Consider the following 57,671-nt stretch of genomic DNA (forward strand, 5'->3'; position numbering starts at 1 on the left):
TGAACGAGATGAGTCTAGCCGGGTCAGGTATCTCAGCGACTCCGCTTCCGACGCAGTCGGATGAAATACGCATTCTCCGCAACCGCGGGATGGGTTCGGTTGAGCACCCCAAGATCCGAGCCCGGATGACCAATCAGTGGAACTGGCGGATCTTTGCGTACTCCACAAATGAATTTAGCTCGCCGCCAAACCCGAACACCAAGGTCATCGAGCCGGACGATGCCATCATTTTCGTCCGGCGAACGACCAATACGATCTATTGGACGAACAAGTTCTACTACTCAGTGCCCGGCACTCAATTCAATCCGTGACGGTCGCGTAGGTCGCGAGTCATCGGGCAACCCACTGAGCCGACCCAGTCAACAAATACGGGGCAGTTGCTCGCCGGTGAGCAGGTCGAGGACCCGTGTGGCCCCGATTTCGCTGGTCAACGTGAGGACGCCGCGCGGCTCTTCGGTGACCCGGCCGATGATGGACGCCGCCGTGCCCATGAGGGACAAGGCGCGAGGGGCATCCTCCGGCGCGACGATCGCGACAAAGCGCCCTTCGTTGGCCACGTAAAGAGGATCGAGGCCGAGCATCTCACAGGCACCGCGAACCTCGTCGCGAACGGGGATCGCCCGGCCGTCGATGTGGATCCGAAGGCCGCGATCCCGCGCGATCTCGATCAAGGCCGCAGCCAGTCCGCCACGCGTGCAATCCCTCAAACAACGGACCGCGACGCCCGCCTCCAGGAGCGCCAGGGCCTCGGCGTGCACCGGCGCGCAATCGCTCTCCAGGGGCGACTCAAACCCAATCCCTTCCCGAGCGGCCATAATCGCCGTCCCATGCCGCCCAACATCGCCGTTGATTAGGACGACATCGCCTGGCCGAATCTCGGCAGGACGTATCGGCGAAGGGGCGATGACCCGCCCCACTCCGGCGGTGTTGATGTACACGCCATCGCAACGACCGCGCTCGACGACTTTTATATCACCGGTCACGATCGAAATACCGGCGCGTCGTGCGGCGGCGGCCATGGAAGCGACGATGCGGCGAAGCGTATCCATCGGCAGGCCTTCCTCGAGGATAAATCCGGCGCTCAGTCCCAGTGGCCGCGCTCCGCACATTGCGAGGTCATTCACCGTACCGTTGACTGCGAGAGACCCGATATCGCCCCCTGGAAAGAAGAGTGGCCGAATCACGTAGGAGTCGGTGGTAAATGCGAGGGGTCCCGCGGCCGCCTCGAGTACAGCGCCATCGTGGCGCTGATCCAGATAGGGATTAGCAAATGCCGGTCGAAACACGTGCTCGATAAGATCCTGCATCAGGCGGCCTCCGCCCCCGTGCGCCAGAACGATCCGGGGATAATGGCGCAAAGGCAGCGGACACTCCGGCAACGGTTCAGGCGCGTTCATGGCTGGCGAACAGCATCCGGACGATGCAGATTCGAGATCGCGCGTGTTCGGAATTGTGCATCAAGTGGTCGAATTTACCGCACGGCGGTATCGATAGTACGCCGCGCAGGCTCCCTCCGAAGAAACCATCGTGGCCCCGAGCGGGGTTTCCGGAGTACACCGCGTGCCAAACGCGGGGCAATCCAGCGGCTTTTTTAGCCCCTGCATGATTAATCCGCTGATGCACTCCGTCGCCTCTTCGCGCGTGATAGAGGCGACCCCGAACTTTGACTCCGCGTCATACATGCGATAAGGCTCCCGAAGCCGCAGACCGCTCCGCGGAATCTCACCGATGCCCCGCCACTTTCGATCCGCCACCTCGAAAATCTCGCGGATCAACGCCTGCGCCGGCCGGTTGCCCTCCGGTCGAACCGAGCGGGCGTACTGGTTCTCGACCTCGGCGCGGCCCTCCTCGAGTTGAGTCACGGCCATCAGGACCCCCTGAAGGATGTCGAGCGGTTCAAATCCGGTAACGACAATCGGCACACGGAAACGCTCGGCGAGAGGCTTGTATTCCTCGACGCCCATGATCGTGCAAACGTGCCCGGCGGCCAAAAACGCCTGAACGCGCGACCGCTGCGACGCCATCAGCGATTCGATCGCCGGGGGTACCAGGACATGAGAGACCAGCAGCGAGAAGTTTTTCAATCCGCGCTGGTGGGCCTGCGCAACCGCCATGGCATTCGCCGGCGCCGTCGTCTCAAACCCCACTGCAAAAAAGACCACCTCCCGGTCCGGATTCGCCGCGGCCAGGCGTACCGCATCCAAAGGCGAATACACGATGCGCACGTCATGCCCGTCCGCTTTCGCCGACAGCAGATCCCCGTTTGATCCCGGAACGCGCAACATATCGCCGAACGAACAAAAAATGACCCCTCGGCGCCGCGCGATCTCAATGGCTTTGTCGATAATCTCAACAGGGGTGACACACACGGGGCAACCGGGCCCATGGACGAGTTCGATGCCCGGCGGCAGAAGTTCGTCGATGCCAAATTTGATGATTGCGTGCGTCTGGCCGCCGCAGACCTCCATCAAGGTCCACGGGCGCGTGGCGACCCGGCGCAATTGGGCGGCCAATTTTTTTGCCCCCGCCGCATCGCGATATTCATCCAGGTATTTCATCCTCCTCTAGCCGAGCGGTCAGTCGGGACCTCCGCGCTGACCGATACGTCGCCACAGGGAGGTCGCGTGAGACCGCCGCGGAGACAGCGCACCGCGGACAAACTCAAGCCTTCGCCACCTTGTAACCCTTGAGCCGCCCGATCTTGGGAAGCGGACCAACGATGGGCGCGACATATTTGATGAAGGCGGGTGTTACATCGTTCGCGTCTGCATTGATCCATTCATCCGGCATGTGCCGTGTTTCTTTCGCCACCGCCTTCAGCTCGACGCGCTCAACCCATGTCTTATAGGTCTTGCCCGGCGCCCGTTTGATGGCCGTGGATCCGCTGTCAAATTCGCCGCCGCAGGCGAATTTGACTGCAGCCACGCCGACCATCCGGGCCTCCTTCGCATCGACGGGACTGACCACACCGACGAAGGACCGCTGCAAATAGCCGAACGTGTCGGCGCGGACGCGGCTGATTTGGGCTTTCTCCCGAATTTCCTTCGCCAGCAGGTCCCCCAACGCTCCGGAGCCGGAAAGCTGAACGTTGCCGTGGCTGTCCACCTCCTTGATGAACTTCGACGCGATCGGCTCGCCGTTCTCGTCCGCGATGCCCTCGGAGACGGCCACGACGCATCGACCGAGCTTCTCATAGACGGCCTTCACGTCCGCGACGAATTTTTCCATCGAGAAGGGACGTTCGGGCAGGTAGATAAGATGGGGGCCGTCATCCGGATACTGCCGGGCCAGCGCGGATGCGGCCGTGAGGAATCCCGCGTGGCGGCCCATGACCACGTTGATTTTCACGCCCGGGAGCGCGCGGTTGTCCAAGTTGTCGCCCATGAAGGCCTGCGCGACGAACTTGGCCGCGCTGCCGAAGCCGGGGGTGTGATCGTTTTCGCGCAGGTCATTGTCGATTGTCTTGCAAATATGGAAGCACTTCATCTTGAAGCCTGCCGCGAGCGCAGCCTCGTTGATGATGTGCGTGGTCTCGGCACTATCATTTCCGCCGATGTAGAAGAAATAGCGCACATCGTATTTCTGCAGAACTTCGAAGACCTTTTGGCAATCCTCGGGCGTCGGTTTCTTGCGGACGGACCCTAGGGCGGATGAAGGCGTTTGCGCGACCAGTTCCAGCGTCTCCCTCGATTCCCGACCGAGGTCGATCAGATTCTCGTCCAAAATCCCTTTCAGACCGTGCAAAGATCCGTAGATTTTTTTGATTTCTTTGTGTTTCTTCGCCTCGAGGATCGCGCCGACGAGGCTCTGGTTGATGACGACGGTGGGGCCGCCGCTCTGGGCGATGATCATGTTGCCGACTAATTTTTCTTTCTTTGCAGGCATGGGCATTCTCCGAATCGAAACCGTTGTCTTTGCCTCCTATGGAATGCGCCAACCCGGCGCCCTGCACAGGGAGGACGACCAAAGGGGACTCTAATCAATATCGGCCCGCTGGCAAGACCTCTTCGATGTGGCCGCTCGCCGCGTCCGTATGAAGCGCCGTTGGCGCGGTTCAATCGGGCTCTTCGGCGCGCTGGGCAGCTCGCTTCCGCTGGGTGGCGTTGAGGATTTTCTTGCGCAGCCGGATGCTTTTGGGGGTGGCTTCGACGTATTCATCCGCCGCGATGTATTCGATCGCGTGCTCCAGCGAAAAAACTCGGGGTGGTTCCAGCATGATGCCCTTGCCCTCGCCGTGGCTGCGAATGTTGGTCAGGTGCTTTTCCTTCGTGGGATTGACGGCGATGTCTTCCGCACGCGGGTTTTCTCCGACAATCATTCCCTCGTAGACCAGGTCCCCGGGCTTGATAAACAGCCGCCCGCGCTCCTGGAGCGAATCCAAGGCGTAGGCGGTGGCGACACCGTTGTCCATGGAAACCAGCGTGCCGGTCAGGCGGCCCTGAATGGGCCCGCAATGCGGGCCGTATTCCTTGAAGAGGTGGCTCATGACGGCCCGCCCGCCGGTGAGATTGACGAGATCGGTTTCAAATCCGATCAGGCCGCGGGTCGGGATGGTCGCTTCGATTTGAACGCGGTCGCCGTGGTGGTGCATGTTGGCAATCTGGGCCCGCCGGCCAGCAAGATTTTGAAGAATGTCCCCGAGTCGATCCTGGGGGGTGTCGACCCAAAGCGTTTCATAGGGCTCCAGCTTTTTGCCGTCGGGGCCACGCCGCAAGATGACCTCTGGCCGCGATACCAGAAGCTCGAATCCTTCCCGGCGCATCTGCTCCGCGAGAATGGCGATCTGCAGCTCGCCGCGCGCGCTGACCAGGAAGACATTGGGAGCGTCTGTGTCTTCGACCTTCAGCGAAATGTTCGTGCGCGTTTCGCGATATAGCCGCTCGCGGAGCTGGCGGGAGGTGAGGTACTTCCCCTCCCGGCCGGCCAGGGGCCCGTCATTGACACAAATTTGCATTTGGACGGTCGGCGGGTCGATCTCAACAAACGGCAGCGGTTCGCGGTCCTCCCGATCGCAAAGGGTCTCGCCGATTTCCAACTCCTCGAACCCTGCAATCCCGACGATGTTGCCGGCCTCGCCAATCACAGATTCGGAAGTTCGGATTCCGCTGAATTCAAAGACTTTGGTGACGGTCGCGCGCTCGCGCCGGCCGTCCTTGTGGATGCAGACGATCGAGTCGCCGGCGCGAACCGTACCTGAAAGGATACGGCCGATCGCGATCCGACCTACGTAATCGTTCCAATCAAGGTTGCTGATTAGCATAAGAAACGGCGCCAGCGGGTCGCCAGGCGGCGGTGGAATGTGCTCAACGATGGCATCCAGCAGCGGCGCCATGCCGACACGGGGATCGTCGAGGGACTTCAGGGCATACCCATCACGGGCGCTTGCATAGATAAAGGGGCAATTGAACTGCTCCTCATTGGCGTGTAGGTCCAAGAGCAGCTCCAGAACCTGGTCATGAACACGGTGCGGGTCCGCATGTTCACGGTCGATTTTGTTGATAACCACGATGGGTTTGAGGCCGTGGTGCAGGGCCTTTTGCAGAACGAACCGGGTCTGCGCCTGCGGGCCATCGACCGCGTCGACGAGGAGCAACACGCCATCCACCATCTTCATGATGCGCTCGACTTCCCCACCGAAATCGGCATGGCCGGGCGTGTCGACGAGGTTGATCGTGTAGTTCCGCCAATGAATGGACGCATTTTTCGCGCGGATGGTAATCCCCTTCTCACGCTCCAGCTCCAGAGAATCCATTGCGCGCTCCTCGACCTCTTCCCGTTCGGAGAACGCGCCGCCAGCACGCAATAACTGGTCGACCAGCGTGGTTTTGCCATGGTCAACATGTGCGATGATGGCCACGTTCCTGTAGCGCTGGGTACTCATGGGGAGCGCAGGAGTGTACTGCGGCACGGCCGGTTGGCAAGCCGGCCCGCGCACCAAACTCCGATGACCTGCCCGCCGGCCGGATTGCAGTGGCTCAATTCGGGCGCATGCGTTTGAGGAGGAGCCCTGCGGCAAGGACCGCGCAGATCGCCAGAGTTGTCAGAAGGAGAAGCTGGGCGTATTCGCGCAAGTCAGCGCCAACCCGATGCGGATTTTCCTCCCGCGGCCCGATCGCCGAGTGAAGCGCCGCGGCAAGCTGGCCCTTCGACAGTCGATGCTTCAGATCATGGATCGGGAAACCTGGAGCATCCGATCCGTAATAAACCCACAGGCGGCCGTTGCGCGACGGCTGGAAGTACAGATAGTGGACATGTGTCTGCGCGCGAATCGCTTCGAGCGCCGGCTGCTCTCCCCCCTCAGACGTCTCGAGATGCAGCTTCAGGTATCGGACGGCCGCGTCCCCCAAGCCGACTGGCGGCCAGGCGCCGTGTTCAAGATTTGACCAGTTGGTTTCCGTTATCAGCCGCCAGTTGTTCGTCAGAGTTTTCCGGCCATAAACGCGGATTGCAGCCCTGGCAGCCGGGCCGTCCAATTCGAGCAGCAGATGATGAAGCGGCGCACCGGGAGTTCCGACCTCCCAATATGTCGCCTGGTCGTCCAAATCGGGCGGCGTCTCTTCCGGCAAGTTGACCGCCCGCAGCGGCAGATCAATGAGTTCGTTCAGGCCCGACTCGAAATCGATGAAAAACGGGACATCTTCGCCGTTTTCGTCGATCAGCCGGAGATCGGCCGGAAAGGCGCGGCTGCCGTCGAACAGATGGAGCGGCACCATCGCACGGTACAGAGAACCGCTGACCACCGGCTCAAGGATCGGCGCCCTCCATTTATAGATGGAAGGGTCCGGCGCGGCGATGGCCGGCACGACGATGGATGCGCAAAGCGAGATCCCCAAAAAAGCAGCCCGCACCCGCGCCCCGACTCCGAACGCCAGGCAGGCCGGCACTCGGTTTCCCTTAGACGAAAGGCGAGCTTCAACGGGAAAAGCAACGCGCATGGAGCATCGTCATGGATGCGTGTATCGGAGGCGCAGGAACCAGTTGGTTTGCGCAGGGAGCGAGAACCAAATCGTGTTCGTGCCGCCCGAGAACGTCACGTTGTAAGGCGTGATCGGAGTCCAGACGGCGGGTTCCAGCGACGTTGTGAAGAACGGCGCCACATTCCAGGCGTTGGAATTGCCCGCGGCGATGACCGTGATATTCGTCCCCAGGATAATCCGTTGGATCCAGGCGTCCGGCGGGGGCAGGTTTGTCGGAGGCGTAGAGCCGAAAGTCTGATTGATGTTGGCATATCCCGGCGTCCGGCCGCCGGGGAAGTTGGTCCATGCAAAACCAGCGTAGTTCGTGGCCATTCCCGTCAAGCCGATGCTTTCGAACTGATCCCACCCATCGTCGTAGACGGGGACTTGGCTGAAGCCCGAAATCGGGCCGCCTATGCTGATTGCGTGCTCGAGGCCTCCGCCCTCGTTTAGCAGGCGAATACCAAAGTAATAGAATGCCCCGATCCGGTCGTTCAACGTCATGTTGCGGTTCGGCACATCGTCCGTCCCGAGAACCCAAAATCCGAACGGAAACGCGTTCGTGTTGAGCGCGTGGCCGTCGGGGATGACGTACTTGTATTGGACCGTATCAAGGAATCCCGTCGATGTCGTGACGATTTCGATGGACCAGCCCGACAAGTTGAACAGCGCGGGCCCGGCCAGCTCGATAAACTCGTTCTCGAAATCGGGCGCATGTCGGACTTCATTGATCCACACCTGGCCGGGTTTCGCGCGAGGCACCGCAAAGAAGGCGGGCGCGTTGCTTCCGCCGGGCGGGAAGAAACGCGGCGAAGTCGCCTCCGAACCGGGACCGCTGAATTGCGCTCGGATGAAGTACTGGACAACCGTACCGGTCGGATAGGGACCCAGCGTCGTTGTCGTCTGATATTCGGAAAAATTCGTCACGGCCATCGCCAGCGGCGTGAAGGCGCCATTGGTTCCGACTCGGAAAAACGCGGTCATGTTCGTGAGCTGGGCGCCATATACAGGCGAGACGACTGCCCAGAGTCTCACCGCGTCATTCGTAAATGGCGCCGCCGGGGTGTGGTAACCGGAAACGGCGACATCAGCGGGCAGCTGCGGATATCCGATAGAAATTTCGTCGATCAGCGCGCGGCCGGCGCCTGCCGTATGCAGAATACGCACGGAGGCGGGCCCGGGCACATTCAAGAGGCGCTGGAACAAAAGATAGCTGGGCGCATCGTTCGCGACGGTGATGTTGGTCACGACGATCCAAGTGACCCCGGCGTTTGTCGAATACTGAAGCTGCAGCGTAGGCGCCGTGTCGGAAGGCCATTTCGCATATCGGAACGAGACAACGCCGATCCCGTCCTGGAGCATGGGAGAAACGATGAAGTTGCCTGCGCCTACATTTAGGCGCAGGCTTTTCCCCGCATATGCATTATCCGGGTGGACCATGGCATTCGTTATGACCCAGCCTCGGAAGATATGAACTCCGTTTGAGTAGCCGCTTTTCTCTGGCCAATCCTCGAAGTCCTGCGTCCGCGACTCGAAGGGAATGCCAATTTCGATGTCATCGATAAGCAAATCCTGCGGTGGCTGCCCCCCAAAAACGACGCCCTGAACCGCGACGTCGTCTAGCGCGATGTTTCCGCTGGCCTTTAGCGTGTAGACGAATCGCAACTTGGATAGATTCGTAGACAAAGGAATCGTGTAGGTCGCGGCGCCGGAAATCGCGGTGAAGGTTTGAACCGTTGTCCAGCTCGACCCGACCAGCCCCAACACATCGAACCGATAACTGCCCGACAACGACTGGTTGCGCATCCAAAATTGAAGATTTGTCGGATTCACCAGCGAAGGCGTTTCGATGAAATCCCCTGTGTCGTCGAAACGAATCGATGGCGGTGACTGACCAGAGCTGGATGCCGTTGTATAAACGCCAACTCCTGAAAAAACCCAGCCGGGCGGCGCCGTCGGCGCGCTGTCAAACCCTTCCTGGATCAGCAGGGATGAAAAGGTGCCGGATGGAGTAGAGGTGCTGGCATTTACAAGCCGCACATACCTAGGTTGTGTCTGATAAAAGTAAAGGGAATACGGCTCCCAGGAGATGTGCGAGAGATTTGAGATTCCGGCAATTGTCGTCCATACGGACCCATCAATGGACTCCTGGACGTGCAGCTCAGCCGGCGCGCCACCATGGGAACCCCTCGCCAACTGGAAAGATATTTCGCCATATCCATTGGAGAAGAGCGGCGAGCGGATGAAGTTAAACTGGTTTGACCGACCGGGCAGCCGAGCGCTTGGCGCGACGAAGGCCCCGGCATAAATCATGGCGCCAGTGTTTAGCTGCCATCCGTTTAACTCACGGAAACCGGCGTTGGTCCACGCGGCGTTCGTCCATGCGGAAAAATCCTGGAATCGAAGGTCTGGCGACGATTCCGAAATTTGGATGTTATCCAGAAGCAAGGAATTCGTCCCCGCAAGAACGCGGACCTCGAGATACTTTTGGGCCGGATCGTTGATATTCACCGAAAATGTCTGAAAATTTTGGTTTGCAATATTTATTAGCAAGGCGACGGCGCTGAAGTTCACGCCATCCGGGCTCAGGCGGACCTCCGCAGACAAATTGTCTGTCGGATCGTTGTTGGGGTCATTGAAGCTTGTTCGATAGACGAACGAGACGCGGCCGATTCCCTGGTCAAAGCGGGGGCTCCGAATGGATCCGCCGTTGCGCAGCGCGAGGGAGGGCGGATCATACGCGAGGTTCGTTTGCGCCACCATGTGGGCATTGGTGGCGACCCACCCTCCTCGTACAAGAGTGCCCGTTCGATTGAACGTCCAGCTCGAGAAGAACTGGGCCGGCCGCGGGACCGGCCGCATGAATACGTCGTCGATCTGGAGGGATCCTTTCGGACCGGCCCCGCTGACGTCTACGACCACCCTCGCCCATGCCGCGTTGGACGGGGCGGCAGCCCGGAATCTAACCTGATTCCAGTTTTCAGCGACAAACGGGATGTTCGTCGACGATTCTGCAAGTAACGGTCCGAACTGCGGACCGTAGAATTCGATTTTAAGTCGCTGCACAGAGGCGGTCCAAGGCCCGTAATTCGTATTGCTCGACCCGTCCATCCAGAACCATGCGGAGGCTTCGTAATCGAAATCGCGTCCTCCCGGGGCGTCCTGCCAAATGCCGCCGAAGGCGGGTCCGATGTACTGAAGGTGGAAGGGACTCACATAACGCCAATCCCGACGACCCGTGTTTCCCCACCAGCCGCCGTAAGTCATCGCCGGTCGATAATTCCACGCGAACGAAAGACCGTTATCACCGAGGTCGGCCAGTTCGAAGGTTCCGTTTCGGATCAGATTGCCGCCGGCGGGTCCGTCATACATGGGCGTCAAGTAGCGGACCTCGTACACCTTGGACAACTCATGGAAACGAAAGCGGTAATAGCCCTCAATAACGTTTGTGAAGGTGATATCCGCGCCAAACACATTGGTGAGATTGGCCGTCCCCGTCAGGACACCATACAGGGGAATCGAGGAGGTCACGGCGGCGCCCCAGTCGGTTCCCCATGCGCCGTTAGGCACGAACTTGAATCGGTTGGCCGACCGATCGCCGATGAAGAAAACCCCTTCCCAGACATGATTGGAAATCAAATAGAGGTTGTTTGCGCCGGGATTCCAACCCTGCCATTCACCGGCCACTGTCATCGACGAGTAGATTGAGGTCTGAGCCTGAGAAAGCCCGACTGGCAACAGCGTTCCGATCGCAAGGATTAGCAGGCATCGCCGCATCGTGGTCACCACTTGATTAAAGTACACTGGAGAAAGACCTTTGCGAATGGTCAGACCGCTGATTGACCCGTTCGATTCCGACAGCCGGGGCTCTGGCGAGAACCGACGCGAAGGAACCTCCCCGCCACTTGTTACAATTGGCTGCAATCATACGTGCGGAGGACGCCCGTCATCGGATTGACAGCAATCCGCCAGACTACCGGGTTGTCCTTCCACACAATGTTCACCACTCGTCCGGCGAGGCCTTCGAGCGCGACTCCTTCCGCGAGATAAAAATCAAAGTCTACAAACGTTCCACCGGCATTCTCCTGCGCCCATCCTTGGGGCGAAAATCGAAGAGCATTCAGGTTTTTGGTCGTCGACCCGGCAGTTGGAAATGGGATAGCCTGAGACCCGCTGTAAATCGTAGAGCTTCGGAAGACATTTCGGGAGGGATTGATGCATCCACCGGTCCGATTGGATGCCAGCGCGGAATTGTAGTTATCCACGAAATAGACGCCGAGAGGCAGGTACGTCCAATCCTTGATATAGCCCCGATTTCGGGTGTACACAGCATAGGATCGGAGCGCTTTCGCATATTCATTCGTCGGCAGCCCACTGTAGACAGCGGAAAAATCGTCGGGCAAAACGACGAAGACGTCTTCCCGGTTTGCGATCGCCCATTGGCGGGCCAGCCCCAAAGTCGAACGCAACTCATTGAGAGCGGCGCGCATCTTGCCACCGCGCCCGATATCTTCGAACCGCGGAATGGCGACGGCAAAGATGATGGCTATGATGCCCATGACAATCAGCAACTCCGCCAGCGTGAAACCGGCGCGCTGCTTCATATTATGACACCGAACACCCATTAGCAGACTCTCAAATCAATCGTTGGGAATCCACCAACACAAAATCTATACTACACCGTCGGGTCCAAAACGGCGAACCCAAATCTGGCATAGCGCTGCGTATGGGCATATTACAGCCATCGGAAAAATCTTAGTAAAATCCTACAGGGGTCGTTCTCGGCCGTATCTTCGACTTCCGGATCTCGCCAAACAGTGGCGATGGCTCGCGCATCGGCCCCGACTGTGCCGGCAGGTGTGAGCGATTGCGCGAACAGATAGATATTGAACATGTTCTGACGATAGCTGAAAAGTTCGGCGGCGTTCCGCACGATCGCTTCTCGAATCGCGTCATTGGTCAACACCGGCGAGGCGAGCTGACCGTTGAGAGCCGCGAGAAAGTTTATGTCGAATGCGCCGATCAGCGAAATCGACCTGTTGACATCCTGATTTGCGTTCTCATTCAAAACATTAGCGCCCAAGGTACGGGCAGCCGCCACCGTGACGGTGCTTCCGCCGCCGCCCGGATAATTTTCAAGGGGCAGGGCAAAAAATGCGGCTGCCAAAGCATTGGTGTCCGTTGAATTCACGTTGATCAGAGCCCGTCGCACGGAGCGGTTGGTTGCGGCGGTAAAATGGTCAAGAACGGGATGAAGACGATTGAGGGGCGGCGCTCTGTATAAAGCAATGGTCCGCCACGGCTCGCCGACGGAAAGAAATCCCAGCTCACCCACGCTTCCAACCCCCAGACCGGGTTTAGGCTGGTCCAGCGGAAAATCGCGGACATACATGATCGACGGCCCTTCGTTCCCAGTCGCGTTGCTGTTCAGCCGGCCCGGTGTCGCAGCGGACGCCACCGTGAGGGCCCAGTTGGCGGGATCGTGATTCAACCGCGGGTCGATTACGGACAAGCTTGCAATTTGTGGGCTGGCGCTGCTGCCGGGCGGTGGCGCGCGAACCGTCACCCGTGTGTTCGGCAGCCGCGCCGAATCATGTCGATTTCCCAGAAGGTCCACGGCGAGGCGTGAATTCACCTCAACCTGAATATTTACCGTGGCAGGCAGTCCGGCCGAAACGTTCGTCTGTTTCTGCCAGACAAACGTTGTTTGCTGAAACGAATTCGGGGTATGCGGCTGAATCGCCATCGGGACCGCCGAGACCAAGTCTGCCGAGGGGTTAATCGCCAGCTCCGGAACATTAATATTCACCACGTTGATGATCGGCGAACCTTGCGGCACCAGTTGTGCGGCTGGAAACGACCGGTCTCCAAAGGGAAACCACGTTTCGACCGTCATGTAGAGTCGGTGCGTGTACTGCGTCACGCCTCCAACCACCTGCCGGGTCACGGAGTTGGAAAAAATCACCTCATTCACCATCGGCACAGCTTCGGTGCAAAAGCTGTCAAGGTCGCGAGGGATCGAATCTGTATCGACGTAATCCAATAGATTGGAAAAGACCATATTCGGGTTGGGTATGCCGCAGGCATTGAATGCCGAGACAATGGACGACTCGCGGCTCTGCAAGGCGGCTGCGTCCCCAGCAAGAGAAATTTTGGGAGTGCCGTTCGTTGAAAAATCTGCGCCAAAACGCGAAAATGTTGCAAACGATTGGACCGGTCGGTTGGTAAAAAGGCTATTTCCGGACACGCCCGCGAGATAGTAAAGCTCCGCCGTGCTTTCAAAGCGCCGCCACTCGTTGGACCGGCCATTGAGGAACGCCTGAAGATTTCGGATCTCCGGCAAAACCCCCAGTTGGATTTCTCGGCCGTCTAATCCCCGGCCACGCGGCCTTGTCCCGGCCAGGTTCGCATCCACCTTGCCTGAGATATCGACCGCGATATATCCGACCCTCCCCACAATCGTGGTGCCGACCTGGACATTTTCCATGCGAAGGACATTCGGCAACTGATTCGTCAGCGATGCGGGTACATACAGGCGGGAATGCAGGTCCGGGAGCGGGTTGGTAATGGCGGGCGTGCCGGCAGTCAGCGTAAAAACGTCCCACGGGGGGTACATAAAGCTGTTATTGGCCAAGTCCGAGTCGATGGCTTGGAGGGCGCGGGCAAGCGCCACATGGACAAGCTGGCGCGCGCGAACGGTCTCTGCGAACGAGCTTGTCGCCAGGCGCTCGACCCGCATCGTGACGATCAGGCTGACCGCCAACACAGCAAGGACAGCGAGGAAGCCCAACACCACAACAAGGGCCATGCCTTGTTTGCCGGCGCACGGTTTCTCACACACGCTTTTCATGGATATGCGTGGTCAAAGTAGCCGAACTTGTTCGGGAAGAAAATTCGCTGATAGTGGCGCCGTACGGCCGATTCAACGAATTGCACGGTCGTCGGATGGTTAGGTCCGACCGTTGCCGCCAACTGCGCGGCTCGGATCGCATCTGCTTCGCTCAACGTTTCGAGGTAAATATCCATGCAGAACAAGGGCTGTGTATCCCGTGAATCCCAGTCGAAGACGCGAGTCCCTCTCTCATCAGCGTACGCAAAAATTTCAAAGGTGCGCACATTTTCGAGCAACAAATGGTCCCGCCGCTTTTGCAGGACGGTGGTCCCATCCATCCAATCTAAACCTCCGCTTCCGCCTGCATAAGGGAAAGCTGCCCCCGTGTTTGTGATGTTGCGGTAGTTCTGCCAGAGCGCGAAGCGATAAGGGGCGTTCGGAGGGGCATCTGTGAGACCTTCGTAATTCTCTACGAAGTAGCACCTCATCACCGACTCCCGCGGAGGCCGCCCCGAACCGGTCACATTGTTTGCAGAGATCAGCCAGATTTCATCGGCCCCCTCCAGGCCAAATACGTCGGGCGTCGTGTTAGCCTCGTACCGCATCGACAGCAGCGCGTTCGTGTTATACGCCGCAGCTTCAAAAAGGGCCTGGCTGATCTCGCGAGCGAGAAAGTCCATCACCGCGCGGGCCGCCGCATCGCGCTCCGCCTGCTTGATCGTATCCTGATACGCGCGGCTGGACGAGGCATAGATCCGGCCCATGGCCAGCACAATCAGGACGAGAATCACCACGGACGCAAGCATTTCGATGAGGGTAAAGCCGGCAACCGCACGGTTACCTCGAGCGGATTGCGCACCCTCAGCCCACCCTTGATGGATTCGTTCCCCCCCTGACGTTCTAGAAACCATGGTCGAAGACTTCTGTGACAAATCGATACGGGTTGTTGGTTATGCCGTATTCGCCCGGCCAAACCTCAAGACTCAGTACGCGGCGACGCGCACTCGGGGACGTCATCGTCAGCCGATACCTCAAAGCATGATCATATTGCTCCCACGAGTACGGCAAAGGGGGCGAAGAATCATTCAGCCACTTCTCTCGGGTCGACGCGGCAACGAACAACTGTGTGCGGATCTGACCGTCCGCTCGAACAACCAATCCAGTCGAGTATTTCCAGAAAACGTCGGTGCCAAACGATGGATTGCTAATCGTCACCGGCGCAACGGGTCGATAGGTCGGAAGGTCAGACCACGCCACATTGGTGCTCCACGCCGCAGCCAGATATGTGTTGAACACCGCATCGGCGAAAAAGGCGGCATAGGTCTCGTCCGATGCGCGTTTACCCTGGTCCATTGCCGTCGGCAACAGCGCCAGAACCGCCGAGAGGCCGATACTCACGACGAGCAAGGCAAGCGCCGTCTCGACGAGCGAAAATCCTTCTGAACGTTGGAATCCTTTCGCCATTCTTACTGGAACGAGTACACGTTGTCCGCCGTCGTGTTCATCTGGCGGTCCGGACCGGCGCTGAAAGCAACGCCCGGAGCAAACACCGAATTTGTACCCATCGGACCGCCCGTATTCGTAATGCGCCCGTCATAGTTGTTGTCCATCGCCGCGCCGAATTGAGTCCCCCAAGCATCGATGAAGGTCCCGTCCGTCGCGCCGCCGGGAACCTCGAGAAAAATGATTTTCCGAGGGTTGTTGGTCGTCAGCCTCGCAAAGACGCCCCGCGCGTCCGCGTCGAGATAATTGCGGTCCGCAATCCCCTGATGATTGTCGGGCAGAGGCAATTTCGAATATTCCTGAAAGTACGCGCGTATGGCATTTTCAATGCTCTTCGCGTCGGTCTGCACGCGCGCACGCCTGGCCCGCTCCATCGATGATTGCAACGCCGGCATGAGAATCCCCACTAGGATGCCAATAATGGCAATGACAACCAGCAACTCAATGAGCGTGAACGCGTTGCCGAAGCCGCGACAATGTGGGAATCGATTCATGGTATCCATCTCCGAATCTTAGATTACACTAGATATTTATGAGGGTTGATCGAAATCGGCGGGAGGTCCTCTAAAAGTAGCCCACCCCCGACTCGATATCGTCCGCGGCGTTGGTAAGATTCGGGCCGGACGACCAAATCCGATACGCAAACGGCATCGCCGCCGAATTCGAATAGTAGTAGCCCTGGCCCCAAGGGTCGACGAGTCGGAGGTCTTTGACGTAATTCGACATTGCGCTCGCAAACGTCACGCCGGATACCGAGATGTTGGTCACCGGCCCCACAAGTGAGCCGCTAGCCGGCCCAAAATATCGGCCATGTTGTATCCGATACTCCTCCAACGCCGCCTTGATCATCTCCATATCGGCGATGGCCCGGCTTAACGCAGCCTTCCGGTTAGAAAAATTGGAGACGCCGATAACAATACCGATAAGGACCGCAATGATCGCCGCGACGACGAGCATCTCCACCAGCGTGAAGGCGTCGGTTCGCCGAGCAGACGGCCACTCTTGGCCCCGTCGGCCCGCGGTCCTGGCCGCGTTGCGCCCACCCGATTCGCACGCAGCGGACGGGAACGACGGCGCGGCGGATAGCGGTCCGTCGGATATACTTCGATTTTTCATATCCCGCTTTCGAATCGAAATTTGAAATGTTTACAAAATTCGAACATACACGGGGTTTTCGACGAGGGAAAGCAAGAAGATGCCCCCAAGCGCACGCCGTCCATCCCTGCGAGGCTTGGCTTGCCGACCAAACGGATCTCGTATTGCCGCGCATCGGCTAGCATCGTCCCCCGGATAAATCCTAAACCGTGGTACGAACCCCTCATAATTTCGAAATGCGAGCGCCGAATTGGGGTTTCCCCTCGCCGGTGGGGGCCGTAAACTCGAACCATGGATACGTGGTGGGCACAACTTGGGCGTAATCTGCCACTCTGGTCGGGTGTCGCCGCTTGGGCGATCGCCCAGGCGATCAAAATGGCCCTTGCCTGGCGGAAGACGCGCGAATTCGATTTCCGATATTTTGTAAGCACGGGCGGGATGCCCAGCGCCCACTCCGCGTTTGCCTGCGCGCTGGCCACTTCCGCCGGCCTGCATTCGGGATTCGATTCTCCCGTATTCGCGATCGCGGCTGGTTTTGCGATCATCGTGATGTTTGACGCGCAGAGCGTCCGCCGAGCGGCCGGCCTACAGGCGCGGCTTCTGAACCAGATCGTCGAGGAACTCTTCAAGGAACACCATCTCTCGGGCCAAAAACTCGCGGAACTGCTCGGCCACACGCGGCTCGAGGTCTTTTTCGGCATGCTGCTCGGCATCGCCGTGGCCGTCGCCCTGTACCACGCGCGCGGCGGTTAGCGGATCGCGCATGAATTCGAAAAAGGTTGCGCGGAGATACACGCCCACCTAATCTGTTTGATAATTATGTATCAATTAGTAATCGCCCTCGTTGCCGCTGCTGTCGCACTCACGCCCGCTTCGCGCGCTGATGCGCAGTCCTCCGGACTCCGTATTGTCGCGACAACGCCCATCCTCGCTGACGTCGCGAAGGTGATCGCGGGAGATCGGGCCAATGTGGAAACTCTGTTTCCGGCCGACGCCGACCCGCACGCCTTTGAGCCGGGTCCCCGCGATGCTGCGCGCCTCGCACGGGCAGACCTCGTCGTCGTCAACGGACTGGGATTGGAAATCTTCCTCGAAAAATTCCTTGAAGCCGGAAAAGTGGATCCCGGCCGCCTCGTGGTCGCTTCGGAAGGCCGGGTCCCGCGCACGGCCAGCGATGATCCCGAAGGACACGGGGAAGCCTGTGAACATGATCATGAGCACGGGCACGAACATCCTCATGAGCATGGACCTGTTGATCCTCATGTATGGCTGGATCCGGAGTGGGTCGCGCACTGGGCGCGCCGCCTGGCCGAATCGTTCGCCGCGCGCGATCCGGCGGCTGCCGCTGGCTATACGAGCCGATGCGAACAGTTTGTTGAAGCTCTCGCAGAGCTGGACAAGGAGATTCGTTCGCTTTTCGAACCGATTCCTGCCGAGAAGCGCGTCCTGGTGACCGATCATAACACGTTTGGATATTTTGCAGAACGCTACGGCGTGCGCGTCATCGGTCACATATTGCCCAATATCTCCACGATTTCCGAAATCTCCGCGCGGGATCTGGCCGCGCTCCAAAACGCCATGCGCGAGGCCGGCGCGCGGGTGATCGTTGCCGAGGAGACCGAGAATCCGGCCCTCGCCCAGCGCGTCGCGGAGGACGTCGGCGCGCACCTCGTCCTCGTGCGGACGCACACTTTGGGACCACCGGGAAGCGGCACGGATTCGTACATTGGGCTTATGCGCACGCTCGCTGAGCGTCTCGCGAAAGCCTGGCAGGCGGATAGGCCGTGAACACAACACCAGTTCGTCAGCCGTTGATCTTCCGCCATGCCGCGCACAATTCAGGCGCACCAGCGGTCGAAACGCGGGACCTCACGGTTCGATTTGGAACCCTGACGGCGCTTGAAAAGGTCTCATTTGCCGCACGGCCCGGTGAGCAAGTTGCCATCATCGGCCCCAACGGTGCGGGAAAAACGACCTTGTTCCACGCGATTGCCGGCCTGCTGGAGCCCGACGAGGGGGCCGTGTCCGTCTTCGGACACCCGCCCGACCGCCACGCCTGCATCGCATACCTCACGCAGCGGAGCCACGTTGATTGGCACTTCCCGGCCACCGTTCGCGATGTGGTGTTCATGGGCCGCTTGCGGCACATCGGATTGTTTCGTCGGGCCGGACCGGCCGACGCCGAGCGGGTCGACCGCTGCCTCGATCTCGTCGGATTAACCCCTTTGGCCGATCGCCGAATCGACGAGTTGTCTGGCGGCCAGCAGCAGCGCATGTTTATCGCCCGCGCCCTCGCCCAAGAGGCGGCGGTTTTGCTGCTCGACGAACCATTCAATGGACTCGATGCCCAAACGGCCCGCGACCTTCTGCAGATCCTGCAAGAATCGGCACGGCAGGGCGTGTGCCTGTTGGTTTCCACGCACGATCTGGACCTGGCCTCCGACCACTTCGAGCGCGTCGTGCTCATCAACCGTCGGATCATCGCCGACGGCCGGCCCGACAAGGTGTTCCGGGCTGAAAGCCTCGCGGCGGCTTTTGGCGGTGCGGCCCACCTCATACGGGCCGCGGATGGAACGGTGGTCGTCAACACGCTTTGCTGCGGAGGTCTTTCCCCATGACCGACCTTTGGTCGGCCCTCGCAGAGCCGTTTCAGTACGCGTTTATGCAGCGCGCTTTCGCTGCCGCCGCGCTGGTGGGTGTGGTCTGCGCGGTTCTGGGCACCTTTGTCGTGCTCCGGGGCATGGCCTTCATGGGCGATGCCCTGTCACATGCGATTCTGCCCGGCGTCGCAGCCGGCTATCTCCTGCATGGCGGCGACCGCGGACCGCTGTTCTGGTGGGCGCTGGGGGCGGCTCTTGTCTCCGCGTTCGGCATCGGCGCCATCTCCCGCGGAGCACGTCTTCGCGAAGATACGGCGATTGGCATCATCTTTGCCGGGATGTTTGCGCTCGGAATCGCAATGGTGTCCACCACGCGCAGCTACGCCACCGATGTCACCCATATCCTGTTCGGAAATATTCTCAGCGCCGGGCCCGCCGACCTTAGTCGGATGGCCGTATTTGGCGCGCTCGCCCTCGGGACGGTCGCACTGCTCTACAAGGAGCTCGTCACGTACACTTTTGATCCCCTCTTTGCAGCAACCCTCCGCCTTCCCGTGCGCCTGCTCCATTATCTCCTGCTTGCGCTCCTGGCCATCGGGGTAGTCCTCGGGCTGCAGACGGTCGGCGTGGCGCTGATCATTGCCCTCCTGGTCACGCCGGCGGCCGCGGCATCGCTAATTACGCGCCGCCTGCCGGCCCTCATGGCGGTGGCAGCGGCCGTCTCGGTCGCATCCGGCGTGGCCGGCTTGTACATCTCCTACTACACGGGAATCGCGACCGGGCCTGCGATCGCGTTGATTTGCACAGTGGCATTTCTGATCGCTTTCGCCTTCACGCGCTCCCGGCGCAGCCGAACCACGTCGCGCTGATCCGCAAGACGAGCGCCTTGCCAGATGGTATAGTGCGGCGATGATCGAAATCCGGCTGAAACCCGATCGCGAGCGCCCCGTCCTTCACGGCCATCCCTGGATCTTCTCCGGCGCGGTTGAGGCATGGTCCGGCGCGGACAAAGGCCCCGGTCCGGCGGAGGTCTATTCGCATCGGGGCGATTGGATCGCTCGGGGCTGGGCGCATCCGCGTTCCACCCTCGCCGTACGGATCCTCACCCGCTCGCGCGAGGAACCCATCGGCGAGGACCTCATTGCGGACCGGCTCGATCGCGCGCTCGACCTGCGCGAACGACTGTTTGGGCCCGTCGGCCTCGACGGCGATACCAACGCCTACCGACTCATATTTTCGGAATCGGACGGCCTTTCCGGACTCATCATTGACCGCTACGCGGACACACTGGCCGTTCAGATCGGAGCGGCCGCATGGACGCCTTGGCTGCCCTTCATTCGCGAACATCTCGCCGCGCGCACGGGAATTCGCCGTTTTTACGCCTCTGCTGATCCCGATGCGGTCGATCGGGAGGGGCTCGATCCGCGCGCCATCGAGTCGGCCGGTCTTCATGCGCCAGCCGTCGCGCGGATCCGCGAGTCCGGATTTGAATACGACGTCGACCTCGTCAGCGGCCAGAAAACGGGGTTTTACCTCGACCAGCGCGAATCACGACGCCGCGTCGCCCCTTTCGCTCGGGACGCGGATGTGCTGAGCGTCTACTGCTACACCGGCGCCTTCGAGATCCACGCTGCCGCCGCCGGAGCGCGCTCAATCCTTGGCATCGACGCCTCCAGGGTTGCCATCGATCGCGCGCAGGCTCATCATGCACTAAATCGCCTCAACGTGCCCGCCTCGTACCGCGAGGGCGATGCGCCCACCCTTTTACGCCGCCTGCGCGACGAGGCGCGCTCGTTCGACCTTGTAATTCTGGATCCACCCCGCTTTGTGGCCAGTGAACGCCAGATCGAAAAGGGTCTTCGCGCCTACAAAGACATCAACCTGCTGGCCTTGAAGCTGCTGCGCCCCGGCGGCATCCTTGCGACCTTTTCCTGCTCGGGCTGGGTCAAACTCGACAACCTCCGACTTGCGCTCGCCTGGGCCGCCACCGACGCCGGCCGGGAGGTGCAAATTTTGGAAACGCTCGCCCAGCCGCCGGACCACCCCGCCCTGCTCTCCTTTCCGGAAAGCATCTACCTGCACGGCCTGATCGCCCGCGCCGTTTGACAAGGGGGCGTACCCGCAGTAACGATATCTTTGGGGTTCGACGGGGTGCAGCATGGGCAATCACCGGCCTACCCATGATGAGGACGAGGCCCGCAGATTTGAGGAGTGGGCCAAGAACACGGCCCTGTTCCGCCACTGGCGAGACCTCAAGGAGGACATTCTACGCCACAAGTGGTTTGAAAGTGAACGGGCCGGTCGGGACGTCGGCTGGGATCGAGCATTCGTCGACTACAATCTGAAAATCCGCCGCAAGAAAAAGCCCTAAGAAGGCGGCGCTTTATTCACACCGTTCGTGGCGACGACCGGGCGCTTGAATAGATTATCCAAATAAAAAATGAGGATACGCCGTCGACCATCCGGTCACAGATTTCCATGGTATGGAAAATAGACCTCGAGGAGCTTCCATTCCATGGAATTTCCACACCATGGAGAAATCACCGGTTTCCATGTCAATCAGACTGACGGGTTGTCCTACCAGACGGCTCGCGTCTCCCGTGCATTCATCCCTCGCTGCCGGCGACGGATTGAACGCAATCCGGAATTTTGTATCTTAATACGTATGAATTCAATTCGCCTTCATTTTCTCCTGCCCACTTGCCTCGGCGCGTGGATGGCCATTGCCGCCGCGCAGGATGCCATACCTCATCGTCCGAAACTGGTCTGCGATGAACCCGAATACGATTTTGGCACGGTGGACTCATCGACGGTTGTCGATCACACGTTCACGATCCGCAACGAGGGAACACTGACACTGGAGATTACGCGGGTGCACGCCTCCTGCGGCTGCACCGTCGCAAGCATCTCAAGCCAACAGATTCCGCCGGGCGGTGAATCCAAGATTTCGGCGCGCCTGTCCCTGCAGGGACGCAGCGGACCGCAACAGAAGACCATCCTCATCGAATCGAACGATCCGGATCGCCCGCAGTTCGTGCTCACGATGCGGGGCGTGGCCGGCTCGGCGCTGAATGTCGCGCCACAGTCAATCTTGGACCCGCGCGTCGCCCCCGGATCCACGCCCCGCGGAAACGTAATCATTTCCAGCGGTGATGGGGCCGAGTTCGCGATTCGCTCGGTGGAATCCACATCGGAAAAGCTGCGCGCGTCGGTGCAAACGCTAGAAGATCGAAAGGCGTACCGGATCGATGTCGAGCTCGCCGAGCCGCTGGAGAGCGGATCTTTTTCCGCCCGGCTGGTGGTCCAGACCGACCATCCGAAACGGCCGACGGTGGAAATTCCCGTGGGCTTCATCGTGGTTCGGGAAGTGATCGTCGCGCCTCGTGAAATTGTGTTCGACCAGGAGGGATCCGATCCTGTCAGCCGATTCGTGCTGGTACGGAACGCGGACGGATCGCCGGTTGAATTGGATGGCATCGAACCTCCGGACGGCAGCGTGATGGTGACGACGCAACCCTTCGGGGCGAATGGCATTCGCGTGCTATTGAGGAACCTGGTGCCGTCCCGTGAAATGAATGGCCGCGTGTTGCGCATTCACGCGCGCCATGCAGCTCCGATTGAAGTGCCCATCCGCGTCCAGGGCGCGGGCAGTTGAGATGGCGATCTGCCGTCTCCCGTTATGGCAGCAGATGGTGTGGCTGGCCGCAGCCACCCTCGGGCTGGGGACGGCAGCTCAGGTGTTCTCGCCGACTCGTATACCATGGCGGGAAAACTGGTCCGATCGCGTCCAGACCCGCGCGCTGCACGCCGGGTTGATGCTCGCCGACACCGAACAAATGCGCGCCCTGCTGGCGGAGGGTTCGACGATCGTTTTTGACGCGCGCTCGCTCAGAGACTACGAAGCCGGCCACATCCCTGGAGCCCTGCCCTTTCCCGAAGCCCGTCGGTTTGAGTACTATCCGGATTACGCCAACCTTCTGCCGCCCGACCAACGGATCGTGGTCTATTGCTCCGGGCGCACCTGCGATGAATCCCTTCGTCTCGGCCTGTTTTTGCGCGAGCACGGGCACACGAATCTCGTGCTCTATCTCGGCGGGTTTTCCGAATGGCAGGCAGCCGGCCTGGATGTCGCGCGATGAACCCAACATCCCATCCATTGAAAGGCTGGCAAAAGGTGATGGGCGTGGTCTGCCGACTGTTCGTCGCGGCCATATTTGCCTATGCGGCATGGCCCAAACTCCGGGACCCGGGACTGTTCGCCGAAGCTGTATATCGATATCACCTTCTTCCCGATGCACTGGTCAATCTCGTGGCGATTTATCTGCCCTGGCTGGAAGCCGTATCTGCGCTTGCGCTGATTGCCATACCTCGGCTGCGTGCGGGTGCGCTCGCGTGGTGCTCCGCCCTGCTGCTCATCTTCATTTTCGCAATGGCGGTGAACCTTATCCGGGGTGTTGACATCACCTGTGGCTGCTTCTCGGTGTCGGGCGGCGAGGCCATGTCGTGGATAAATATCTTCCGCAACATCGGGTTGTTGGCCCTAGCCGGCATAGCGTGGCGCTGGGATCCCGCGACAGACCCCGGCGCTGGGGCGCCCCGGTCATAATTCGCGGAGCCGCGAAAGCGCCCAGGCGGCGTGTTCCGCAATGATGGGATCCGGATCCGAGGCTGCCCGTTCGAGGGCGGGGATGGCATCGCGGCAGCCCGAATTGCCGAGCGCCACGCAGACATTCCTCACGAAGCCCCGGCGTTTCGCCCGCGGAATGGGCGTGCCGCGATATCGGGCGCGGAATTCCGCCTCATCCCATGTGATTGCGTCCGTCAGGCGCGGGGCAAACCTCTCCGGGTCAAACGCAAGGAATCGCGCGCGGCCAGGCCGAGAAAACCGGCGAACCCAGGGGCACACCGCCTGGCAGTCGTCACAGCCGTAGATCCAGTTTTTCATCAACGGCCGCAACTCAACGGGAATGGAACCGCGGTGTTCGATGGTCAGATAGGAAATGCACCGGCGGCTGTCGAGCACGTACGGCGCGGGCAACGCATGTGTGGGGCAAATTTCGAGGCAACGTTGGCATCGTCCGCAAGTGCCAAGCCGTTCCTGGCCGGGGAGGTCCGGCTCCAGCTCTAGTTCCAAAAGAATCTCGCCGAGAAACAGATAGGAGCCGAAATTCGGGTGGATCACCAGCGTGTGCTTCCCGATGAACCCGACCCCCGCCTGCTCCGCCCAGGATCGTTCGAGGATCGGGCCCGTGTCCACATAGGCGCGATGGGCGACCGGACGCCCAGCCTCAGACTCGATCCACGCCGCCAGCTCGCGAAGCCGAGGCAGCATCTCGTCGTGGTAGTCGAGGCCCCAGGCATAACGCGCGATCCGGCCTCGCAGCGGATCACCCCACATCTCCGGCGGAGGGTCTTCGACGTAATAGGAGAGGCCAACTACGAGAATTGACCTAACAGACGGGAGGACTCGGGATGGGTTGATCCGCCGATCGGGGTCGCGGGCAAGCCACGCCATCTCCGCATGCCGCCCGTGCGCCAGCCATTCGAGAAAGCGGTCCCCCGTTGGGGCGGAGCCTGCCGCCGCTATTCCCACGGCGTCGAAACCGATTTCGAGCGCGCGTTCCTTGATTCGCTCGGCGTCCACGCCGTTGCCGCCCTCGTAGACAGCGCCAGGAGGGGGGGCCAGGCCCCGCTGCGATCCCGGGGCTAAGTCAGCCCGTCGCCACGCGCCATCAGAACCTTGCCTGTTCGGACAAGCTCGATGATGCGGAACTTCCCGAGCATGCCGATGAGCGCGTCAATCTTCTCGCTGTTGCCCGTGCACTGGAGGATCAGCGAGGTTTCAGTGAGATCAACTGTCTTGCAACCGAAATGCTCACCGATCTGCAGCACCTCGGCGCGCTGCTCGGCGCCCACGCGAACTTTCACCAGCGCCAGTTCCTTGACCACGGCGTTGTCGTCCGTGTGGTCGGTACAGCGCAGCACATCGATGAGCTTGCTGGTTTGCTTGATGATCTGCTCCATGCCCTCCGGGCTGCCGCTCAGCCCGATGGTCATGCGTGAAAAATTTCCGTCCATCGCGGGCGATACCACCAGCGATTCGATGTTGTAACCACGGCGCGCGAACACTTGTGCGATCCTCGCCAGCACGCCGGGCTTGTTCGCAACGTACACACTGATGGTGTGGAGGCCCGTGGATTGAGCGATATGTGGATTGACGACCTGCGTTGTCATGGGATGTAGGTCTTCCTCTCGTTGGGGCGGCGATCAGGTGGATCCCGTCGGCTTCTCGAGCTTGTGCTTCGGAGGCTCGAGGATCATGTCCTCGATCGCGCGGCCCGCCGGGATCATGGGATACACGTTGTCAGCCTTTTCGACCTCCGCATTGATCACGCAAGGGCCATCGTTATAGTCCATGGCGCGCTTGAGAATCTTGCGGATGTCGGCGCCGCGCTTCAGCGTGAAGCCCTTGGCGCCCGGGTAACATTCCGCGAGCTTCGCGAAGTCCGGGTTGCCCTCAAGGTCCACGCCGCTCTCGCGGTTCTCGAAAAACAGCTCCTGCCACTGCCGGACCATTCCGAGGTAGTGGTTGTTCAGGACGAGGACCTTCACCGGCAGCTTGTGCACACACGCGGTGGCCAGTTCGCACATGGTCATCTGGAATCCGCCGTCGCCAACCACGGCCCACACCATGTCGTGGGGCTTGGCAAACTGGGCGCCGATGGCAGCGGGAAATCCATAGCCCATGGTGCCGGCGCCGCCGGAGCTGAGCCAACCGTCGGGTCGGACGGTCTTCATGAACTGGGCAGCCCACATCTGGTGCTGCCCGACATCGGTCGTGACGATGGCGTTCCCGCCGGTGAGCTTGTCGAGCTCATCGAGAATGTACTGCATCTTTAGGCCGCCATATTTCTTGTATTTGAGCGGGAACTTTTTCTTCAGGCCGTCGAGGTGATTCAGCCACGCGTCGGTATCGAGTTTCCGCACGTGCTTGATCAGCTCCTCCAGCACCTCCTTCGCGTCGCCCACACACCAATGATGAACCTTGATCATCTTGTTGATTTCGGCGGCGTCGATGTCGATATGGATGCGCACCGCATCCCGGCAGAATTTTGGCGCCTGACCAATGATGCGATCATCGAACCTGGACCCGATCGACATCACGAGGTCGCATTCGAGCATCGCCTTGTTGGCATACGCGGTTCCGTGCATGCCGAGCATGCCCAGCGAGAGCGGGTGCGTTTCGGGAAAGGCGCCCTTGCCCAGGAGCGTCGTCGTCACTGGCGCCTGAAGGGTCTCGGCGAGCCTGCGAAGCTGATCCCACGCTCGGGAGATCAACACGCCATGACCCACGAGAAGCACGGGGCGCTTCGACTTCAGGAGCGCCTCGGCGATCCCCTTGACCCGATCCTTGTCCACGGGGATGAACGGATTGTACCCTGGCAGATCCATTGGTGGGTCGAGATCCGACGTGCAGGGGCCGGAACTGACGTCTTTGGGAATGTCAATCAGGACCGGGCCCGGGCGGCCGGTGCTGGCAATGTAAAATGCCTCTTTGATCACCCGTGGAATATCGTTCGTCCGCTTCACGAGGTAACTGTGCTTGACGACCGGCATGGTGATGCCGAACACGTCGGCCTCCTGGAACGCGTCCTTGCCGAGCATGGCGGTGATCGTCTGGCCGGTCAGAACCACCATCGGCACAGAATCCATGTGCGCGGTCATAATGCCCGTAACCGTATTCGTCGCGCCGGGACCGCTGGTCACGAGGACCACACCCGGTCGCCCCGTAATACGGGCATAACCGTCGGCGATGTGTGTCGCACCCTGCTCGTGGCGGACCAGCACCAGCTTGATCTTCGTGCCGGTCGTCACCAAGGCATCAAAGATCGGAATCGCTGCCCCCCCCGAAAGCCCCCAGATGTACTCGACGCCCTGCCGCTCCAGTCCCTTGACCAGCGCCTGGGCTCCATCCAAGACCTGCTTGGAAATCGGCGGATTTTTGACCTCAACCTGTGGCCTTAAATGATCGGCCTTTTGATCCAAAGTTTTATCGGCTACCGCCAGTGTTGTCATAATTTTTCACCCTTTTTCCAAAAAAATAACCCATGTCCGTAGAAATACAACAAAATTTTTGCGGTTTTTTTTGAAAGTAAAGCATCGCATTCGAAACAATCAAAAAATTTATGCCTTTTGAACCAAAACATCGTCTCCGCGTTGCAGGCCGAATTTGCTGGCGGCATTGCCTTGGCAGATGGCCAGTTCGAGCAGGCCCGTGGATTCCAGTAGCGCCAAGGGCTCGCCGGGATTTCGGGCCGAATAAAACGGCGCTAGACCCGTAACCTCGAACCCGCGGCAGCGGACCTTGACATGCGCTCCCAGTCTGGAAATCAGCGGAGCGGGAATGTTGGAAATTGCATTTCCGAAGCGATCCACGTGGATGATCACTCCGGCGATCTTTGTGCGGCTTCGTCGAGGGGAAGGCCAGAGCCAGCGCACGGGGTCTACCGCCTTAGGGGCGATCTGATCTCGGGGCATTCCCGACGCGAGCAATCCGGCGGCAAAAGCGAAAACATCGCGGCCGTGAAAGGTCGTGCCCACGGCGTCTGGCCGGCGAACGGACGGAGCGATTTCCCAGGCGGACCAGCGCCGAGCCGCGTGGAAAACCCACGAAAAAATGCCATTGTCCGGACCGATAAGCCAACGGCCATCCGCGCAGGCCAGCAACGGCCGGCGATCCGATCCCACTCCCGGATCAACGACGGCCACATGAATCGTTCCCTCGGGATAAAGGCGCCAGTAATGGCGAAGGGCCCAGGCGCCGCTGCGGACATCTTGCGGCGGAATGGAATGTGTAGCGTCAACGAGCTGGGCGACAGCACATGCCGACTGCGCCACCCCTTTCATCGCCGCCACATAGCCATCTTCGGTGCCGAAATCAGAGAGGAACGTAATGATGGGCATAACAAAACGATAACAAATGACGGTCTTATGCCAGACATGTATGGTACGCGTATGCAACGTGATGTGGAATCGATTGTTCGCGAATTGTTGGCAGCGCTCGGCGAAGACCCCACGCGGGAGGGGTTAGCGAAGACCCCTGAACGTGTCGCGAAAGCGTGGCAGTTTCTGACCCGAGGATACTACCAGACCGTTGAGGAGATCGTGAATGGGGCGCTCTTTGAGGCGCACTCCCGGCACATGGTGATCATCAAGGACATCGAGATTTACAGTCTCTGCGAACACCACCTTTTGCCGTTTTTCGGCCGATGCCACATTGGATACATTCCGCGAGACAAGGTAATCGGCGTCAGCAAACTCGCTCGTCTTGCCGACATGTTTGCGCGCCGCCTTCAGATCCAGGAGCGGTTAACACAGCAAATCGCCAACGCGATCATGGACGTGTTGAAGCCCCTCGGGGTCGGGGTGGTCATCGAGGCGCAGCACTTGTGCATGATGATGCGCGGAGTGGAAAAGCAGAACTCCTTCATGATCACCTCCGCCGTTCTTGGCTGTTTTCAGGATTCGCTGCCGACGCGAACGGAATTCTTCAATCTTCTCGGGCGACCGTCGCTCCACGGCTAGCCCATCACCGCATTCCAACTTGCGGGATTTTTGATCAGGAGGCGGCGCGGACCGCAGCCAGCGCGGCCCTCGCATTCTGGATTGCCAACACGGACCGCTCGGCTTGAACCAGTAGATCGACCGAGTCGCGGAGATGTTCCGCCAGAGACAGAAGCCGATCATTTTCTGAACGCATCTCGAGAAGTTCCTGCTTGCGCAACAGGGAGAGGGCGGAGGTGGGCATGACCCGGAACGACAGGGTTGCGAGTCCACTGTATTCTGACTCTGGCGGCTCTGAGCCGGTCGCCAGCGCGATCAGACGGCGGTGTAAGTAAAATACTTGATTGGCGACCGATTCATCCCATTCGGTCGAGAGATCCTCATACGGGGCGATGAGCGCTGTCGGATACGGCACGGGCTCGTCGGCCGGCTCGATCGCGCAGCGCTGTTTCCCAATGGCAATCAAATCCATTCGCCCATCGTCATAGGTGCGTAGCAGGGTCGCGATACGCATCACGCAGCCCACTTTTCGCCAATCGCTTCCATCTGAGCAAACGATGACAAATTCGCCTGGCAGCCCTTCGGATTCCCTGGCGCGACAATGCGCGATCATGGATTTGTAGCGCGGCTCAAATATGTGCAGCGGAACGGCCTCGCCGGGACAGACCGCGAGTGAAAGAGGAAATGCGGGCAGAATGCGCTCCGACTGTACCATGCTGAAGACTTTTCGCCTGCTTTGCTCCCGCCTTACAGCGAGCCGCCGGCCACATGCAGATCAGCGGAAGGTCGCACGACCACCGGGCAGCCGACGGCTACCATTTCCAGCAATTTTCTTGCGTTCCAGTTGGCAAGGCGGAAGCAGCCATGCGACTCGGTCTTGCCGATCTCTTCTGGAAAGGGCGTGCCGTGGATTCCGTAGCCGGGCCGGTCCAGGCCGAGCCATACGACGCCGACCGGATTGTTGGGTCCTGGCGGAAGGACCAGACGCCGGTCAATGCCCGCCGCGAGCGGATCATCGGCGAATAGCTGCGGATCAAATGTGTAATTCGGCATTTCGGCAGCGTTGATGATTTGCAGCTCGCCGACCGGCCGCTTTTCCGCGCGCTTCCCGATCGAACAGGGGAACCGGGCAATCAATCGATTTTCGGCGTCGTAGACGCGCAGGACCTTCTCCGACAACACAATTTCTACGCGTGATCCGGTGGCACGCTTGTAGGGGCGAACCTTGGGCACGCGGATGATCGTTCCGGCGGGCGGATTTGGCCAGTCAAGGCCAGGGTTCAGCTCCCGAATGAACCGCTCGCTGGCGTGATAACGCTCCGCGATAAGCTCCAGGATGGTCTCATGTCCGTGCAGATCGAGGGCGGCTCGCGCCCGCCAATCCCGCGGAAACGGGCGCAGAATTGAATAATCCGCATAGGACACCGTGTGCTGCCCAAAGGCCTCCTCATCCGGCGGCGCACGGCGGAGGATCTCCTGATCGATCTCTCCTGTGATCGGAAGTCCGGAGGCGCGCAGCCATTCGCGAAGGGCGGCGCGGGAATTCGGACCCCATCGTCCGTCGATCGCGCCCGGTGAAAAATTGTCCCGGTCCAGCATGATTTGGACCCGCGCCACATCGAGGGGCGAAAGGACAGGTGGCGGAGCGACATCCGCCGGTCCGGGCGGAGGCGGGCCCGGCTCGAAGGGTGAGGGCGGACGGGCAAATGCGAGAGGCGGGACTTCGAGTTGCGGCGCCGCAATGGCCGACTCTGCTGCAGGCGGCGGCATTGCTTCTCGGATCGGCGCATCTTCCGCCGGCGGCACGTTAGCAGGAAGGGAAGGCGTGCCCGCAGGCGCACCAGCGCGCTGGAAAGCGGCGCAACCGACTCCGCAAAACGTGGCCACCACTGCCAACGTCAAAATCCCCGCGAAACGAACCATATTCCACTGCCAATGCGCGCCATACAAGGCGGGCGGTTTTCGTTTGTTCAGTAATCCCTGCGCCATTTGAGTCCGATGCTTTCCCGCATTCGTGGGCTGCTTTCCGTCGTTAATATAAGCGACGGAGTCAATTCCACTTCTACTGTAATCAGATCGGCCGCCCCGTTGAAACTTTTCTCGCCCCCCACATAAATGTGCCGGCCAACGTATTTCCCCACGCTGATGGCCGAAATCGCGTCGCTTGATTCGCTCTGCACCAGCTCCAACTGGTCGACGCGCAGCGCAGACTGTCCCCTCTCCAACACATCCAAGGTCCCACCGCGGCCGCGGAGCACATTAAGACCGTGCGCCAGGCGGACTGCCTGAAGCGGCGAAATGGCGTCCGTCGAACGCGCAAAGAGCAGCCGTGAGAGAATCTCCTCCACGGGATAAGGGGGATCCGATTCAAGATTCAATTCCGGCGACTCCACCGGGCCCACAGCATAGAGGCGCGCGAACATGTCGCCTGCCCGACTCACCGCAGCGACATCCAAATAAGGGTCCGGCGGATGGCGCCCATCGAGGGAAATCACGGCCCTCTCCAAAGAAAATCGGCGGCCCATGAACAGGAAAAAGCCCCGTTCGACCGTCGCCGCCCCTCGGATTTGCGGGGCGTCTGCGGTGCCACCCAGCGTCAAGTCGGCGCGCCACGTGGAATCCAGACCACGACCTTGCACGCGGATCCCCTCTCCTTGAAGCGCTAGGTCGAGCCGAATCGAGGACAGAAGGCCTGAAGGCATAGTCGAGCGTTCCGCAGAAAGGCCGTCTTCAACGATGGGCAACCGTGCCAAGGGCGGCGGGCTTGGTTTCAAACGGATATCTGCCTCTGCGATCCGCAACAGGCCAGTTACGACAGGTGAAAGCGCCGAGCCCTTCGCAAACAGCCTGCCATCCACGCGAACAAGGCTTCCATGGTTTTTCCACACGAGGATTCGCGAAATGGAGGCTTCAGCATCGATCGGAAAGCCGTCTGCGCCCGACAGCAGGATGCTGCCCTCCATGGATAAGCGCCCCCCCGTGCCATCAACGGCGACAAATCGGCGAATTTCAAGCCCGTCGCGATTTCCCTCGAGGTCGATTTCGATGTCCTTCAGTTCGGTTCCGCTGTCCGCAAAGGATATGCGGCCTCCTCGAAGAGTAGCGCTTCCAGCGATGGCGGGGCGAGGCCAGCCGCCGGAAACCCTCAAATCGGCCGTCACCAGTCCGGCCAGTTCTGTCCCGCGCAAATCCGCAAACCTTCCGATCTCTTCAAGGCGCATCGCCATCTGGAGTCGGCCGGAGAGCGGATTTTCCGGATCTGGTTCAAACAGTCCCCCCGCGGTCCGCCGCATGGGCACTTCCATAGCCAGGGTGATTGGCCGCTCCGTCCAACCATGCCATTCCGCTGTCGCCAAAGCCACGACGCCGGACATGGACGCGTTCACTCGTGCCGACGCCGGTTTCGGTTGAAATTCGCCGAACGATCTCAACTGAATTCCGTCTGCCTGAACATCCAAACGCACCACAGGACTGCTGACGGAGCCAGTCCATCGCCCGTTAGCCCGGCACGCGCCCTGAACGAACCAGGCCGAGAGCGGAGTCGAGCCGATGTCCGGTGCCGACGCCGAAAATTCGGCCTCGATCCCATCTCGGGTCCAGGTTCCGGACGATTCCGCCTGCAGCCCCTGCCATGATGCCCCCTGCACATCCCAGGTCCATCCGCCCTGGCTGAAGCCAAGAATCGTTCGTCCCGTGATGGTCAGCTCTGCTCCGAGAAATTCTGCAGAAGCATGGTGAATTCGTGCGACAAACCCGGTGATCATGTCACCCCGCACGGTGGCGCGAATGATTGAATTGGAAAGCGAGCCGACTTGAATGCCCTCACCCTCCACCTCCGCTTCCACCATCCAAGACTCCTTGCGAAAGATCCGGCCCGAGATTCGACCTTCTGCACCGGCCAGCTCATCTGCAAGGGTCGCAACCAAAGGCGATCCTGAGATCGCGATGTCGGCATCGAGACCGCGCTCCGTTCCCCACTCGCCCCACAATTCCAGCGACAGGCCGGTCGCCGTCGCATGAACGCGATCCAAAACCACACGGCCGCGGCCGCCCCGCGCAAACGCGCGGAGGCTGATCTCTTCGCCTCGCCAAACAGCTAGGCCTTCCGCCTCGAGGTCCCATCGCCCCGCTGAATAAGCGCCCCGACCTTTCGTAGAGAAGTCAATCCGTTCGCCCATCGCGCGGGCAGACACCATGCCCTCACGGATTTCTGCGTCTTCAATGCGAATCTCCCAACCGCCAAGCCATTCAGACCCAGCATTGTCTTCATCTCCCCCATCGCGCGAGAGAGGGCGCCGGATCAGAATAAAACGGTTTGCGGCGAGCTGATCGAAGTGGAGCGCGCGAATAGCGAGCAGCCAGGGATCGATTTTCCACTCCACATCGCGGGCCTCCATCCAAGCGCCACCGGCATCGACCAAAACCAGCTCTCGGAGACATCCCTCGAAAGGAAGACGTCCGGAAAGGCCACGAATCACCGCCACCCCCTTGACCCTGCCTGAGATCCATGCCTCAAGCCGGCCGTGTCCAAAATCTGTTCGAAACAACAGATAAAATCCCGCCACAAGTCCGACGACCAAAAAGACAATTGACGCCAGCCACGCGACGAGCGCAACGCGAACGCATCGAAGCAGAGGATTCCCTGGGTGTCGACGCATCAGAAGGCCTGCCCCAGACTCAGATAGAACTGGAAAGGTTTGTCGATCCCTTCCCGCCGTTGCAAGGGAAACGCCACGTCCGCTCGCAAGGGTCCCACAGGTGTGAAATAGCGGACCCCGATCCCAGCCCCCCAGCGAAATGCCTCATCGAAATCGGGGATAGGATGCTCATAGGCCGTTCCGCCGTCGAGAAACACAACGCCCCCGAATTGTTCATGCAACTGCGCCCGGACCTCGGCGGAAACTTCCAGCACCGACCGGCCCCCGACGGGTTTCCCATCCTGCAGCGGGCCCAACGATTGGAAGGCATAACCGCGCACGGAACCTCCGCCTCCGGCGTAAAAGCGTTCGTCGGCGGGAATGCGCGCCGAAGCCGCGCCCACAATGGATCCGGCGAGGGCGCGGCCGGCGAACACCCAGGACCGGTCCCGAACGAGGGGCTGGTAGCGGTGGACGGCCGCGGAGGACTTGAAGAAACCGCGATTTTTCCGCTCCAGATCAAAAAAAGGCTCCGCTGCGGCAAACAGCCGGAAGCCGCTCCTCGGGTCCAGCACGAAGCGGCTTGTGTTCCATTCCATACTCGCGGGGACGGACGCGAACACGTAATTTTCCTCCTCATCGAACTGGCCCACCTCGCTGAGTCGGAAGGCCAAACCACTGCGAATCCAAAGGCGCTGCCGCCACTCCCGCTCCAGCTCCGCCGCTGCGCGTGCGTTGCGACTCCCGAACGCCTCGGTTTCCTCCTCTGCCGCACGGGCCGACAGAACCAGGCGCTGTCGCGGCCGCAGAAACTGCAAGAGAGCCAGCCGGCCTTCTGCCGCGACCACGCGTTCGCCCAGATCCGCTGCCAACCGGAGGCGCTCGGCCCGGCCCTCGAGATTTCGATGCTCCCATTCGAAGCGGCTTCGGGCGCCTTCGTCCGTCGAGTAATGTACTCCGGCCTCAATCGTGCGCGGACGCCGTTCCCGAATGGCCAGCACGAGCGGAAGCCGTCCGCTTTCATCGACCTGTTCTGCATGGGTTAGCGATACGGATGAAAACAGGCCCAGTCTGACCAGGCGCGTGCGGATCTCCTCGAGGCAGACCGGATCATACGGGGCGCCCGGCTCCAAACCCACTTCCGCTCGCACGAACGATTCACTCAAACGGACAAGTCCCGTGATGCTCAGCTCGCCCCAGTAGGCTTTGGGGCCAGGATCCAGTTTCAACCGAACACGAAGGAGGGCCTTCTCGTGGTCGGGTTCATAGATTCGGCGTTTGAAGGCGGCAAAGGGATGGCCACGCCCGCGAACCCATTCCAGCCAAATTCGCTCCGCAGCCAACAGCGCATCAGCACGCGCAGGCATTCCGGTTGCCCATCCCATCTCACGGGGCGGTCGCGCGAGCGACGCATCCGGCACTTCAAGCGCTACGCTTCCAAGCCGGTATCGTGGTCCGGCGCGAATTTGGAATACAACTCTCCGCGGGGTGGACGATTCGAGTGCAACCTCGGCTTGTGCGCCGTAATAACCGGCAGAACGGAGGACATCCCGCAGCGCGGGAAGGTCCTGACGTGCGCGCCAGAGTAACAGTCCGTCTGTCGGCGGAGGTCGGTCCCGGAGTTGATAGGTCTCGCTGTGGGCACGGAGGATCCTGAGCAGACCCCGTTCCGGAACACCGTCGAACCGAACCTGATAGGGCGTCGATTCCCCGGCGAGGCAGACGGCGCCGAACCAGATGGTTAGCGCGCATCCCAACGACGAAAACTCAATTTTCCGCCGCACGAGAAAACGTTATCGCGGCTCGCCATCATTACGAAAAGTCGATTTGCAGCGGAAATGACTTTCTCCGAAGGCGATAACAGCGGTATGCTGCCTTATCATCATGCGGTGGTTGGCACGGTTGTTAGGGCGAAGTCCCCGCCATTTGAAAGCCGGGAAATGGGGAGAATCGGTCGCGGCCCGCCTGCTGCGCAAGAAGGGCTATCGCATCGTCGCCCGTCGTTTGATCATCCAGCGAGCGGAAATTGACCTGATCGCCAAGCGAGATGGAACGCTCGTTTTTGTCGAGGTCAAAACCCGAGCAGAAGAGCGGTTCGGGCGGCCGGCCTCTGCGGTCGGGCGACTGAAAAAGCGCCGAATCACCCGCGCAGCTCTTGAGTACCTAAGACATCTTCGCAGCCGACCGGATTACGTAAGGTTCGACATCATAGAAGTGATTGGTCGACCGGACGGAGGCCACCCGGTGGCGCGGCATGTCGAAAATGCGTTCACTCTCTCGGCAGGTGCGCGGCTGCCATGGTAGATCGGACGCTTGCGGCGATGCTGGGAGAGGCGTTCGTCGCGGCGGCAGTCATGGCCCAGCCTGCCGACTGGGAGTCGCTTTGGGAACGCGGCTTGGATGAGGCCGACCGGCATCTCTCGGCATTTGGGTACGAGATTGACCGCGATGCATTTAGGCGAATTCCCAACGCATTTGAACTTGGGGAATTTCTCTCCGGCGTCGAGGAACGCCTCGATGCCGGATCGCTGGAAGACCTCGCGTGGATTCGCCCCGAAGTTGAGGCTGCGACCTCATGGTTGGAGGGGTTCCCCGAAATGCAGCCCTACGTCAGCCGTCTGCGGCAAATTTTGGACTATTTGTTTGTCGCAGAAGTCGCATTGGGGGGTCCTCCGCGCGAACTTCCCACACCGCAGCCGCGTCCGAAAACACCGCCGCTTCTGCGGTTACCCGAGCCGCCCCGTCGCCTCGACGAGGCGACTCGTCGCCAGGCCGAGCAGCGAGCGAGATCACCTGAAATCTGGCGCGCACGTCTGGCAGGGCGGAAGCCGCCTCCGCGGGCAGCCGAACTCGTACCGTCTTTGAAGAAAATTTTTGAACAGGAAGGGCTGCCGGCGGCTCTGGTTTGGATTGCCGAAGTTGAATCGGGATTCGACCCGAGGGCGCGCAGTCCCGCGGGAGCCGTCGGCCTGTTCCAATTCATGCCCGTCACTGCGCGACGATTTGGCCTGAATACCGACCCACCGGACGACCGCTTCCATCCCGCCCGAAGCGCGAAGGCCGCGGCCGCCTACCTTAGGGAGTTGCACCGCCGATTCGGCTCGTGGCCCCTTGCGGTGGCCGGTTACAACGCCGGTGAGGGGCGCGTCCTGAAAGCCTTGCGCGCCCGAAATGGAGCAACCGGCTTCGACGAAATCGCCGATCTTCTGCCGCTGGAAACCCAGATGTATGTGCCAAAAGTTAGAGCGGTGATCGACTTGCGGGAAGGTTTGGACTTGGTAAACCTCCCAGGGCCACGCCCGAAATCGGCCCATCCACGAAACGGCATTTGACCGTGATCCTTGCCGATCGGGCCGAATTCGGGCCGTTCGGCCGCACAGTAATTGGTTGTCGATTCATGGAGCAGCGAGATACCAGCGATAAATCAGATGATTCGCGGCCAGCGCGTACAGGGAAGCAAACACATCGTCGGCGACTATCCCGAGTCCACCGCTAAGCCTCTGTAGACGAAAGGCCGGCCAGAGTTTGACGATGTCGAAAAACCGATGCGTGACGAAGGCAATCCCCATCATGGTCCAGCCCTCCGGCTGGCCCGCGACCGGCAATCCGATTAGGCAGATGGGATAGGTCAGGTATTCATCCGCCACACAGGGTTTGGGGTCTTTCACACGCAATTTGTTTTCGACGGCCTGGCAAACGGGTATGGCGATGAGGGCGAAGAGCAGAGCCGCCATCACCTGACCCTCGATGCCGAAGGTGGAGTTGACCCACCACGCAAGGGGAAGGCCCAATAGGGATCCGACCGTACCGGGCGCCAGGGGAAAATAGCCGAGGCCGAATCCTGCGCCGATCCAGGCAAGCAAAGCTTTCATAGCTCGTCTCCGAGCGCAAATTCATACTCGATGCGGCCCGGCCCGGGCAGCGCCCACACTTCCAGCTTGCGCTGCGGCGCAATGGCGTCGATCCAGCCTTTCGCCGCGTTCAGCCGCTCGCGGAATGGAAGCGAACCGGTCGGGTTCTCGATCAACAATTTCAGTGACCACGCCGTGATGGCCAATCGGGCCATTTTCGCACCCTCAGTTAGATCAAATCCCAGATACGCGCCCGCATTCCGCTTATGCATCCGCCCAAGAGCAGCGGACAAAGAGGTTTGATCAACGTCATGATCAGCGGCCGACCGGCTCTCCCGAAGCAACGCGAGAAGCGCTCCCGCATTGCTCGAAAAAACGACGGACCGCCCGAGGACCGCAAACGCGAGCCGCTCGTTCATTTCAGCCGCCGCATAGGCCGAACGGCCGGTCGATTCAATCGCGTACACGCGCTGCGTCCCCACCGAGATGGGGTGGAGAACGAGCCCCCAAGGCGTGGCCGCATTAATCCGGTCAAGCGCCGCCTGAACATCCGCAACCACGGAGTCCGGGGTCTCCGTTGAGAAGCCGCCGACCAGCGTAGGCAGTCGAACCGCGCGGTAACGGCCGCTGAAGGGGCCGCCGAGGAGTGCGAAGCCCGCGGCGCCGGTGGATGAGCTTCCAAACAACGCTGCGAACTCCCGACCAAGGAGGTTGTTAGAAGCCTTGGCGAGCCAGGCAGCCGCCAATGGGCGCCCGGCCACGAGAACAGCAGTCGGCCGTTCGCCCAGCAAAGCCGCCAACTCCTTAAGATCGGACGAATCCGTAGCAACCGCTGCAGGCCAGCCGCCAGGCACAGCCACCTTTCCACGAAAGCCGCCATTCGGCCGAAAATCCATGGCAAAACGGATGAAGGATCCGCCATCCTGGCCGTTACCGATGCGGACCCACCCCCAGTCGGGAATTCCCTCATCCGGCGGTGTTCGCGGAGCCGCCGTATCTGCAAGCGAAGGGGCCAGTCCATCCACGCAGGCGAGCACATCTTCGATCCCGATCGCATCGGCGGCAATGCAGCCCACAACCATCCCTTCCACGATCGAGAAGGTGATTCGCTCGCCTCCCTTGAGACCCTTGGGAGTCCAGACCCAGACACGCCAGCCGTTTCGAGCGCTCGCCGGTTTAAGGGTCGGGTCATCTACGGACTTCAGGCTCCATCGCAGCCGCTGGCTCCTGCCGCCAAGCCACGCAGCGAAGACCCATGCCGGGCGGCCGGTTAGCGGCATCGAAGGCACATAGGCCAAAATGAGCTCATCCTGTCCGAGCCAGTCGATGACGCGCCGGATTTCTGGAGAGACGATCAGGGCCTCCCAGTCCTCGGTCTCTACCCCCATCGCGCCGGCCAAACTTTTGAGCAGGCGATTTTCGGAGAGAACGTCCCAGCGTCCAGCCAGTCGCTGGTGCGCCGTGACCCAGGTGGCGTCGGCAGGGACGGCATTCCAAGGGCCCCTGACCGTCCTTGGAACATGGAACGCCCACCAGAGCGCCGCTCCAGCGGCCCCAAAGGCAAGGAGCCAGAAGGCGAGCCGCCTTGCGTTCACTCGTCGCGCAGCGAGCCTACCCATTCGTAGACCGTCCTAATACCCTGCTCCACAAAGAAGTCTCGAATGCCTTGAATCACCTGAATCGCCGTGTCCGGGTTTACAAACGTCGCGGTGCCGACGGCCACGGCGCGGGCGCCGACCATCATGAACTCGAGGGCATCCTGCGCCGTCACGATCCCCCCCATGCCAATCACGGGAATCCGTACGGCTTTGGCTGCGAGCCAGACCAATCGGAGCGCAATCGGCTTAATGGCCGGACCGGTCAAACCGCCGGTCTTGTTCGCGAGCTTGAAGCCGCGCGTCCGGATATCCACCGCCATGCCGGGAAAGGAATTGATGAGGGAAATGGCGTCCGCGCCGCTCGCCTCTGCGCAACGCGCGAACTCCCCGATATCCGCCACATTCGGCGCCAGCTTGGGAATCAGCGGAAGTTTCGTCGCCGCGCGGATTGCCGTCACCACCCGTTCAAACATGAGAAGGTCGGTGCCGAACATGGCGCTTCCTTCCTTGATGTTCGGGCACGAGACATTGACCTCGAGTCCTGCAATGCCGGGAACGCGGTCGAGTCGCGCCGCCACTTCCGCATATTCCTCCACGGTTTTGCCCCAGATATTGACGATGACCGGCACATCATAGCGGCGCAGAAAGGGCATATAATCCCGCACGAACCCTTCGACGCCAGGGCCGGGCAACCCAATCGCGTTCAACAGGCCGCTTGCGGTCTCGGCCGTGCGAGGCGTGGGATTTCCCTTGGTGGGATTGAGGCAAATTCCCTTTACGACAACCGCACCGAGCTCATTCAGATCCACGAGGTCGGCATATTCCGGCCCATACCCGAAGGTGCCCGAGGCGGTCATGACCGGATTTCGCATACGGATGCCGGCGATTTCGACGGAAAGGTCCGGCATCATTCGACTTCCTCCCAGAGCACGTCGCGTACGTTGAAGACAGGGCCTTCTCGGCACGCCCTCGCCCAGCTCCAGCCGTTGTCTCCGCGAACTTTTAGCACGCAAGTAAGGCAAGCGCCGACGCCGCAGCCCATATTGTTGTCCACAGAAGTCCACGCCTCCCAACCTCTCTCGAGCGCTCGCTGGGCAACCGCTTTGAGCATGCCGCCGGGCCCACAGGCGAACAGTTCAGGCCGGACCTGACGACCCGAGGCGACCCACCAGTCGTCCAGCGCATCGGTGACAATCCCTTTCCGCCCCAGGCTGCCGTCCTCCGTGGTAATTTGAACCGACCAGCCCTGCGCCTCAAATTCCCCAACGCACAAGATGTCTTTCGCGCTCCGTCCCCCGAAAAACGCAATACCCTTTGTCGGCGCCGAGCGAGCGGTCATATACAAGGCTGCCATGCCGTAGCCGCCGGCGACAATGACGGGAAATCGGCCAGGGTCCGGGTCGGGAAACCCTCGGCCCAGCGGGCCGAGAATGCTGAGCGATTCGCCCGGCTTGAGGTACTGAAGCGTTCTCGTCCCCCTGCCGACGTCCTTGTATAGGATGGCAAGGCGCTCGCCCTCCGTCCAAAACACGCTGAAAGGCCTCCGCAGGAGGCATTCTTCCAGATGAGGCACCTTGACGTGGATGAATTGGCCCGGCCTGACACAGGGCGCGATGTCAGGTGCGAGCATGACCAGCAAATAATACCCTCCTTGGATGGGGATGTGCTGATGGACGGTCGCCAATTCAATTTGCATAGATCGCCATATATACATTCGATTCGAGGCCGGTTCCACTTGGAACCGATGCTGCCAGGCGCGAATTCCGATTCTGGGAACACCCTCACGATGCTTAGCGGTGTTTCGCGGCATGCGGGCCCGCAGCCATGGCGCATAACGCCTTGGAGCGAAGCTCAGGGAGCTGGCGCTGAGGGCTTTTCCTCAGCCGCTCGAACTTCCCGGCTCGTCAAAAACGCCTGTCGTTCATCCAGCTCTGCGCGAACGCGGGCCGCGGCATTCGAGTTGCCCACGGCCAGATAGCTTTGTTCCAGCGCCTCCAAAAGCTCGTTGGCGACGCGCGGGGCTAATGAGCGGGTTCGCTCGAAGCTCTCGATCGCCAGATCGTGACGGCCAAGATCGGCGGCAATCCGGCCGCGGGTTGCCCATAAAATCGGCTCTTGGGGGGCAATCCGGCAGGCCTGCTCGGTTTTTTCTAGCGCCTCCTCCAGGCGGCCCAGTTCGCGAAGCGTCCACGCCCAATCATTGAAAATTTGCGGCGCCTTGCCGCGTTCCGCGGCTCTGGCGAAGGCATCGGCGGCCAACAGCCAGCGCGAACGCTTCGTCATGGCGATCGCAATCGCGTACCATCCGAGCGGATTTTCCGGGTCGATCGCGAGCAGGGAACGTGCCCGGGCTTCGATGTCCTCCGGTTCGCGAACCGGCAGCTCGACGCTGAGGAGCAGTTCCAACGGAAGCCTCGCGCCCGGCTGGACGGCATGGGCCCGTTCCAAATAACGCAGCGCGGCGGCCCGATCTCTGTTGTTCATGGCCGACTCGGCCAGGTAGAGCAAGCCGGGCACATAAACGCTCGATGCCTGCTCGAGCACGGCCATCGCCGCGCGCCATTCCTCGAGGCGACGCCCCGATGCCAAGGCTAGCGCCCGCAATAGCGCCGCCTCAGGATTGAGCGGATCTCGCTTGAGGACCTCTTCCGCACTCCGCGCCGCCTCCTCCCATTTTTGCTGCGCCAACATCAGCCGAGCGGCCTCGAGAGCCACGTCGTTCGTGGCCGCCCCGGACGCCTTGAACCGCTCGAGCGTGTGAGAGGCTTCGGCAAATCTGCCCTCGCGGGTTTGAATACGGAGCAACGCGCGCAGGTGAGGCAGCGATTGCGGATTCTCGGCCAACTGTTTTTCGAGTTCCTCTCTCACTCCCTCCACGTCCCCCATCGCGGCCGCGCGGAGCGTCTCGCTCAAGCGAGCGGCCGGTGAATCGGCGACAGTCGCCTGTTCACGGGCGAGCTCGAGCGCCCGACCCGGATATCCGAGCGCTGCCCATTCGGCGGATTCTAGGGCAGCGGCTTCCTTCAGAATGGTCCTACCGTATTGAGACCGAATCGCAACCATCATCGCGCCTTGAGGATAGCCCGCCATGCCGCGCCGGATTGCCTCGATGTCCTCTTCGGGGACCGATTCGCCCGCAAGCCGACGCAGCTCAGTGAGGTTGATCCGTGCGGCGAGATGGTCGGGCTGAAGCGAGAGCGCCCACTCAAAAGCTTCCTTTGCCGCGTTGGTTTCGCCGGCGGCAAACAAATCGACGCCAATTTCGTTGCTCCATCTCGCCCCCGCGCTCACGGTCCAAGCCCGAATTCGCGCCAACCCCATGGACAAGGGACCCTTCAACGGGGGGAGATCCGTATCTCGTTGAATGCCCTCCAGCGCGCGCTTCAATTCGTCCGCGTCCGGGCCGGGTTCCCGAACAATACGGGCATACAACCCTTCCCGGCGAATTCGACTGGGGCTGTTCAAGGGCGGCGGATAAATGGTCAACAAGACCGGCGGGCGTCCAGCGGACTCCTCCCGGGAGATCCAATCGCGGAGCATGGTGTCGGCGCCGACGGCAAGGACCCACTCCGGGTCGGCGAAATCATGGCGGGCCTGCAGAAAACGCAGATAGGCCGGGCTCGTAAGGGCTCCGGCATTCAACAACCGGACGTCGCGCCGGCCGTCGCGGGCTGCGATACGAATCGCATCGTCGAATGCGCCGTCTGAAACGATCCAACCGCCTTCGGTCGCTGATTCGAGCACGCGGTCCGTCAGAGCGGCAAACGCCACCGCGTTCGCCCGAACTGAGCGCGGCGCGTTTTGCCATCCCGCGTATAAGATGGCTGCAACGGCCAGCACGACCGGCGCCAAAGCGACGGGGCGGATTTGCGCTGGCGGAGAACCTAGGGATCTTCGACGCTGAGGGTAACCGAGCCAGATAAAAGCGATGCCCATCAAACGGCCAAACCAGAGTGCGGCAGCGGCGTAGGGTGTCAACAGCGCCATCTCGGTCTGCGCGACGCGATTGGGTGCGCCGGGAAGCTCAAAGAGGATCACCAGAGCAAGACCCGGCAGGACCGCGAATCGTAGCAGGGACAATCCGATTTCGCTCGCTTGGTCGCTTTTGACCTGGATGCCCCGGCTAAATACGGCCGGCAGCGGCAGAAGGGCGAGCAGGAAAATAACGAGCCAGCCCTGTCGTGGAATTGCACGCGGTCCGGCGGCCATGTATTCAGCTCGGAACAACGTGAACACGTCCTGAAACGACTTGACCTCCCGCCACGCCGCCACGTCGCTCCAATAATAAAGCGCCAACGCGGCCAGAAGCACGAAAACCCCCGCCAGCGAGCAGGCCACGGACGCCGTCACTGTGCGGACATTCAATTGCCGGCGCACAGCCAGAACCACAAAGGCAAATGCGGCAAAAAGCGGCGCCGCAATAGCGATTGTCGCTGACTCGATGGCTCCCACCGACAGGAGCGCCGCGCAGAGATAAAGCGCGCCTAGTTGGTTATGCAGGTAGTATCGCTGAAAGGCCCACCAGGCCGCCAACAACAGCGGGAGGGCCAAGGCGTCTGGTTGCGGCATTAGGTAGAACGCCTGAGCCGACGACGATGCGCATAAAAACAGGGCCGCCAAAACAGCCGCCACGGCCCGCGCCGCGGAGTCGTCCTTCATACCTCTCGACGAATCCTCCAGCAGTTCCCGATACGGCAGGTCCATCAGGATCCTCGCCAGTAAGTAGACGGACACCGCAGCGCACAGAACCTGCAGAGCCACCGCGGCTAGAGAGATGGGTAGAAATGTAAGGACCGTTGAGGCCTGGATCAGAGCGCCCCATAGCGGTGTGCTCAGCAACCGAAAGGGGTCAAGGCCCGCATAGCCGGCCAATGCTGATGAGGAAAATCCTGGGACTGGCCGCGTAAGGATGTGAAAAGAAAAAGCGATCAGCGCGAGAACGCACAAAATCAGAGGGGTTCGCCGGATCATAACCGTCAAAGATACAAAAAAAGCCCTGCATCTGTCGACGGGGCTTTTTTTGATTAAGATCAACCGAATTATTTGCGGCGAATCGTCCGAACAACAACCCCAAGAACGCCCAAAGCCGCCAATGCCACGGTCGATGGCTCTGGAACAATCGACATCGAATTAATGAAGAAAATGAATTCAGCTCCCAGATCGATGCCGTATATTTGAGCCACGAATGCGCGGGCTCCTGCGCTGATTGTACCGCTCCAATTCGTTGTAGCGCCGTCCCGGCGCGTCAGACTTGCCGTGTAATCGTAACCCGTGGAACCAATCGTGATTTTGAGGTTGAGACCTTCCGTCCCATGACCAATACCCAGTCCTAGTCCGGAGTTGGAGGCGTCGGTGACGCGATATTGCGAATCGCCGCCGTTGAAATAGACGGTCAGGACCGGATTAGTCGCTCCGTCCAACAGTGCGACAGAGGCTTGAAAACGTGGATAAAGGACACCTGTATCAAAATCTACCGAGAAGGTCTGACCAGGCTCGAGTTCAGGGTTCGTTCCCGTAAAGGGTCGAATGGCTATTGCATCAGATATATCGCCCCACATTCCCCAGGAAACTGGGCGATTGGAAGGATCCTGTGTATCAATATCATTGTCGCCCGCAACGCCTCCTGTCCATCCGTCATCCGTCAAATCACCATTCGTCACCGAGGTCCACATGAAATGACCTGCAATCATCCCGAATGTTGACAACTGCCAAGGTCCGAATCCTGTCCCGCCGTTCGAACCATTCGTCCACGTCAATGAGAAGTAAGCAGGATCACCAGCGTGGTCCGAGGCCAAATTCGCGGCGCTAGCTGTCAGGCCCATTGCTAAAGTGCAGGAAAGTACTGCTATGCGAATCACATGTTTCATTGTTTTAGATCCTTCCCCTACTTATCATGAATGAGCCTATCCAATGATGCTCTACAAACAAACGTTTGTTTCGTAAAGAGGGATTTTTTTGACAATTTTTGTGGATAGAACAAAAGAAGCCCGTCAGCCTGCACACCACGAGAGAGGCGACGAGTACCCCGAGGAGCCATACCGCGAAAAAAGCCTTGGAGGCAAAGATTCGTGGGTTATGCTTCCGGGCCAGAAATTTTCCCCATGGCAGTTGCGGTCATTACCGGTTCTTCCGGACTTATTGGCTCCGAAAGCGTACTCGCCTTTGCGAGGCGGGGACTGGACGTGGTCGGCATCGAAAATGACATGCGTCGCTACTTTTTCGGTCCGGAAGCCTCCACCCGCCGCGTATCCGAACGGCTGAAGGCCGAATGCCCTTCGTTTCGCGAGGAAAATGTGGACATTCGCGATGAAGCGGCTATCGAACAAATCTTTGCCCGATACGGGCGATCGATTGCTGTGGTCGTCCACACGGCAGCGCAGCCGTCGCACGATTGGGCGGCACGAGAGCCCAAGACCGACTTTGGCGTTAACGCCGTAGGCACGTTGAATTTGCTGGAAGCGGCACGGCGATATTGCCCCGACGCGGTCTTTATTTTCACGTCCACCAACAAGGTGTATGGCGATGCGCCGAATCGGCTCCCCCTCGTGGAAAAAGAGACCCGATGGGAAGTGGAGGCATCGCACCCCTACCATGCCCACGGCATTGACGAATCGATGTCGATCGACCAGTGCCTGCACTCCTTGTTCGGCGCGTCAAAAGTCGCAGCGGATATTCTTGTTCAGGAGTATGGCCGGTATTTCGGGATGAAGACCTGCGTGTTCCGCGGCGGTTGCCTGACCGGTCCGCGCCACGCCGGAGCCGAATTGCACGGATTTCTCGCATACATGATGAAATGCGCGGTGACCGGGCGCACGTACCGCATCTACGGATACCGCGGCAAGCAGGTGCGAGATAACATCCACAGCGCGGATTTAATCGCCGCATTCTTGCGCGTCTTCGAGCAACCGCGCGCGGGCGAGGTTTACAACATCGGCGGCGGGCGGGCGAGCCATTGTTCGATGATGGAGGCTATCGCGCTGTGCGAACAGATTGCGGGCCGGCCGATGAACACGGTTTACGTGGAATCAAACCGCATCGGCGACCATATTTGGTACGTGAGTGACCTCCGCAAATTTCAATCGCACTACCCGGGATGGCGGATCGAGCGCGATGTGCCGAGCATTTTGAGGGAGATTTACGAGGAGAACCACGAGGCTTGGCTTTCAGAGGCTCAGCCGTAACGCTCTTCCGCCGGCGTTGCGTGTGGGAACGGTTCCGGGCACCAAAGGCCGGTTGCTTGAGCGGCGACCAACACCGCGTAGGCCGGATTCAGCAGAACATAACGACGCCAGAGCCTCCGCGGATTCTGCGCCAGCCGATGAAGCCACTGAAGGCCGGCCCGTTGCATCCATTCAGGGGCTTCCCGTGCGAAGCCGGCGTGGAATTCGAACGCGGCGCCCACGGCGATCATCGGCAGTTTCACCAGCCGCCGCATCTCATAGACGAACACTTCCTGTCGGGGGCAGCCCAGGCCGACAAAAACGATTCGGGCTCCGGAATCGCGGATGGTTTCCGCGAGCCGGTCCCGCTCGTCGGGCGTGAGCCTGCGAAACGCCGACGGTTTCGCTCCGACCACCAACAATCCCTTGAATCGGTCCGCCAAATTCTCGGTCAGCCGGGCCAGCACATCCGCGCGGCTGCCGAACAAGAAGATGGGAAGGGACTCGCGCGCAGCGGCTGCACAGACCTCGAGCATGAGCCGGGGCCCGTACACGCGATCTCGAAGATGAGCCCGGTGCAGCCAGTTCAAGGCCCAGCGTACAGGCTGACCGTCGGGAGTGACGATGTCCAACTCATTGAGTCGGCGGCGGTGGGCGGGGTCCATCGCACCCGTCATCACGCCGTGCACAGCCAGGGCCGTGACTCCGAGCGGTTCGCGGGCTTGGGCAGCGGCGAGAATCCGGCGGACGGCCGACTCGTAGTCGATCACGTCCACCAGTACGCCGAGTACGTTTCGTTTTCCCGTGTCGATCATCCGCCAATTGATTTTGTGTTTTTTGTCACCCGCTGTGATAAAAGGAGGTTGTTTGTCTAATCAATTCTGATGATGAAGTCAGTTCGGCAAACCGGTTTCATGACGCTAGGCCTGCTGGCAGCGGGGACGGTCTTCGTGCTGGCGTGGGGCATTTTTTTCCATTTCCGCGGCGTCACGGATGTCGGCTACATCGTGTCGAAGCCGAATCCTTCCATTTTTTACTGGCTGTATGACCGGTGGTGGCTAAATGATTTTGTCGTCACTTCGTACGCGATCAACTTTCTGGCGCCGATCTTGGCGGCCTTTCTGGCTTGGCGGCGGCGTACCGCGCTCCGCGACGCGCCTCGCCGAATCGGGTGGGCGGGGCTGGTTTTGTTTACGGCGCTGCTTGCGCTCCATGTATTGGGCGCGAGGGCGCAGCAGACGAGAATCAGCATCCTCGCGATGGTCTGGCTGCCGTGGGCGGCGGCCTTTTTCGCCTGGGGTCCGGCGGTGGCTCGTTTGTTGGCGTATCCTTTCCTGATGGCATCCTGGATCATGCCCGTCAATTTTTTTGATGCCGCGATGAATCCGTTGCGCGTCGCGGCCGCACACGCGGCGGCCGGCCTTGCGGCGGGAATCGGCTTTCCCGCAACGGCAGTGGGATCCGCCATCGTCGAGTCCGAATCGCAATTGTGGGTGATCAACCTCTCCGACTCGACGAGCGGCATTTACGCGCTGTCCGCTCTGGCGATGTTCACCATGTTGGCGGCGGATTATGTGAAGCCATTGCGTCGCGCCGTTTGGACGGTCGTGTTGACGCCGGTATTCTTTTGGCTCGCCAACACGGGACGCGGGTTTTTGGCTGTCTTCGTGGCCGAGGTATTCGGCCCAAACGCCGCGAACACGTTGAATGTCCACTACCCGGCCGTGGGGCTCATCGGCTTCTATGTTGCGGCCCAGGCCGCGTGGCTTCGTTTGAGCGGTCTCGACTGGGGATCGGTCAGGCGCCGGTTTTTGGAACCGCATGAGGCTAGAACAAGGGGACCATGGCGGCCGTCTTCGGGAGACACGCTGTGAAGCCGTCCGCGGCGTTGTGGATTTGCACCGCAATTCTGGCGGCACTCTTTGCGGCGCAGCCGCACCTGACCAAGGTCACATTCATTGACGAGCCGCCCGTTCCGACGTCCCTTCCGGAACAGGTGGGCGCATGGCAGGGCCGACGACTGGTCAATTGCCAGGCGCAGGATCACGATGAGCCCCTTTTCGAGGATGAGGTGGGTCCGGAAGGCCGCTGCCCCATCTGCGGAGGCGTGGTCGGCCCGATGACTTCGACCGAAAGATATTTGCTTCCGCCCGATACTCGGATTGACAAGAGAATCTACCGACGCCGACGGGATGCCGCAGCAGATGCCATCAGCGCGGCGATCGTATTCAGCGGAATTCACCGGGCCAGCATTCATCGTCCAGAAGTTTGTCTGGTGGGCGATGGCTCTACTGCTGAAATCATACGGACCGAAACGCGGCGAATCCCCTTGGCGAAGGGGCAGGCGCTTGGCGTCTCGCTCCTGACGGTGCGCCAATTCGGCACTGGGCCTGATGGAAAACCTGTGAACCGCCTGAGCTATTTTGCGTATTGGTTTATCGGCCGCGGACGGGAAACCCCGTCCCATGTTGAGCGATTGGTCTGGATGGGGCTCGAGCGGATTCGCGGCCGCGCTTATCCATGGGCCTACGTTTCCATATCAGCCGCGCTCCGATCGGAAGGGGACTCGGCAGCCCTTCGGCGGCTCGACGAGTTCGCGCGGGCGCTGCATGGGGCGCTCCACGCCTTGTCCAGCCCGGGGCCGGTAGAATCCGCATCAGTTCCGTGAGTCGGCCTCTCTCAACTTCATTCCCGTATCTCCGACGGGCTGCATTAAATGCCTCGGTTTTGGGATTGGTTGAGGCATCGGGTCTAATGCTGTCGCTGCTGGCTGGTGGTTGCATTCGGCACTATCTGAAAGGTGACCCGATGCTGGCAAGCTGGATGCTCTACCTTCTCGGAGCGTGGGTCGTTGGCGCATATGTGGCCAAACTGCTGCCGGGCTGGGGCCTTGGGCCCGTGGAAGAATTGCGGAGGACCTTCTTTTTACTTTTGACCGTTTTTGCGGGCACCACCGCGATGCTGTTCTGGGGGAAGGCCGCAGAGGCAACCAGCCGGTTCACACTTACCTTGGGATTTCTGCTCAGTATCATCGTCGTGCCCTCACTGCGTACCGAGATTAAACGCATCCTGTTGAGGCGCGAGGCTTGGGGCGTGCCGGTGGTGATTTACGGCAAACTGGAAGCGGTCCGAAAAGCGGTCCATGCGCTTCGCGAAGAGCGAGGGCTTGGCTATCATCCCGCCGGCGTGTTTTTGGACGAACCCGACCCGCTGCCGCGGCGGATGGAAGACCTCGAGGTCCTAGGGTCGGTGGATCAATTTACGACGTCGGCGCCGATCGCCATTCTTGCGGCGAATGGGTTGTCACCCCAGCGGGTGACGGACTTGATGGATGGGCCCCTTGCGAACTACCGGCGCGTGGTCATCGTTCCAGATATGACCGAATCGCCGACGCTTTGGGTCAGGCCGAGGGATTTCATGGGTCTCCTCGGAATCGAGATACCGTGCAATTTGCTCGATCCCCTCGCGCGTGTGCTAAAACGGACGCTGGACCTTTCCATCGTGATACTCACCGCACCTCTCTGGGTTCCGATCAGTGTGCTTTTGAGCCTTCTTATCTGGCTTGAGGACCGGAAATCGCCGATTTTCCGCCAGGAACGGATTGGCATCGGAGGCCGCGTTTTTTACGCCCTGAAGTTCCGCACGATGCACCCGGATGCGGAACGCATCCTGCGGGAACGGCTCGAGGCCGATCCCCGCCTGCGTGCGGAGTGGGAAGCCAACTTCAAGCTTAAAAATGACCCCCGCATCACTCGCATGGGTCGATTTTTGCGCGCAACGTCATTAGACGAACTTCCTCAGTTCATCAATGTTCTCCGAGGGGAAATGTCGCTGGTGGGGCCCAGGCCCCTGCCGCGGTATCACCATGAAGCCCTCCCTGAACGAGCGCGCCAGCTTCGAGAGCGTGTCCGTCCTGGCATCACGGGGCTTTGGCAGGTCTCCGGGCGGAGTGAAGCTGGCCATGCGGCGATGCCGCGGTGGGACACGTATTACGTTCGAAATTGGTCTATCTGGTTGGACATCGTCATTCTTGTCCGTACGATTCGGGCGGTGCTTTCCCAACACGGGGCCTACTGAAGTTGGCATGCCTCCTCTCTTGATCCAGAGAAGGATCCGGCAGTTCCGCGCTCACGAATTCGCCCGCCGGTTCCTACCCGCATTCAATAGACTAGTGGCGGGATCCGCCGTGTGGGCCGGCCTGGGTTGTCGTGTTTTCGCACAGGGACCACACGAAATCGCGCTGATCATCAATCAGAACCATCCGGACTCTCTGGAAATTGCGCACCACTATGCCCAAATCCGGCAGATACCCTCGGCGAACCTCATCTATTTGGATGTGCCCCGAGATCTGGGCGGCGTTCGAGCCGAAATTTCTCCTGAATTGTTCCTGCAGGCGATCCTTGAACCCGTTCGGCAGGAAATCGCCCGCCGTAATTTGGAGGACCACATTCTCGCCTGGGTCTATTCTGCAGGGTTTCCTGTTCGTGTACTGGTCGACCCGCCAATCTCTATCAACGGCGCGACCTTCGTCCGAGGCCAGTTCCCATCCGGCGAGGTGGTGAAGACAGGCCACTATCTCTCGCCCTTCTGGCGCGGATTCGACAACCCCGGCGGGTCTTCGTTGCCGTCGGGATCACTCCAGGATTTCGCTGCAGCCTTCCGAGACGCCATGCCCATGCCATCCGCCACGCTGGCCTACACCGCCAATCGAGGATTGACGGTTGAGGAAACCATCGACAGCCTTCGGCGTTCGGCCGCTGCGGACGGAACGTTTCCGCGCGATCCGTTTTATTACCACTTGAGTGAAAATGTGCGTTGCACAGCCCGGCGCTGGCAATTCGAGGGGGCAGCACGGGAATTAGCCCAAATGGGCATATCCGCAGTGATATCCTCAAATGAACCAGCCGTGAACCAGCCTTTGTCAGGACTGTTGGTGGGCATCGCATACACCGACAAACCCTGGGGCCGTCTGCAACCCGGCAGCCTTGTCGACAACCTGACCAGTTTTGGCGCGGAGTTTCACCACCAGGATCAGGTGCGTCTTACGCACTGGCTTCGGAACGGCGCTTCTTTCGCCTCGGGCACCGTGATCGAGCCATACTCGGCCTGGCCGAAATTCGCGCATGCACGCCTTTTCGTCCACTACGCGCGCGGGTGCACCGCGCTCGAAAGTTACCTGCAGGCGTTGCGCAGCCCTCTTCAGCAATATCTGGTGGGCGATCCGCTCGCGCGCCCGTGGGCACGGCCAATCCCGCTAACGCTGATCAATCTCGAGGAGTCTGGGCAGCCGTTGCGGGGTGAAGTCTCATTCCTCGCCTCCTCTCTGGCCGCGGAACCAGGGATGGTCTATGTCTTTCTCTTGGACGGCCGAAGTCTCCCTACGCCCGGCAATACAGCGGGAATCCGGCTCGACACTCGAAATTTTGACGACGGCTGGCATGAGCTGCGAGCAATCGCATATTCGCCCGGACCCATCCGTCGACAAGGTCATGCGAGGCTTGGCTTTCTCATTGGAAACTTGGGGCGGTCCGCGAATCTGCGGCTAACCGCGACCGATAAGCAGGTGGACATCGATCGACCTTTCTCTGTTGCTGTTTCCGCGTCGGCGGGGGCCACCGGAATTTCCATTCGCGCGCATGAACGAATCATTTGGAGCGGAACCGCTTCCACCCAGGAACAAATTGTGGTGCTGAATGCGGCGCGGATTGGGGCCGGTCCCGTTCCGTTGCAGGCCGTGGCGCATTTTCCTGACGGGAGCGCGGTACGGAGTCCTCCGCAGATCGTTCAATTCAAGAGCCTCAACCGGCCGCCCTCGCCGCCTCAGATCGTTTCGGTTGAGGACAAGCCGGGCGAACGCCGATTTCGGATCGTTTCAGAAGATCCGGATGGAGATGAGGTTTCGGTCGACTGGTTCTCCGACCGGTTGGCGCACCCGCCACGTCCGGTAGTCCCGGATTCCGACGGAGGCTGGACTCTTTCCGGCACGGGGCGAGTTGTGGTTGCCAACATACCGACCCTGGCCGACGCGGACGTGCGCGAATTGGTCTTCCAAATGCGAACAACCGATGTCCGGCATGATACGGGTCCTCTGGTGGGCGGTATCGCCTGGTCACTGAAGAACGATACCGAATACACATATTTCGGCTGGCATTGGCATTGGAACGCTTGGGCGATTGGGCGCTTCAAAGATGGCTCTTTTCACCCCATCCATGCGAGGGGGGTACCACGGCCGCCGCGAGGGCATGAAGTGATCTCCCTCTGCAACACGCCTACCGGGCTGCTGATTAAAGTTGACAATCGGGAGTTCGGATTCATCGCCGGAGAACGGATCCGGGGGCCGTTCGGGCTGGTCGGCGGTCCGATCCCGTGGACGCTCACGGCGCTGCGAGTTGCTGAGTCGAACGAGGCATCCCCGCCGCGTAAAGGAATGTGGCTTCGCGCGTCTGACGGGATCGCGGAGACATGGGCGCCGGCGTCCACACCTGCAATGACGCCATCGCGCTAGCGGCTAGCGCCCAAACCGATTGCGGCGGGATCTCTCTGCCGACCGGCCATTTCCCTAAAGCTTTTCTATCCCGTAATTGAGTATAAGCCGAAAGCACGACGACTGGACTAGCGCAGCAACCCCTGGATTAGAAACGTGACGCGCGGATTCTCCATGCCAAATGGCGTGCTGCGAAAGAGATCGGGCTGTCTGCTTGGTTCTAATAGAGGCCGTTAAGGACGATGGCTACCCACAGAGTCTCATCCCAATTCTTTTGGCGCAGCCCCCCCTACGGATTGAAGTTCTTGCCGGGTATCGAATAGTAGAGCCGATTGGTCCAGTACATCATACCCGGATTGCGACGGATGATGATGACGACGTCGTCCGGCCGGATTCTGAAGTTGGCCACCGTTGGCGGCGATGAGAATTCATTCGTATTGTACGCAGCGAGATTCCACGTTGTCCCGTCCGACCTGAGATGCCATCGGACCCGCGGATGCGTCAGCGATGCGATGCCATTGCTGACGCTCAATATTCGGATTTCATCCGCGAAGGCCACAAAGTTGTGGCCCACCATACCGGATCCGCGGAACAACGCGCCCGTGAGGCTTACATGGATTGGATAATTCCAGTTCAACACGTGGAATAGATTGCTGCCGCTACCCGATGCCCCTTGAATGGCGATGACCTGTTGTTGCGTCATCACGCGGCCTACGATCGGCAGGTGGATCGTCGGCGATCCAACCGGCAATTCGATCATAAAGCCCTGATGAGTCGGGAAGACCATGTCATTAGCCACCGCACCCCAATCGCCTGTCCAACGCAACCAGGTGCCACCGCTGCTGCCGCCGTACAACCCGACGGTATTGGTCACGAAGTTGTAGGATCCGGTGCCTCGTTGCGGGCTGAACCAATGGATCTTGGTCGCCGTCGCGTAGGTTGTGCCGGCCGGCACACGGTTGGTTCCGAAGACATAGGCAACCGTTGCCGTATCGGGTACGAAGAACGTGCCATACCAGTTTTCGCCGGGCACCAGGCGGATGGGCTTCGTCACGTACACCTCCCGGCTCCCGCGGCGCAACGCGTTGGTCGGTTGCCAAGCGTCTTGAAGCGAGACGCGATAGAACCGCATCGTGGCGCCGAGCTCCTCCGGCGGGACGCGGTAATGGTTGGTCGGGCTGAAGCCGCCTTCATCAATGAGCATGTTGCCGCCGGCTACATTATTGGTAATTCGATCGAGCCATTTCCACGCGTTGCTGAGCGAGTCACTGAAGTTCAGGGCATCGACGAACAATTCGTCGTACACCCGATTTGTGGAAGCAATCCAAGCCAGGCGCACCCCATTTGTGCCCGGGCTGAACACTCTGGAGATGCCCTGCGTGACCTGGAAGTTCACGGTCAGGCCGGTCACGACCACTTCAGGGCTGAGGTTCCCAGCCGCATCGCGGGCTCGGATGCGCACGCGATGAAGGGCATCGAAGTTCAAATTCGAAATGATGATCGAAGAGGTATTGTTGGAACCAAGGTTCGGGATTTGCGCCTTGGTGATCACCGTGGTGCTGATGGGATTGAATGAACCATCAAGTTCATGAACGGTGATGATGTACGTGTCCCACGGTGAAAGCGGCGTATTATCGGAGGTCCGCCATCCGGCCGCGATGTGGCTGTTCGTGTGGCCGGGCGTCCACTGGACTTTGATTTCCGTAGTCTCGTCGACCAGCGGATCATCGGTCACATTGGTCGCATTGGCCACCGGGAGCGGAGGATTGGTGTCGATCCGCAAACGGAAGGCGACCACGCTGCCCATCGCCCGATCCTGTGAGGAAGCAGACGGACGATCGAGATCGTTATCAATCGCGAAGATAAAGCCTGTGATGGTGCCCTGCTGATGCAGCAAGCTGACCACCTGGCTGGTCTGGTTGCCTGGCACGTTGAAGCCGTGGTTGGTGGCCGTTGGCGGGGTTGTGCCTATCGCGGGCGCGACGATGCGATACTCATCAATGCCATGATAATCATCCGTGGCGTGATCCCAACGAATCGTGACCGATGTGAGGTTCGTCCATCCCAAGGAATTGGTATCAGCAAGGAATCCACTTTGGAGGACGATGAAATTGTCGATATAGATCCCAGGCGAGCCATCCGTGCCTACGCGCACCAAGCGCAGCGTAGTGATGCCCGGCCAATCAATATTCCATACCTCTGACTGATAATCCGCAGAGTCAACCTCATTTGTGCCGGCGCTGGCCCAATTCGTCCCATCCCAGAACAGGAGTTCGAGGTGACGAACCGCGCCGGTACTGGACAGCCGGGCATCCACCATAACCTTGCCCACATCGGTTCGCGCCGGTGTTTGCAGGTACTGGCCGACCCCTGTCGCTGCGAAGCCACCTTTCCGGACTCCGCCAGCCGCATCCCCAAGATTTACATAGGTGGTGCCGAACCAAACACCTGTACCCAGACCATTGGTCACGACATTTGTCCAGAGCGTACCCGAGGCAAGAAATGCGGGCCATCCCTCAGAGGTCTCAAAGGATGTGAACAAAACCGCCTCGTCGCTGAAAGAATTGTCGACCTGGAGGCTCGTCATGGACGGGCCTTTCACGTCGTCGTCATAAACCCGGATCCAGCCGTAGGACAGCGCGGCGTTGATGCTCACATCGTTGGTGCGGTCATTGTCCGAATCCTGCAGATTCACACGGACCAGGCTTCGTTTGGCCATCGTGAACAACGTGTTGTTGATAAGCTGATTAATCTGCGACTCGGTGAAGAATCCGTTCGTGAACGAGAAGATGTTGGTCTGAACGACACCCGGCGCGTTGTTGGAGGTGGAGAGCGAGGCGTTCCAACCAATGATGGTATTGGTCACGATCGGCGTAGTGAGCCGGATTTCGAAATTGATCCCGTCATTGGTGCCACCAGAGGTTGCACGGCGGATTCCCGAGCCGAGATCCATGGCCCCGAAGGCGAATTGTAGGCCTTTAGAGCCGCTGAGGGCGAGCTCTTCATCCGTCACGGCAAATGTGGAATTCGTACTGGTTCCCTCGCGCCGCGGATAGGTCCCGCGAATTTCCGTATCTCCGCTGCCCAGCGGGAAGAGATTGGTGAGTATGAAGAATGGGCGGGCGACAGAGCCGGTGTAGATAATGTCCGCCATCAGCGGACCGTCCGTATCATCGTCGATCAGGCGGATGTATCCGGCCAACAGATTCGACGCAATCATTTGGTCATTCACTCGATCTGCATCGTTGTCCGGCATGGTCACAGTGACGGCAAGATCCTGCCCTTGCGCCCCGGAGCCGTCACCGCCCCACATATCGGAGACGCGCTGCCACGTGAACAGCGAGGCGGCAAACGACCACGTGCTGGTGGCATTAGCGTTGGTCCCGATCGCGGAGCTCCAGGAGGCTTCATAATCCGCGAAGTTGTTGGTTGCGACGAAGGGGATCGAGAGGGTTGCGTTGGTTGAGGCTGGACCATGGGGCGAGCGCTGCAACCCGCTGTGCTGATCGTAAATATTAACCATCACGCGCATTCCGGCGCCAGTCAGCACGCCGTCTTCAATGAAATACCGGTCAAGCGAACCAACGGTTTGAGCCGGCGCAATCAAGGAATTCGTGAATACCCTCAACGGTTTGGCCCCAAGGAGCGGCGCGTTCGTGTCGTCGTCATACGCATAAAATTGCAACGGCCAGTTGATCGTCATTGCGCGATTGGTCGGCACCACCGCCCACGAGGGGCCCAGGGCCGCGGGCACCGTGGGAGCGCCGGCCGGTGCATTTTCGCCGGAAACCGTAACGAAATAATTCACGGTGAAATCGAGGTTGGTGACGTTGAATGCAGCTTTGTGGAAGGTGGTCACCGACGCAAAGCCGTTGTAGCCGATATACCCCTCGAAAACTTTGTCGAGATTGAATGGATTGGTGGCAGCTCCGATGGCAAGCGGATCCCAGTTCGGATTCACGCGGGCCTGGTGCGAACCGATATTGAGGTTGGTGGCGACTGTGTTGGTTAGGAACAATCCTCCGAGGCGGGCCTCCCACCGAACCGCAAAATCGATCAGATTTGTGGAGGCGAGCTCCGCATCGCTCAGATTGGTGACCACCAAGTTATAAACAGAGGGTCCGTAGTTCGTGCCGATATAGACCAGCGCCGGCAGGGGACCATAATCGTCATGCCATCCCTGAGGCACTCCCCACGTGGTCTCTTCCCAGCTCGGCGTGATCCGGATGCTGTCGAAGGTAACAATCTGGTTGTTGTCACTGGCCACCAGTTGGATGCCGTCAATTTTCTCAATTACGACATTCGTCATTTCGACGATCCACGCCGCCTCCTTTTCGGGCACGGCGTGCATGAGCTGATTGGTCGTATACGCGCGAGCTTTGAGCGTATCCTGCTCGAAGTCGTATTCTAAGACGATCAGGTAGTCGACTCCCGCGTTGATTTCGTATCCCGGATTGGTTCCATCCAGCCGGTTGGTGCGAATTTGCGACCCATACTGGATCGATAGCCGCCGCTGTTCGACGCCGTAGGCTTTGCCAACGAAGGCCGTAACGGCGCTTCCGTTGAGCAGATTCACGCCCAGGTAGTTGGTGCCAACGAGCGTGTGGTTGTTATTGATCTTGAAGCCCATGACAAACTTGCCGCTGGTGAAGGGCGCAAAATTCCGGCGGGCGGCGCGCTGGCCGGAGGTGTCTTCTGATGTATTGCCAAGATCGATAAAGCCGCTGCGCGTCGGGGCCGGGTAATCCGGCGGATAATTGCCGAATTGCGGGAAGTTGCCAGGTCCGGTCTCCACCAGCCCGCCAGTCGTGATCCATGCATTTGTCCAGCCAGTGCCTCCGCTCAATCCGGACAGATTGACGAAGGATCCATAGTCAAACCCCTCGTAGATGATGCCTTGCGCGAGCGTAGCGACGCTCCGCGGGTTGTTGCTGGCGGTCACAGTGAGATAGTCAATCCCGCTGCCTGCACCGTTGTATTCAAACACCCGGAAATGCCAAGTGACGCCGGGCGCGAGCCCCACTACCTCCACGCATGTAGCCGTGCCGACGGAGACCACGAAATTGCCGTCGCCCAGGTGGGATCCTGACCCGAAATTCGTACTGGCCGTGTACGACGTTCCATCCACTGGGAACTGATTGACCGCATTCGTGCCGCGCACGACAACCACACGGCCCTGACCGTTACCCGGCGAGAAGCACAACTCAACCCGACTTGTTCCCACCGATTGGAATACAATGTTGCTGGCTTGGAGAGTCGGCTGCGCACACAGCGTCTCCGCGGATGCGGTAACCACGGTAGACGTGAAGTAGTTGTAGGTCTGAGGGGCGGATCCGTTCCAACGGAACGAGAAGATGCGGAAATGATAGAGTGTGCAGGTGAGCAAATTCG

At 60.2% G+C, this 57,671-nt stretch carries 45 protein-coding genes and 1 pseudogene (2 of these 46 cut by a window edge); 18 read left to right on the forward strand and 28 right to left on the reverse strand.

Features of this window, described 5'->3' with window-relative positions; translation table 11 throughout:
* A protein-coding gene (locus tag NZ740_00565) for a hypothetical protein (protein ID MCS6770501.1) crosses the window boundary here: on the forward strand, positions 1–311 show its 3' end. Its footprint begins 6,073 nt before the window's first position; only the last 311 of its 6,384 coding nucleotides appear in the window; the start codon falls outside the window, past its left edge; it ends in the stop codon at positions 309–311.
* A gap of 48 nt (positions 312–359) precedes the next feature.
* Here NZ740_00565 and hypE read toward each other — a convergent pair whose 3' ends face one another.
* The 12 genes and pseudogenes from hypE to NZ740_00625 form a co-directional block, all read right to left on the reverse strand.
* Positions 360–1,397, reverse strand: coding sequence for a hydrogenase expression/formation protein HypE (hypE, locus tag NZ740_00570; protein ID MCS6770502.1), 1,038 nt, complete (start codon positions 1,395–1,397; stop codon positions 360–362).
* Between the two features lie 60 nt (positions 1,398–1,457).
* Positions 1,458–2,558, reverse strand: a complete 1,101-nt coding sequence (gene hypD / locus NZ740_00575; GenBank protein ID MCS6770503.1) for a hydrogenase formation protein HypD — start codon at positions 2,556–2,558, stop codon at positions 1,458–1,460.
* Between the two features lie 103 nt (positions 2,559–2,661).
* Entirely contained in the window at positions 2,662–3,885 is a 1,224-nt protein-coding gene (locus NZ740_00580) for a 6-phosphofructokinase (protein MCS6770504.1), read from the reverse strand.
* A 169-nt stretch (positions 3,886–4,054) separates the two neighbouring features.
* Complete coding sequence (gene typA, locus NZ740_00585) at positions 4,055–5,881, reverse strand: translational GTPase TypA (protein MCS6770505.1); 1,827 nt, start codon at positions 5,879–5,881, stop codon at positions 4,055–4,057.
* Between the two features lie 94 nt (positions 5,882–5,975).
* Positions 5,976–6,935 carry a DUF3999 domain-containing protein gene (locus NZ740_00590; GenBank protein MCS6770506.1) on the reverse strand — a complete coding sequence of 320 codons (960 nt, stop codon included), beginning with the start codon at positions 6,933–6,935 and terminating at the stop codon, positions 5,976–5,978.
* A 9-nt stretch (positions 6,936–6,944) separates the two neighbouring features.
* The gene (locus NZ740_00595; GenBank protein MCS6770507.1) at positions 6,945–10,733 is read right to left on the reverse strand and encodes a hypothetical protein; all 3,789 of its coding nucleotides are present in this window, start codon (positions 10,731–10,733) and stop codon (positions 6,945–6,947) included.
* A gap of 131 nt (positions 10,734–10,864) precedes the next feature.
* Positions 10,865–11,560 carry a GspH/FimT family pseudopilin gene (locus tag NZ740_00600; GenBank protein ID MCS6770508.1) on the reverse strand — a complete coding sequence of 232 codons (696 nt, stop codon included), beginning with the start codon at positions 11,558–11,560 and terminating at the stop codon, positions 10,865–10,867.
* Positions 11,561–11,691: 131 nt separating this feature from the next.
* Positions 11,692–13,806: a hypothetical protein gene (locus tag NZ740_00605; protein MCS6770509.1), complete on the reverse strand. Its 2,115-nt coding sequence runs from the start codon at positions 13,804–13,806 to the stop codon at positions 11,692–11,694.
* On the reverse strand, positions 13,803–14,699 hold the full coding sequence (locus NZ740_00610) for a prepilin-type N-terminal cleavage/methylation domain-containing protein (protein MCS6770510.1): 897 nt from the start codon (positions 14,697–14,699) through the stop codon (positions 13,803–13,805). The genes NZ740_00605 and NZ740_00610 overlap by 4 nt, the downstream gene beginning before the upstream one ends.
* Positions 14,689–15,252, reverse strand: coding sequence for a hypothetical protein (locus tag NZ740_00615; GenBank protein ID MCS6770511.1), 564 nt, complete (start codon positions 15,250–15,252; stop codon positions 14,689–14,691). The genes NZ740_00610 and NZ740_00615 overlap by 11 nt, the downstream gene beginning before the upstream one ends.
* Before the next feature lie 395 nt (positions 15,253–15,647).
* A pseudogene (locus tag NZ740_00620) lies at positions 15,648–15,794 on the reverse strand (prepilin-type N-terminal cleavage/methylation domain-containing protein).
* A gap of 61 nt (positions 15,795–15,855) precedes the next feature.
* A complete protein-coding gene (locus NZ740_00625) occupies positions 15,856–16,407 on the reverse strand; it encodes a type II secretion system GspH family protein (protein MCS6770512.1) in 552 nt (183 codons plus the stop codon).
* Between the two features lie 270 nt (positions 16,408–16,677).
* Between NZ740_00625 and NZ740_00630 the strand changes: the two genes are divergently transcribed.
* The 9 genes from NZ740_00630 to NZ740_00670 all read left to right on the forward strand — a co-directional run bounded on the left by NZ740_00630 (position 16,678) and on the right by NZ740_00670 (position 23,592).
* The gene (locus tag NZ740_00630; protein ID MCS6770513.1) at positions 16,678–17,139 is read left to right on the forward strand and encodes a divergent PAP2 family protein; all 462 of its coding nucleotides are present in this window, start codon (positions 16,678–16,680) and stop codon (positions 17,137–17,139) included.
* A 66-nt stretch (positions 17,140–17,205) separates the two neighbouring features.
* Complete coding sequence (locus NZ740_00635) at positions 17,206–18,174, forward strand: metal ABC transporter substrate-binding protein (protein MCS6770514.1); 969 nt, start codon at positions 17,206–17,208, stop codon at positions 18,172–18,174.
* A complete protein-coding gene (locus NZ740_00640) occupies positions 18,171–19,004 on the forward strand; it encodes a metal ABC transporter ATP-binding protein (GenBank protein MCS6770515.1) in 834 nt (277 codons plus the stop codon). The genes NZ740_00635 and NZ740_00640 overlap by 4 nt, the downstream gene beginning before the upstream one ends.
* Positions 19,001–19,855 (forward strand): metal ABC transporter permease, encoded by an 855-nt coding sequence (locus NZ740_00645; GenBank protein ID MCS6770516.1) that lies wholly within the window; start codon positions 19,001–19,003, stop codon positions 19,853–19,855. The genes NZ740_00640 and NZ740_00645 overlap by 4 nt, the downstream gene beginning before the upstream one ends.
* A gap of 40 nt (positions 19,856–19,895) precedes the next feature.
* The gene (locus tag NZ740_00650; GenBank protein MCS6770517.1) at positions 19,896–21,092 is read left to right on the forward strand and encodes a class I SAM-dependent rRNA methyltransferase; all 1,197 of its coding nucleotides are present in this window, start codon (positions 19,896–19,898) and stop codon (positions 21,090–21,092) included.
* Positions 21,093–21,144: 52 nt separating this feature from the next.
* Positions 21,145–21,357: a DUF4032 domain-containing protein gene (locus NZ740_00655; protein ID MCS6770518.1), complete on the forward strand. Its 213-nt coding sequence runs from the start codon at positions 21,145–21,147 to the stop codon at positions 21,355–21,357.
* A 294-nt stretch (positions 21,358–21,651) separates the two neighbouring features.
* Positions 21,652–22,641 carry a DUF1573 domain-containing protein gene (locus NZ740_00660; protein MCS6770519.1) on the forward strand — a complete coding sequence of 330 codons (990 nt, stop codon included), beginning with the start codon at positions 21,652–21,654 and terminating at the stop codon, positions 22,639–22,641.
* Position 22,642: 1 nt separating this feature from the next.
* Positions 22,643–23,125: a rhodanese-like domain-containing protein gene (locus NZ740_00665; protein ID MCS6770520.1), complete on the forward strand. Its 483-nt coding sequence runs from the start codon at positions 22,643–22,645 to the stop codon at positions 23,123–23,125.
* Positions 23,122–23,592, forward strand: coding sequence for a DoxX family protein (locus NZ740_00670; GenBank protein MCS6770521.1), 471 nt, complete (start codon positions 23,122–23,124; stop codon positions 23,590–23,592). Before NZ740_00665 ends, NZ740_00670 begins: the two co-directional genes overlap by 4 nt.
* On the opposite strand, the gene queG is transcribed toward NZ740_00670, so the two are convergent.
* From queG to NZ740_00690, 4 genes are all read right to left on the reverse strand, one after another.
* A complete protein-coding gene (queG, locus tag NZ740_00675; GenBank protein ID MCS6770522.1) occupies positions 23,587–24,630 on the reverse strand; it encodes a tRNA epoxyqueuosine(34) reductase QueG in 1,044 nt (347 codons plus the stop codon). The genes NZ740_00670 and queG overlap by 6 nt on opposite strands.
* A 62-nt stretch (positions 24,631–24,692) precedes the next feature.
* Positions 24,693–25,220, reverse strand: coding sequence for an acetolactate synthase small subunit (gene ilvN / locus NZ740_00680; GenBank protein ID MCS6770523.1), 528 nt, complete (start codon positions 25,218–25,220; stop codon positions 24,693–24,695).
* Between the two features lie 33 nt (positions 25,221–25,253).
* Positions 25,254–27,062, reverse strand: coding sequence for a biosynthetic-type acetolactate synthase large subunit (gene ilvB, locus NZ740_00685; protein ID MCS6770524.1), 1,809 nt, complete (start codon positions 27,060–27,062; stop codon positions 25,254–25,256).
* 108 nt (positions 27,063–27,170) lie between these two features.
* The gene (locus NZ740_00690) at positions 27,171–27,950 is read right to left on the reverse strand and encodes an SAM-dependent chlorinase/fluorinase (GenBank protein ID MCS6770525.1); all 780 of its coding nucleotides are present in this window, start codon (positions 27,948–27,950) and stop codon (positions 27,171–27,173) included.
* A gap of 51 nt (positions 27,951–28,001) precedes the next feature.
* Here NZ740_00690 and folE point away from each other — a divergent pair, with 51 nt between their 5' ends.
* Positions 28,002–28,571: a GTP cyclohydrolase I FolE gene (folE, locus tag NZ740_00695; protein MCS6770526.1), complete on the forward strand. Its 570-nt coding sequence runs from the start codon at positions 28,002–28,004 to the stop codon at positions 28,569–28,571.
* 34 nt (positions 28,572–28,605) lie between these two features.
* On the opposite strand, the gene NZ740_00700 is transcribed toward folE, so the two are convergent.
* From NZ740_00700 to NZ740_00715, 4 genes are read right to left on the reverse strand one after another with little or no spacing between them, the layout of a single operon-like run.
* Entirely contained in the window at positions 28,606–29,265 is a 660-nt protein-coding gene (locus NZ740_00700) for an LON peptidase substrate-binding domain-containing protein (protein MCS6770527.1), read from the reverse strand.
* A 32-nt stretch (positions 29,266–29,297) separates the two neighbouring features.
* Positions 29,298–30,539: a L,D-transpeptidase family protein gene (locus NZ740_00705; GenBank protein MCS6770528.1), complete on the reverse strand. Its 1,242-nt coding sequence runs from the start codon at positions 30,537–30,539 to the stop codon at positions 29,298–29,300.
* Positions 30,521–33,208, reverse strand: coding sequence for a translocation/assembly module TamB domain-containing protein (locus NZ740_00710; GenBank protein ID MCS6770529.1), 2,688 nt, complete (start codon positions 33,206–33,208; stop codon positions 30,521–30,523). The genes NZ740_00705 and NZ740_00710 overlap by 19 nt, the downstream gene beginning before the upstream one ends.
* Positions 33,208–34,971, reverse strand: coding sequence for an autotransporter assembly complex protein TamA (locus NZ740_00715; protein MCS6770530.1), 1,764 nt, complete (start codon positions 34,969–34,971; stop codon positions 33,208–33,210). Before NZ740_00715 ends, NZ740_00710 begins: the two co-directional genes overlap by 1 nt.
* A gap of 142 nt (positions 34,972–35,113) precedes the next feature.
* Here NZ740_00715 and NZ740_00720 point away from each other — a divergent pair, with 142 nt between their 5' ends.
* Together NZ740_00720 and NZ740_00725 are read left to right on the forward strand one after the other, a co-directional pair.
* Positions 35,114–35,491 (forward strand): YraN family protein, encoded by a 378-nt coding sequence (locus tag NZ740_00720; protein ID MCS6770531.1) that lies wholly within the window; start codon positions 35,114–35,116, stop codon positions 35,489–35,491.
* Positions 35,485–36,519 (forward strand): lytic transglycosylase domain-containing protein, encoded by a 1,035-nt coding sequence (locus NZ740_00725; protein MCS6770532.1) that lies wholly within the window; start codon positions 35,485–35,487, stop codon positions 36,517–36,519. The genes NZ740_00720 and NZ740_00725 overlap by 7 nt, the downstream gene beginning before the upstream one ends.
* Positions 36,520–36,582: 63 nt before the next feature.
* Here the strand turns inward: NZ740_00725 and NZ740_00730 are convergent, their stop codons facing one another.
* The 6 genes from NZ740_00730 to NZ740_00755 form a co-directional block, all read right to left on the reverse strand.
* Entirely contained in the window at positions 36,583–37,059 is a 477-nt protein-coding gene (locus NZ740_00730; protein ID MCS6770533.1) for a phosphatidylglycerophosphatase A, read from the reverse strand.
* Complete coding sequence (locus NZ740_00735) at positions 37,056–38,633, reverse strand: hypothetical protein (protein ID MCS6770534.1); 1,578 nt, start codon at positions 38,631–38,633, stop codon at positions 37,056–37,058. The genes NZ740_00730 and NZ740_00735 overlap by 4 nt, the downstream gene beginning before the upstream one ends.
* Entirely contained in the window at positions 38,630–39,547 is a 918-nt protein-coding gene (locus tag NZ740_00740; GenBank protein ID MCS6770535.1) for a dihydroorotate dehydrogenase, read from the reverse strand. The genes NZ740_00735 and NZ740_00740 overlap by 4 nt, the downstream gene beginning before the upstream one ends.
* On the reverse strand, positions 39,544–40,332 hold the full coding sequence (locus NZ740_00745) for a dihydroorotate dehydrogenase electron transfer subunit (protein ID MCS6770536.1): 789 nt from the start codon (positions 40,330–40,332) through the stop codon (positions 39,544–39,546). Before NZ740_00745 ends, NZ740_00740 begins: the two co-directional genes overlap by 4 nt.
* 155 nt (positions 40,333–40,487) lie before the next feature.
* Positions 40,488–43,607 carry a tetratricopeptide repeat protein gene (locus NZ740_00750; GenBank protein ID MCS6770537.1) on the reverse strand — a complete coding sequence of 1,040 codons (3,120 nt, stop codon included), beginning with the start codon at positions 43,605–43,607 and terminating at the stop codon, positions 40,488–40,490.
* A gap of 68 nt (positions 43,608–43,675) precedes the next feature.
* Complete coding sequence (locus NZ740_00755; GenBank protein MCS6770538.1) at positions 43,676–44,503, reverse strand: PEP-CTERM sorting domain-containing protein; 828 nt, start codon at positions 44,501–44,503, stop codon at positions 43,676–43,678.
* 234 nt (positions 44,504–44,737) lie between these two features.
* Here NZ740_00755 and NZ740_00760 point away from each other — a divergent pair, with 234 nt between their 5' ends.
* The gene (locus tag NZ740_00760; GenBank protein ID MCS6770539.1) at positions 44,738–45,817 is read left to right on the forward strand and encodes an NAD-dependent epimerase/dehydratase family protein; all 1,080 of its coding nucleotides are present in this window, start codon (positions 44,738–44,740) and stop codon (positions 45,815–45,817) included.
* Here NZ740_00760 and NZ740_00765 read toward each other — a convergent pair.
* Complete coding sequence (locus NZ740_00765) at positions 45,808–46,611, reverse strand: WecB/TagA/CpsF family glycosyltransferase (GenBank protein MCS6770540.1); 804 nt, start codon at positions 46,609–46,611, stop codon at positions 45,808–45,810. The two genes, NZ740_00760 and NZ740_00765, sit on opposite strands and share 10 nt — an antisense overlap.
* 69 nt (positions 46,612–46,680) lie before the next feature.
* On the opposite strand from NZ740_00765, the gene NZ740_00770 reads away from it, so the two are divergent.
* The 4 genes from NZ740_00770 (at position 46,681) to NZ740_00785 (ending at position 52,301) form a co-directional block, all read left to right on the forward strand.
* Entirely contained in the window at positions 46,681–47,670 is a 990-nt protein-coding gene (locus NZ740_00770; GenBank protein MCS6770541.1) for an exosortase/archaeosortase family protein, read from the forward strand.
* A complete protein-coding gene (locus NZ740_00775) occupies positions 47,667–48,464 on the forward strand; it encodes an EpsI family protein (protein ID MCS6770542.1) in 798 nt (265 codons plus the stop codon). The genes NZ740_00770 and NZ740_00775 overlap by 4 nt, the downstream gene beginning before the upstream one ends.
* Before the next feature lie 140 nt (positions 48,465–48,604).
* Positions 48,605–49,873: an undecaprenyl-phosphate galactose phosphotransferase WbaP gene (gene wbaP / locus NZ740_00780; protein ID MCS6770543.1), complete on the forward strand. Its 1,269-nt coding sequence runs from the start codon at positions 48,605–48,607 to the stop codon at positions 49,871–49,873.
* Positions 49,874–49,967: 94 nt separating this feature from the next.
* Positions 49,968–52,301, forward strand: coding sequence for a hypothetical protein (locus NZ740_00785; protein ID MCS6770544.1), 2,334 nt, complete (start codon positions 49,968–49,970; stop codon positions 52,299–52,301).
* Between the two features lie 268 nt (positions 52,302–52,569).
* Here NZ740_00785 and NZ740_00790 read toward each other — a convergent pair whose 3' ends face one another.
* Positions 52,570–57,671, reverse strand: partial view of a choice-of-anchor D domain-containing protein gene (locus NZ740_00790; protein ID MCS6770545.1) — the final stretch only. Its footprint extends 12,016 nt past the window's final position; only the last 5,102 of its 17,118 coding nucleotides appear in the window; its start codon lies off the right edge, out of view; it ends in the stop codon at positions 52,570–52,572.

Source organism: Kiritimatiellia bacterium, from assembly GCA_025054615.1.
Taxonomy (GTDB): Bacteria; Verrucomicrobiota; Kiritimatiellia; order CAIVKH01; family CAIVKH01; genus JANWZO01.

Excerpts from the sequence above, each read along its gene's own strand:
- NZ740_00705 (MCS6770528.1), bottom strand. The coding sequence starts at position 30,539 with ATGGCGCAGGGATTACTGAACAAACGAAAACCGCCCGCCTTGTATGGC.
- hypE (MCS6770502.1), bottom strand. The coding sequence starts at position 1,397 with ATGAACGCGCCTGAACCGTTGCCGGAGTGTCCGCTGCCTTTGCGCCAT.
- NZ740_00770 (MCS6770541.1), top strand. The coding sequence starts at position 46,681 with ATGATGAAGTCAGTTCGGCAAACCGGTTTCATGACGCTAGGCCTGCTG.
- typA (MCS6770505.1), bottom strand. The coding sequence starts at position 5,881 with ATGAGTACCCAGCGCTACAGGAACGTGGCCATCATCGCACATGTTGAC.
- wbaP (MCS6770543.1), top strand. The coding sequence starts at position 48,605 with ATGCTGGCAAGCTGGATGCTCTACCTTCTCGGAGCGTGGGTCGTTGGC.
- NZ740_00615 (MCS6770511.1), bottom strand. The coding sequence starts at position 15,252 with ATGGCGAAAGGATTCCAACGTTCAGAAGGATTTTCGCTCGTCGAGACG.
- NZ740_00635 (MCS6770514.1), top strand. The coding sequence starts at position 17,206 with ATGTATCAATTAGTAATCGCCCTCGTTGCCGCTGCTGTCGCACTCACG.
- NZ740_00600 (MCS6770508.1), bottom strand. The coding sequence starts at position 11,560 with ATGAAGCAGCGCGCCGGTTTCACGCTGGCGGAGTTGCTGATTGTCATG.
- NZ740_00610 (MCS6770510.1), bottom strand. The coding sequence starts at position 14,699 with ATGGTTTCTAGAACGTCAGGGGGGGAACGAATCCATCAAGGGTGGGCT.
- NZ740_00710 (MCS6770529.1), bottom strand. The coding sequence starts at position 33,208 with ATGCGTCGACACCCAGGGAATCCTCTGCTTCGATGCGTTCGCGTTGCG.
- NZ740_00760 (MCS6770539.1), top strand. The coding sequence starts at position 44,738 with ATGGCAGTTGCGGTCATTACCGGTTCTTCCGGACTTATTGGCTCCGAA.
- NZ740_00755 (MCS6770538.1), bottom strand. The coding sequence starts at position 44,503 with ATGAAACATGTGATTCGCATAGCAGTACTTTCCTGCACTTTAGCAATG.
- NZ740_00765 (MCS6770540.1), bottom strand. The coding sequence starts at position 46,611 with ATGATCGACACGGGAAAACGAAACGTACTCGGCGTACTGGTGGACGTG.
- NZ740_00700 (MCS6770527.1), bottom strand. The coding sequence starts at position 29,265 with ATGGTACAGTCGGAGCGCATTCTGCCCGCATTTCCTCTTTCACTCGCG.
- NZ740_00595 (MCS6770507.1), bottom strand. The coding sequence starts at position 10,733 with ATGCGGCGATGCCTGCTAATCCTTGCGATCGGAACGCTGTTGCCAGTC.
- NZ740_00645 (MCS6770516.1), top strand. The coding sequence starts at position 19,001 with ATGACCGACCTTTGGTCGGCCCTCGCAGAGCCGTTTCAGTACGCGTTT.
- NZ740_00630 (MCS6770513.1), top strand. The coding sequence starts at position 16,678 with ATGGATACGTGGTGGGCACAACTTGGGCGTAATCTGCCACTCTGGTCG.
- NZ740_00670 (MCS6770521.1), top strand. The coding sequence starts at position 23,122 with ATGAACCCAACATCCCATCCATTGAAAGGCTGGCAAAAGGTGATGGGC.
- ilvN (MCS6770523.1), bottom strand. The coding sequence starts at position 25,220 with ATGACAACGCAGGTCGTCAATCCACATATCGCTCAATCCACGGGCCTC.
- NZ740_00605 (MCS6770509.1), bottom strand. The coding sequence starts at position 13,806 with ATGAAAAGCGTGTGTGAGAAACCGTGCGCCGGCAAACAAGGCATGGCC.
- NZ740_00725 (MCS6770532.1), top strand. The coding sequence starts at position 35,485 with ATGGTAGATCGGACGCTTGCGGCGATGCTGGGAGAGGCGTTCGTCGCG.
- NZ740_00660 (MCS6770519.1), top strand. The coding sequence starts at position 21,652 with ATGAATTCAATTCGCCTTCATTTTCTCCTGCCCACTTGCCTCGGCGCG.
- NZ740_00690 (MCS6770525.1), bottom strand. The coding sequence starts at position 27,950 with ATGCCCATCATTACGTTCCTCTCTGATTTCGGCACCGAAGATGGCTAT.
- NZ740_00650 (MCS6770517.1), top strand. The coding sequence starts at position 19,896 with ATGATCGAAATCCGGCTGAAACCCGATCGCGAGCGCCCCGTCCTTCAC.
- NZ740_00745 (MCS6770536.1), bottom strand. The coding sequence starts at position 40,332 with ATGCAAATTGAATTGGCGACCGTCCATCAGCACATCCCCATCCAAGGA.
- hypD (MCS6770503.1), bottom strand. The coding sequence starts at position 2,558 with ATGAAATACCTGGATGAATATCGCGATGCGGCGGGGGCAAAAAAATTG.
- ilvB (MCS6770524.1), bottom strand. The coding sequence starts at position 27,062 with ATGACAACACTGGCGGTAGCCGATAAAACTTTGGATCAAAAGGCCGAT.
- folE (MCS6770526.1), top strand. The coding sequence starts at position 28,002 with ATGCAACGTGATGTGGAATCGATTGTTCGCGAATTGTTGGCAGCGCTC.
- NZ740_00625 (MCS6770512.1), bottom strand. The coding sequence starts at position 16,407 with ATGAAAAATCGAAGTATATCCGACGGACCGCTATCCGCCGCGCCGTCG.
- NZ740_00580 (MCS6770504.1), bottom strand. The coding sequence starts at position 3,885 with ATGCCTGCAAAGAAAGAAAAATTAGTCGGCAACATGATCATCGCCCAG.
- NZ740_00730 (MCS6770533.1), bottom strand. The coding sequence starts at position 37,059 with ATGAAAGCTTTGCTTGCCTGGATCGGCGCAGGATTCGGCCTCGGCTAT.
- NZ740_00590 (MCS6770506.1), bottom strand. The coding sequence starts at position 6,935 with ATGCGCGTTGCTTTTCCCGTTGAAGCTCGCCTTTCGTCTAAGGGAAAC.
- NZ740_00655 (MCS6770518.1), top strand. The coding sequence starts at position 21,145 with ATGGGCAATCACCGGCCTACCCATGATGAGGACGAGGCCCGCAGATTT.
- NZ740_00665 (MCS6770520.1), top strand. The coding sequence starts at position 22,643 with ATGGCGATCTGCCGTCTCCCGTTATGGCAGCAGATGGTGTGGCTGGCC.
- NZ740_00740 (MCS6770535.1), bottom strand. The coding sequence starts at position 39,547 with ATGATGCCGGACCTTTCCGTCGAAATCGCCGGCATCCGTATGCGAAAT.
- NZ740_00750 (MCS6770537.1), bottom strand. The coding sequence starts at position 43,607 with ATGATCCGGCGAACCCCTCTGATTTTGTGCGTTCTCGCGCTGATCGCT.